Raw genomic sequence first — 57,671 nt, 5'->3', positions numbered from 1 at the left:
CAGGTTGCCCAGCGGGTCGCGGACCCGGCCGACGCGGTCGCCGAAGGCCAGGTGGGTGACCTCCGTGACCGAGGTGCCGCCGGCCGAGACGGCCTGCCGGTGCACGGCGTCGGCGTCGTCCACGTACAGGCGCAGGAAACCGGGGGTGAGCGGCCATTCGGGGCGGGAGTCGAACATCATCACGACGGAGTCGCCGATGCGGACCTCCGCGTGTCCGATGCTGCCGTCCTCGCCGATGACGCGGGCGATCTCCTCGGCGCCGAAAGCCTCCTTGACGTAGTCGATGAGCTGGGCGGTGTCCGAGGAGATGATCCACGGCGTGACGGTGGTGTAGCCCTCGGGAACCGGCTTGACGGTCATGGCTGCCTCCTGGATGCGGTGCGTTGTCGGTCTCGACGGTAGAAGTGGTATAGGTCAGTTCTTGACCTATTGGTGCGGCATTCTGGGGACATGGCCGATACCTCGTCCCGACTGCTGAAACTGCTGTCGCTGCTGCAGACCCCGCGTGAGTGGCCCGGCGGGGAGCTCGCCGAGCGATTGGGCGTCAGCCGCCGCACGGTGCGGCGCGATGTCGAGCGGCTGCGCGACCTGGGGTATCCGGTGGAGGCGATGCGAGGGGCCGACGGCGGGTACCGCCTGGTCGCGGGCACGGCCATGCCACCCCTGCTGCTGGACGACGAGGAGGCTGTGGCCATCACGGTCGGGCTGTCCACGGCGGCACGGCAGCCGGTGCGGGGGATCGAAGAGGCGTCCGTGCGGGCGCTGGCCAAGCTGGAGCGGGTGCTCCCGTCGCGGCTGCGGTATCGGGTGCGCTCCTTGAGCGGCGCGACCGTTCCGCTGCCCGGCTCGGCCGGGGATGACGTGGACCCTGAGCTGCTGACCGTGCTGGCCGGTGCGATCGCCAACGGCGAGCGGGTGCGGTTCGGCTATCAGGCGGGGGACGGGACCGACAGCGCTCGCCACGTCGATCCGCACCGTCTCGTCTCCGCGCGTCGGCGGTGGTATCTGCTCGGTCATGACAACGACCGCGACGACTGGCGGATCTTCCGCATCGACCGGATGCGGGACGTCACGCCGACGGGCGGCCGGAGCACGCCGCGCGACCTGCCCGCCGACGACGCGGCCGCCTACGTCGCGGGCAAGCTCTACTCGCTGGTGCCCACCTATGCCGCCGACGTCGTCCTGGGCGCTCCGATGGCGGAGCTGGCCGCTCGCGTGGGTTCGGACGTGGGCGAGCTGTCGCCGATCGACGAGCGCACCTGCCTGCTGCGCTGCCATGGCGACACCCTGGAGTGGCTCGCCATGCGGCTGACGGCGCTCGGCTGCGAATTCGAGGTACGCGAGCCGCCCGAGCTCGTCGAACACCTGCGTGCCCTGGCCGCCCGCCTCACCCGCGCGACCACCGCGTCGCCCGATGCCCGCCCGTTCACCACGGATGCTCCCGACAGGCCGCAGATCAGCCCGGTCGTCTAATCTCGTGGGGTGATCCCCCACCAGCTCTCCCGTGCGGACGCGCGCCGCATCGCCGTACGCGCCCAGCTCTTGGACGGCTCGCGGCCGGCCGGGCTGCACGCGGTGGTGCGCCGGCTGACCCTGTTGCAGATAGACCCGATCGCCGCCATCGCGCCGAGTGCGGACCTTGTCGCGTGGAGCCGCCTCGGGTCGTCGTACGCCCCGGCCGACCTGGACGCCGCACTGGCGGACCGCACGCTGATCGAGCTCCGCGCGATGATCCGGCCCAGCGAAGATCTCGCGCTGTACCGCGGCGCGATGGCCGCCTGGGCCGGGCGCAGGGAACTGGACCCCCGACGCGAGTGGATGCGCGCCAACGACGCGTTCCGCCTGGACATCCTCGAACGGCTCGCGTCTTCGGGGCCGCTGCCGTCACGCGAGCTGCCGGACACCTGCGCGGTGCCGTGGAAATCCACCGGCTGGACCAACAACCGCAACGTCACGCAGATGCTGGAGTTCATGGTGCTGAGCGGCGAGGTCGCCATCGCCGGGCGCAGCGGCCGCGACCGGCTGTGGGACCTGGCGACCCGGGTCTACCCCGATGACCGGATCGTCCCCGCCCACGAGGCGCTGCGCATCCGCGACGAGCGACGGCTGCGCGCTCTGGGCATCGCCCGCGGCCGTGGGCCCGGACACCCGGTCGAGCCCGTCGACGTGGGTGAGGCCGGCGAGCCCGCCGTGGTCGAGGGGGTCAAGGGCACCTGGCGCGTCGATCCGTCCCAGCTGGACCGGCCGTTCGCGGAGCGTGCGGCCCTGCTGTCCCCCTTCGACCGGCTGATCCACGACCGGAAGCGCGCCGTCGAGCTCTTCGATTTCGACTACCAGCTGGAGATGTACAAGCCCGCCGCCAAGCGCCGGTGGGGATACTTCGCGCTGCCGATCCTCTATGGCGACAGGTTGGTGGGCAAGCTGGACGCCGCCGCCGACCGCAAGGCCAAGGTGCTGCGGGTCCACGCGCTTCACCAGGACGTGGCTTTCACCGAGCCCATGACCGAAGCCATAGGCCGCGAGATCGAGGACCTGGCCCGCTGGCTCCACCTGGACCTCACACCGCCCCGCTGAGCGCGGACACTCGCGCCGTCGTCGCATGGAAGGAGCCGGGGAACTCCACCTGGAGTGTCCCCGGCCCTGAAAGGTGCGTCAGCCGCGCGAGCGGCTGCTGAGTGTCTTGCGCCAGTGGAAGCCGCCCGGCAGGTTGACCGACAGCGTGCGGCGGCCGTCCGCCGTACGCGTAACCCGGAACAGCCGGTTGCCCCAGCTGTGTCCGACGCCACTGCGGGACAGGTTCAGCCGGAACGGCCCCTTCTTGATCGACTTACGGTAGCCCCAGCCCATGTCGCCTTCCTCCCAAGAGTTTGCGAGGAAGGTCAGCTACCCCGGATTTTGCGGTTTAGTAGTGCCGGTAATACCGGCGCTTTCCGAACGACTTGCCCACCTGGAAGCCCCCCGGCAGGTGCACGGTCACGTGACGGCGGCCGTCGGGGGTCGTCGTGACGTGGAAGCGGCGGTTGCCGAAGCTGTGGCCGATCCCGTGCCGCGACAGGTTGACGCGGAACGGCCCCACCTTGATCGACTTTCTGTAGTGCCAGCCCATGCCTCTCCTTCGGCTCGGTCGTCTAGCTGGGGAAACGACCGAGCCGTTCGGTAGGTTCCGGGCTCAGCCCACGGTGACCGTGGCCTTGGCGGGGATCGTGGTGCCCGCAACCTGGCCGGTCACCGTGAAGGTGCCCGGCTGGGCGTAGCGGTCGGGGGCGATCGGCTCCCAGGTCACGGCCGTGGAGCCGTCCTTGGAGCCGTCGTTGTAGGTGGCCACGACGGTGGCGGGCATCGCGGGCGCGGTGCCCGCCCGGGTGACGACCGCCTCTTCGGCCAGTGAGGTGATCGTCACCGCCGAGGTGGTCCTGACGTACACCGTGGCCTGGACCCGCGCGGTGACGCCCTCGGCGAGGCCGGCGACGGTGAAGCTGGTGCCTCCCGTCGCGACCTGGTCAGGGGTGATCTGCTGCCAGACGACGGGTGCCACGCCGCGCCCGCCGTCGGCGTACAGCGTCTCCACGGTGGCGGGCAGTCGCGGCAGCGTGCCCGCCAGGGTGGGCACGTGCACCGGGCGCACCGAGTCCGGCGGCACCGCGTACGCCTTCCATTCGAGCAGTCCGACCGAGGCCTGGGCCGACTGGAGCTCGACGCGGAGCCTGGTCGTGGTGACGGTGTCGAAGCCGGCCTCGTTGTAGGCGTCGGCGGCCACGGGGTAGGAGGCGACGCCCGTGACGTCGGCGAACGAGTCGCCGTCCCAGGCCTGGATCTTCCACGAGGCCGGGACGCGGACGCCGCCGCCGTCGTCGAAGAAGTACACCGCGGCCTTGTTCACCCGCACCGGCGACGGCCATTCGAGCTGCACCCACTGCGTGCCCTGTTGCGGCCAGGTGCCCCAGCGCGGGTTGGCGGCGTCGTTGCTGCGCGGCGGATCGATGCCGTCGTTGACCGCCGTGACCTTCTCCCACGGCGAGGTGTAGGAGGCCGTGGGCGTGGCGTACGGCGCGACGTTCACCTGCGAGCCGGGGGCGGTGACCGTCACCGTGACCGTGCTGGACGCCGGCTTCGCGCCGTCGGAGGCGGTCAGCCGCAGCACGTAGTCGCCCGCCTCGGTGAAGGAGGCGACGGTGCTGGGCGCCGCCGGGTCGGTGAAGAACGCCTCGCCGGGGCCCGACACCTGGCTCCACCGCGTGGTCAGCGTCCCCGACGGCAGGCCGTCGTCCTTGACGACGCCGTTCAGCCTGGCCTGGCCGGGCCGGTTGAAGGCCGGATCGGGTACGGCCAGCACGTACGGTGCCCGATTGGACACCGAGGGGATCCGGGTGCCGGACTCGTACGCCTGGATCTCCTTCAGACCGCCGGCGTAGCCGGGGCGGTGGGTCAGCAGGACCCGCAGCCTGGCGGCCCGGACGGCGGGGAAGCGGACCGTGTTGAGGTTGGCGCGCGGGTAGGCGGGCTCCTTCGCCTGCCGGGGCACGTCCTTCCAGGTCTCGCCGTCGAGGTGCTGGATCCGGTAGAGGGCCGGCTCGCTGTGGTCCTTGCGGTCGTTGACGAAGTACAGCCGCACCTGGTCGACCCGCCGCGCCGAGCCCAGGTCCACCTCCAGCCAGTCCTGGGCCTGGCCCGAGCCCTTGGTGCTCCAGTGGGGCTCGTTGATGGTGTAGCCGTCGACGGCGCCCGAGGGGTCGCCGTGCGAGGCGGTGGCGGCGGTGACCAGGTCGGGGCGGGTGGAGCTCAGGTTCACGCCGGCCTTCTGGAACAGGTCGGTGACCCGCTCGCCCCGGAGTTCGACCTCGGCGGGGGCCTTGATGGCGGCCCGCTCGGCGTGCAGCACGTCGCCGCCCTCGACCTCGCCGGTCGCCGGGTCCCACACGGCGTGCGCGAGGCCGGACAGGGTGACCTTGCGCCTGCCGTCGACCAGGATCGAGTAGCCCTCCGGCACGCCCCGGTAGTGCGTGGCGCCGTCGCCGGGCTTGTCCCAGACGACGGTCAGGTCGCTGCCCCGGTAGTCGACGCCGTTGACGGTGAAGTGGTCCCAGCCGATGTCCACCGGCCACAGCTCCACCTTGCCGTCGGAGCGGGGGCGCAGGCCCATGGCGTCCTCGATGACCGTCCAGTTGCTGCTGCCGAGGATCGTGTGGTGGATCCAGGACCGGTAGTCGATGGTCTTGGTCGCCGGGTTCCAGTTGGCCCAGAACTCGTTGGCGTCCGGGTAACGCGTGTCACCGCCGACGAACTGCGACCAGGCGTTCCAGTAGAGCAGTTGCTTGTACTGGTCGGCGGTGACGTACGGCGAGGCGTACTCGCGCAGCGCCTTGGAGAACAGGGCGAAGTTCCGGGTCGAGTTGATCTGCGAGAAGTTGTTGGATCCAGGCTTGCCCTGCGCGGCGGCCTCCGCCTTGTCCTTCTGATTAGCCGTATAAGCAGGGAAGATTGGATATTCCGCAGGATCGGCCCACAAGCGGAGCGCCTCCCGATATTTCGGGTCATCGGTGGGGACGAGGCCGGTCGCGTACGGGATGTAGTTGTTGGACTCCTTCCACGGGATCAGGTTGCCCGTCTGAAGGTCGCGGTGCTTGAACAGCTTGCTCTCCTCGTCCCAGAGCAGGCCGAGCATGGAGGTGCGCACCTTCTCGGCCACCGCGCGCAGCTCCGCGGCCTTGGCCGCGTCGCCGATCAGCTCGTACGCCTGGGCGGCCGCCTGGGCGTTGGCGAACACGTACGCGCCTTCCAGCCGCTCGTTGGCGCGGTCGTAGTAGTGGAACGACACCGCGTCGGCGTCGTTGCCGGTCATCGCCTCCCAGTCGTACTCGATGATCCCGTTGCCGTTGGAGTCGTAGGCGCCGAGCTGGCCGTAGACGTCCTTCTCGGCGTAGCGGGCGAGGTTGCGCAGGATCGCGGGCTGGCCGCCGTGGATCTGGTAGCTCTCCAGCGCGGCAGCCGAGATGTACTGCGTGTAGCTGTTCGACCAGTTCTCCGGGTCGCCGGGATTATCCGTATATTTCGAGTTCCGAGACACTTCGCCGGCCGACACCCACGGCCCGTAGGAGTAGATCGGGTCGCGCAGGTACTTCAGATCCTGGACGAACATCGGCACGGTCAGCACGATCGCGTTGTTGTAGCCCAGCGCCCCCTCCACCGAGGTCGGGAACTGGAAGTCGCCGCCCGGGATGTCGGCGTCCAGGAAGTTGAACCGCATCAGCCACCAGCGGTAGTAGACGAACTTCTTGATGTTCTCGTCAGGCACGTCGATGTAGGGCAGGTTCTCAGCCCACCAGGCGTTGTAGTCCTGCAGGTGCCGCCGCAGCGCCTTGTCCGCCGGGCGACCCTTGTAGCCGTCGTACTCCGCCCGCGACCCCGCCAGCTCCTCGGTCACGAACCCGAGCTGCGCCTTGGTCCGCACGGTCCGGCCGGGCTCGATCGCCAGCGTGCCCTTCAGCGCGCCCCCCGAGACCTTCAGCCCGTCGCCGCTGAGCCTAGGGAAGACGGTGGTGAGCCGGTTCTTCGCCGTCACCACCCCGGTCAGCTCGCGGTCGCCGTCGGCGGTCTTCGTGTACGGCGACGTGACGGTGACGGGCACCTCGCGCCTGGCCGTGCCGGTGTTCGTGACGGCCAGCGTGGTGACCGCCACGTTCTCGTGCGTGATGAACTTCTTGACGGTCACGGCCAGCCCGTCACCGGTGTACGCGCCGGCCCAGTGGCTCGGCATCTGCAGCCGCTCGCTCACGTCCTCGACCAGCTCGGCGCCGAGGGAGATCGTGTACGCGTCGCGGTCGTCGATGCTCTCCCAGTAGGCGACGCTGCCGCCGAACCCGACGACCGACGGATCGTGCTCCTTCATGAACACCGCCCGCCCCCGCGACATCAGCCAGTTCCCGGCGGGGTCGGCGCCGGGACGGGCGAGCATGCGGTCGATCCAGTAGGAGTCGCCGCCCTTCTCCTTCTTGTAGATCTCCGCCATCATCCGGCGCGGATGGTAGGCCGCCGGTTCGGCGGGCACCGGGTCCGCGCCGGTGAAGACGGGCATGCCGAGCTGGTCGTCGGCGGCCACGGCAGGGGGAGGGGCGGTCAGCAGGCCGCCCGCGACGGCCACGGCCGCCAGGAGCGACAGGGGTCTGCGCACGAGGATCTCCTGGGGGTGATCCGGCGGAGCGCCGGAGGCTTACGGAGGTGTCCGGAGGACGCCGGGCGGATCAGCCGGCGGAGGGCCGCTCGGCGACGGTCTTCTCAGCAACGGTCTTCTCAGCGACGGTCTCGTCGGCGACGGTCCTGTCGGCGACGGGGAGCCAGACGCGCATGGTGGCGGGGCCCCGGTTGCCCCACCGGTGGTAGGGCACCAGCCGCAGCGCCGTCCCGGTCCCGGTCCCGGGCTCCCGCTGGGGCTGGTACGGCCAGCCGCCCGCCTTCGAGCTGTACGGCCAGGCGTCGGAGTCGGGCGTGCCGAGGACGGCCTCGACCTCCAGCTCCACCGTCCCGTCCGAGGAGTGCTCGGCGGGCGGTGACGACGGCAGGGCGGCCATCCCGGTGAGCGGCGGCTCGTCGCCGACGGACTCCGCGCAGTAGACGAGCGGCCCCCGCTCCACGGCCGCGCACCCGCGCAGCGCGTCGATCCGCCGGTCCGGGTACGTCCACCGCGGCGCCATCGGCAACTCCAGTCGCAGCTCGTCCCCGGGACGCCAGTCCCGCTCGACCACGGCGTAACCGGGTTCGACCCGCCGGACGGCCTCCGAACCGCCGGCGCCCGCGCCGTCCCGCCCGCCGTCCGGCGCCGCGCCGGCCGCTTCGTACCGGAGGGTGGCCCCGGACGCCCAGGCGGGCACGCGCAGCGAGATCCGCCCGCCGCCGCCCTCCAGCACCCGCACCCGCACCTCGCCGGACCACGGGTAGCCGGTCTCCACCCGCAGCGCCAGCCCGTCGTGCCGGATCTCGCCCGGCGTGAACTGGTGGATCTGCACGCCGTCGCCGGAGCCGGTGGCGACGTAGGCGGCGACCGAGGCCAGCGTGCGCGCGATGTTGCTCGGGCAGCACGACACGTCGAACCAGGGCGAGCGCAGCCCGCCTCCCGCGGAGTGGTTGACGACCCCGATGACGGGTTCGGCGGGCACCCGCACGGCCAGCGGGTTGGCGTAGAAGAACGAGCGCCCGTCCAGCGCCAGCGCGGTGGCCAGCACGTTGTACAGGGTCCGCTCGGCCAGGTCGGCGTAGCGCGCGTCGCCGGTGGCCAGCAGCAGCCGGTGCGACAGCATGATCGAGGCGATGCCCGCGCACGTCTCGGAGTAGGCCCGGTCCGGCGGCAGCTCGTAGTCCTCGCCGAACGCCTCGTCGGCGTGCCGCGAGCCCATCCCGCCGGTCAGGTGGGTCCGCCGGGCGACCGTCCGCTCCCACTGCGTCTCGATCGACTTCAGCAGTTCCTCGTCGCCGGTCTCCACGGCCACGTCCACCGCGCCGCACGCCAGGTAGAGGGCGCGTACGGCATGCCCGCGGAAGGACTGGGCCTGCCGCAGGCGGACGTCGTCCTGGAAGTAGGCGCGGCCGAGGTGGATCTCGCCGAGCGCGGGCAGGCCGCGGCGCTCGACGAGGCGGCGGGCCAGCTCCAGGTAGCGTTCGGTGCCCGTGGCCCGGTAGAGCTCCACCAGCGCCATCTCGATCTCGGGGTGACCGCACGTCTGGGTGCCGTCCATGAAGCGGCGGCAGACGTGGTCGGCCGCCCGCACCGCCACCTCGGTCAGCCGGTCCTCGCCGTGGTTGCGCAGCCGGGCCACGCCCGCCTGGATGAGGTGGCCGTAGCAGTAGAGCTCGTGGCCCCACTCCAGATCGGTGTAGCGGCTGCCGGTCCAGCGGGTGTTGAGGTAGCCGTCGCCCTCCTGCGCTCTGGCGACCGTCTCGGCCAGCGCCGGCAGCTCGGGGTGGCCGGCCCAGGCCATCGCCTCGAGCAGCTTGTAGATCTCCGAGTCGCTGAACTCGCGGCCCCGGCGCGGCCGGTCGCCGCGGAAGTTGCCGATCCAGCCTTCGCGCTCCATCCACTCCTGGCAGTGGGCGATGGTGACCTCGTGGTTGAGCGCGACGCGATCGCCCCAGAAGCCGGGCGACAGGCGCACCGCGTCGAGGCCGAGGGGGGACAGGGCGCCCGAGGAGGGCAGGACAGGGTTAGCCACGCAGAGCTCCTGACATGAATCCGCGCACGTAGTGGCGCTGCAGCACGATGAAGAGGACGAGACAGGGGATGGCCATGACCATGACGCCGGCCTGGAGCATGCCGTAGTCGATGGCGCCGAACGTGCCCTGGGTCATGCTGACCACGGCCACCGGCAGGGTGAACGAGGCGCCGTCGTTGAGCAGGATGAGCGGCGCGAAGAAGTCGTTCCAGGAGGCGAGGAAGGCGAACAGGCCCACCGTGATCAGCGCGGGCCGTACGGCGTGCAGCAGGATCCGGGAGAACGCCCGGAACGTGCCGCAGCCGTCGACCAGCGCCGCCTCCTCCAGCTCGCGCGGGATGGCCTCGAAGGCGTTGCGCATCATGAACAGCGCGAACGGGAGCTGGAACATCACGAACACCAGCGACAGCCCGACCAGCGAGTTCTGCAGGCCGATGTAGCCGAGCAGGACGTACAGCGGGATGAGGATGGTCGCGTAGGGGACCATGAGGATCGCCAGCGTGACCAGGAACAGCAGGTTCTTGCCCGGGAAGTCGAAACGGGCGAAGGCGTAGCCGCCGAGCGCCGACACCACGAGCGTGCCGCCGACGGTCATCACCGAGACCAGCGCGCTGTTGGTCGCGTAGGTGCCGACCCCCTCGCCGAAGGCGGCCATCCGGAGGTAGTTCTCCGGCTCCTCCAGCGAGGCGTAACCGCTCCACAGCAGGGGGAACAGGAACAGCACGGCCAGCGCCGAGAGGGTCATGTAGCGTCTCATCGCAGCCTCCGCATCATCAGGGTGTTGAGCCCGACCAGGCCGATCAGCAGCACGACCGACAGGGCCGCGGCGCCGCCGAGGTCGAAGCGGAAGAACGCGTCCCGGTAGACGACCATGACCATGGACACCGTGCTGTTGTCCGGGCCGCCGTTGGTGAAGATGAAGAACTGGTCGAAGGCCAGCAGGGAGCCGGTGACGCTGAGGATGAGCATCAGGGCCAGCGTCGGGCGCAGCAGCGGCATGGTGATCTTGGTGAAGATCTGCCACCGGTTCGCGCCGTCGCTCCTGGCCGCCTCGTACACCTCGGTCGGGATCGACTGCAGTCCGGTCAGCAGGATGAGCATGTTGAACCCGGCGAAGCGCCACAGCACCAGCGTGATCGTGGAGAACAGCGCCATGTTCGGGGTGCCGGTCCACTTCACCGGTTCGTCGATGAGCCCCACCGCCCGCAGCATCGGGTCGATGGGGCCGAAGTCGGCGTTCAGCATGCCGTAGAAGAGCAGCGCGGCGGCGGCGAAGCCGACCGCGCCCGGCAGGAAGAACGCGGTGCGGAAGAAGCCGACGCCCGGCCTGCGCTCCTGCACGAGCAGGGCCAGGCCGAGCGCGACCGCCGACAGCAGGACGGTGGTGATCGCGGTGTACTTGAGCGTGAAGATCACCGAGTCGACGAAGAGCGGGTTGTCGGCGATCTTGGTGTAGTTGTCGGGGGCGTTGAAGGCCGCGGGCCCCAGGAGGGGCCAGCGGTTCAGCGACATCCAGACCACCAGCACCAGCGGTGCGACGAACAGCACGCCGACGATCACCGCGGTCGGCGCGGCGTAGAGCCAGCCTTGGGCCTTCCTGCTGTGCCGCAGGTCCGGCGCGCCGCGCGCCGCGTGCTTCCTGGATCGGGAGAGGCTCAACGTCATTGCTGCAGTGACTTCGTGACCTCGGCGTTGAGCTGCGTGACCTTCGAGGCGTCACCGAACACCGCCTCGCGGGCCAGTCGCAGCCACGGCCCCTGCGGGTCGTTGTAGGTCTGGCCGAAGCGCAGCGCGTACGGCGTCTGCCCCTTGGCGACCAGCGAGTTGATCAGCACCACGCGCGGGTCCGCGGCGGAGTACTTGTTGCTCGACAGGTCGGTGCGGGCCAGCACGTCCTTGTTCTTGGCCATGACCTCGACCTGCGCCTCGTCGGAGACGGTCCAGGCCAGGAACTCCCAGGCGGCCTCGGCGTTCTTCGTGGTGGAGGAGACGCCGATCGAGTCGCCGCCCACGAACGTGGACTCGCCGCCGTCGGGGCCGGCGATGGGCGTGACGCCGATCTTCATGTCGGCGGGCATGGTGCCGAGCGTCGTCGACGGCATCGGCATGACGCCGATCTCACCCTTGGGGAAGAAGCCGGTCCAGGTGGGGCCCTGCTCCTCCTTCGTGGTCGGGCCGGTGGCGCCCTGCTCGTGGAGCTCGCGGTAGATCTTGAAGACGTCGGTCATCGCCGGCTGGTCGTTGAGCGAGGTCGCGCCTTCGGCGTCCATGACCTGGGCGCCGGCCGCCCACACGGAGGGCCAGAAGGTGAACACGTAGCAGCCGCCACAGTTGCCGCCGAAGAACGTGCCGTGCACCTTGTCGTCCTTGCCGAGCTTGTCCTGGATCGTGGTGGCGTGCTCGGCGAACTCCTTGAGCGTCTTCGGCCCCTGCTCGGGGTCGAGTCCGGCCTTGGTGTAGAGATCCTTGTTCCAGAACCAGACCGACAGGTCCAGCGTGTGCGGCAGCGTGTACTGCCGGCCGTCCAGCGTGCCCAGCTTCATATGGGAGGGGGCGAGCTTGTCCTTGTGCGGCAGCGCGGCGATCCTGTCGGTGATGTCCAGGAACAGGCCCTGCGAGGTGTAGTTGGGGACGAAGATGACGTCGGCCGCGAACAGGTCGGGCAGTTGCTTGGCGCCCGCGGCGGCGGCGATGCGCGGCTGATAGTTGTCCGTCGGGATGACGGTCAGTTTCACCTGGTTCTTGTGGTTGCTGTTGTAGGCCTTGACCAGCCGCTCGCTCTGCGCCTGGGTGGCGGCCCGGGTCCACATGGTGATCGTCACTGGTCCTTCGGCGGGCTCTTGCGAGCCTCCGCCGCCACAGGCGGATGTGAACGTTAACAATGCGAGGGTGGCTATGCCCGCGAGCCGTCGTGTCATGGTGACTCCTTCGATCCCCCGTGGCTAAAAGGTTTTCGGAAACGTAAGAGAAACATTGGGCTGTGTCAATGGGTGTTAGAGTTCCCGCTGGCTAGCGACTACGAAAAGGATTTCGAAGATATGGCGGATAGGCGGGCGACCATCAGTGACGTGGCCTCCCTGGCAGGTGTGTCGATCGCCACGGCCTCCAAGGCGCTCAACGGGCGGCAGGACGTGCGCGACTCGACCCGGCAGCGGGTCATCGCCGCCGCCGCGGAACTCGCCTTCCAGCCGAACGCGCTGGCCCGGGGGCTGCTGTCGGGGCAGACGCGCACGGTCGGGCTGCTCACCTCCGACAGCGCGGGCAGGTTCGGCATCCCGGTGCTGCTCGGCGCGGAGGACGCGTTCGGCGCCGGGGAGATGGCCGTGTTGCTGTGCGACGCGCGCGGCGACGCGATCAGGGAGCAGCACCACCTGCGCGCGCTGCTGTCGCGCCGGGTGGACGGGCTGATCGTGGTGGGGGAGAGCACCGACCCCCGGCCCTCGGTGAGCAGGGATCTGCCGGTGCCGGTCGTCTACGCCTACGGGCCTTCCGACGACCCGTCGGACGTCTCCTTCGTCCCCGACGACGTGGGCGGGGCGATCCTGGCGGTGCGGCACCTGCTCGCGCTGGGCCGCAGGCGGATCGCGCACGTCACCGGGCCGGTCGGCTACAAGGCCGCCCGCGATCGCGCCGAAGGGCTGGACGAGGCCCTGGCCGAGGCGGGGATGGCGCGGGCCGGGGAGACCCTGTGGGGCACCTGGTCGCAGCGCTGGGGCAGGCACGCGGCCGAGATGCTGCTGCGCTCCGAACCCGAGCTGGACGCGGTCTTCTGCGGCAGCGACCAGATCGCCGCCGGGTTCGTGGAGGCGGCGCGCGAGCTGGGCCGGCGGGTCCCCGACGACCTCGCCGTGGTCGGCTACGACAACTGGGAGGTGCTGGCCGCCGAGACCCGCCCGCCCCTGACGACCGTCGATCCCGACCTGGAACGGCTCGGCAGGACGGCCGCCCAGCACCTGTTCGCCGCCATCGACGGCAAGGCCACGCCCGGCGTGCACAAGATGGCGTGCCGACTGGTGATCCGCGACTCCACCGCCAGGATGTGACGCGCCCGGGCGGCTCTCCGCCGCCCGGGCACGCGTGCTCGTCATCCCCTCTTCAGCCTGATGAACGTCACCGAGTGCGCCGGGAAGTCGTAGGTGAAGGCGCGGGAGAAGCCGTCCACCCGCTGCTCCACCGGAGCGACCCGGCGCGGCTCGGCGATGGAGTTGACGTCGGCGGGGTCGCCGGTGAGCGAGGTCACCTCGGCCGTCCTCCTGACGTTCGCGCCGCCCAGGTCGACCGCGCTGCGCACCGAGGTGTCCTGGGCGTTGACGGCCTTGATCACCAGGTCGCCCGACTTCGCGTCCTTGGACACGACCTGGTAGAGCGGCTCGACCACGGCATGGTCCACGAACTCGTTCACCTTCTGGCCGTCGAGCCAGGTGGTGATCTTCCGGCCGGAGACCTCGACCTTGAGCCGGTAGTCGCGGCCGGTCTCGACCGTCGTGGCCGAGGTCGCGATCGACGCCTTGGCGCCGTTGACGGCCTTCTCCACGGCCGACTGGGTGTTGTTCCAGCCGCCGACGTTCCACCAGTAGAAGTTGCCGGTGTCGCGGACGCCGAACATCACCAGAAAGCCCTCCGCGCCGCCGGTCTTGCGGGCGGTCAGCTCGATCGTGTAGTCCGACCAGTCCGCCGAACCGGCGGTGGACCGGGCGTCCTCCACGTTCGCCGACTGGACGTAGGCGCCGTCCTGCACCGACCAGGCGCCGGCCGCGCCCGGCGTCCACCTGCCCGCCCCCGCCGAGAAGTCGTCCTCCAGCAGGACCGTCCCGTCGGCGGAGGTCACCTTCACGTCGTCGTAGCGCGCCTGGGTGTTCCAGGTCCCGACGCCCACCGCGCCCGCGATGTCCTCGACGGGCTTGGCGCTCCCCTCGAACGTGCTCGGCAGCACCGTGTCGCCGACGTTGCGGGAGAACAGCCGCTGCACGTGGTAGCTCGGCGAGCCGTACGCCTCGTCGTTGTCGAACCAGATCAGATCCGGCGTCCAGTCCACGTAGTCCACGTTGGCCAGCAGCGGCGCGTAGGAGGCCAGCTCCACCACGTCGGCGTTGCGCTCCAGGCCGGTCATGAACGAGGCCTCGCTGAGCGCGTTGTGCCAGGTGTTGCCCCGGGAGGCGTACTCGCCGACGAAGACCTTGGGCCCGGTGCGGTCGTAGGAGTCGTAGCGGTGGTTGTTGGTCAGGAACCAGTCGGCATTGTTGTAGTAGTGCTCGTCCACCAGGTCGGCCTTCTGGTCGCGGGCGAAGTCCCACATGCGGTCGAACCACGCGCCCTGCGACGTCTGGCCGGAGTTACTGATGATCTTGATGTCCGGATACTCGGCCCTGATGGCGTCGGCGAACTTCGGATAGTTGGTGAAGAACTCGGGGTAGATCTCCTCGTTCCCGAGGCCGATGTACTCCAGGCCGAACGGCTTGGGATGGCCCATCGCCGCCCGCTTCTTCCCCCACTCCGAGGTGGCCGGGCCGTTGGCGAACTCGATCAGGTCCAGCGTGTCCCGCACCCAGCGGGCCAGCTTGGTCTCGTCGGTCAGCGGCCGGTTCTCGCCGCAGCCGTTGACGCCCACCGACAGCACCGGCAGCGCCTCTGCGCCAAGGTCCTCGGCGAACTGGAAGTACTCGTAGTAGCCGATGCCGTAACTCTGGTTGTAGCCCCAGAAGTTGAAGTTCGTGGGCCGCTCCTCGACCGGGCCGATCGTCTCCTTCCACTGGTAGATGCGCCGCCGGTCCTGCGTCTCCGCGTAGGGGTCGTAGGTGCCGACGTTGGTCACGCAGCCGCCGGGGAAGCGCAGGAAGCGCGGCTTCAGCTCGGCGATCATCTCCGCCAGGTCCTCGCGCATGCCGTGGCCCTTGAACGTGTCGCGCGGGAACAGCGAGACCATGTCCAGGTCGGTCGTGCCGCCGGGCGCCAGCACAACGAGCCGTCCGGCGTCGGTCGTCCCGCTCGCCCTGACCGTCGCCCGGTACTTCGCCCAGCCGCCCGGCTTCACCCGCACGGTGGCCTTGCCGTGGACCTCGTCCCCGGCCTCCAGGCTCACCGTCACCGGGCCCGCCGCGTCGCGCCGCGCCCAGAACGACAGGTCGTAGACCTTGCCGCGCTCCAGCGGCAGGCCGCGGTTGAAGCCGGCGTTGCTCGCGCCCGCGGCGCCGTCGCCGGCGATTTCCAGGCGCAGGAAGTTGCGGTTGGCGGCGTTGAGCGGCCGGTCGCCGCTGACCGCCAGCGTGGCGGTCGCGCCCCGCTCGACCTCGCTCCACGCGGTCAGCCCGGTGTAGCTCGGCTCGTCGACCGCGTTGAACTCGAACGAGCGGTTCTGCACCAGCTCGGCGTAGAGCCCGCCGTCGGCCGCGTGGTTGATGTCCTCGTAGAAGACGCCGTAGAGGTTCGGGCCGACCTTGGTGCCGCCGGCCCGGGCGTCGACGGTGAGCTCGCCCGAGGTGTAGCCCTCGACGCGGAACTTCGTCGCCTCGGTCCCGGTGACGAGCCTGTCGCCGTTGACGGAGACCCCCTGGCCGCCGGAGCTCAGCGTCACGTTGCCGCCGCCCGCGTCCTTGAGCTGGAAGACCGAGCCGCCAGCGGTCAGCCGGACGGTCCGGCCGGCTGTCAGGAACCTGCCGGACTCCACGTCCTTCAGCGCCACGCCCGCCTCGCCGCGCGGCTCGGCGGTGACCGCCAGGCTGGTCATCGGCGCCTTCGCGGACACCCGCACGGCTCCCGTACGGTCGGCCGACAGGTACGGGCGCTCACCCGCGGCGCGCAGCGTGAAGCGGCCCTCCGGCACGACCGGCCGCCCCTCGGCCGCCTTGACCGCGAAGTAGTCGAAGTCGGCCGTGACCGCGGTGCCGTTCTGCGCCGACAGCGCGAACAGCCCTACCTGTCTGACGTCGAGGTCGGCGGTCACCTTCGACGCCTGCACCCAGGCCGCGCCGTCCCAGTAGGAGGAGACGAACTCGTCGCCCGTCCTGGCCAGCTTGACGATCTCGCCGGTCGAGCCGGGCCGGCCCGCGAAGCTCGCGTTGAACGCGGCCCCGACCTCGGTGTCGGTCTCGATCACCGGGCCGCCCGCGGAGCCCACGTGGGCCAGTCCGGCGCGCACGTAGTTGTCCCAGTCCTGCCAGGCGAGGATGCCCGCGCTCTGGAAGTCCAGCGAGACCGGTGCGCTGAGCTTGGTCACCACCTCGAAGTCGCCCGCCGGGATGTCCATCAGGAACAGGTTCCTGGCCGTGTTGGTGCCCTGGTAGGTGTCGCCGGGCAGCGAGTGGACCCGCAGCGAGCCGGGCTGCTCGGTCAGCGACCACCGGGAGTCGTCGCGGGCCAGGACTTTCCAGTCCCGGCCGAGCGCGCTCGCGTCGAACTGGTCGACGGCCGCGCCTTCGGGGACCGGCTCGGCCGCCGCCGCGGCGGGTGCGGTCAGCACGCCCGCCACCAGCAACGCCGATAAGGCGAGTCGTCTCATGGGGTGCTCCTCGGATGTTGTTAGCGTTAACAAGGAGGGGTGAGCGTTAACAACGGAGAACTGCGCTCAGTTAAGGTCCCCGGCGAAGAGGCGTCAAGAGGCCGTCGCGTAACGCGACCGTAATCGAAGCGCCCTTGACGAGACCCTTTGTTAACGTTCACAGTCATGCCAGGCCCGGAAAGGAGCACGGCTGTGGGATCCACCCAGAGGCAGCGTCCGCCGGTCATGGCCGACGTGGCCAAGGAGGCCGGAGTGTCCCATCAGACGGTCTCCCGGGTGCTCAACGAGCATCCGAACGTGCGCACCGAAACCCGCACCCGGGTGCTGGAGGCGATCGACAAGCTGGGCTACCGCCGCAACCTCGTCGCCCGCGCGCTGGTCACCAGGCACTCCAGGACCCTCGGCGTGGTCAGCTTCGACACCACCCTGTACGGTCCCGCCAGCACGGTGTACGGCATCGAGCAGGCGGCCAGGGCGGCCGGATACTTCATCAGCATCGTCAGCCTCAAGTCCATCGACAGGACCGGCGTCCGCGACGCCCTCGACTACCTGACAGACCAGGGCGTCGACGGCATCGTCGTGGTCGCGCCGCAGCGCTCGGCCGCCCAGGCGCTCGCGGACCTGCCGCTCGGCGTCCCCACGGTCGCGGTCGAGGGCGGTGAGGCCGGCGACGTGCCGGTGGTCTGCGTGGACCAGGTCGAAGGGGGCAGGCTCGCCACGGACCACCTGCTCTCGCTGGGACACGAGACGGTCTGGCACGTCCGCGGTCCCTCCGACTGGCTGGAGGCCGAAGGGCGGGTGGCCGGCTGGCGGGCGGCGCTGGCCCGGGCGGGCCGCGAGGCTCCGGAGCCGCTCGCCGGGGACTGGAGCCCGCGCTCGGGCTACGAGGCGGGACGCAGCCTGGCGAGCATGACGGACGTCACGGCGGTCTTCGTGGCCAACGACCAGATGGCGCTGGGCGTGCTGCGGGCGTTCGCCGAGCAGGGGGTGAAGGTGCCCGAGCGGGTGAGTGTCGTCGGGTTCGACGACATCCCCGAGTCGGAGTTCTTCTCGCCTCCGCTCACCACCATCCGGCAGGACTTCGGCGCGGTCGGCCGGCACAGCATCGGGGTGCTGCTGCGGCAGATCGAGGGAGACGGGCCCGAGGAGAGTGAGCGGCTCGTGGTCCCTCCCGCGTTCGTGTCCCGAGTCAGTACGGCCCGGCGCTAGCCGGGGGCAGGAAGGCGGTTTCGCCACCCCGTTTGTTAACGCTCACATACAGGAAAGGACACCCCCCACGTGTTGAAGAAGATCTCGGCGATGGTGGTCGCCGCCCTGGCCGCGGCGACGCTGGCCGGATGCGGCAGCGACAGCGGCGGCAGCGGCGGCAGCGGCTCTGGCGGAGGCGGCGACGACTCGATCGTCATGGGCTTCTCCCAGGTCGGCGCGGAGAGCGGCTGGCGCACCGCGAACACCAAGTCCGTCCAGGACTCGGCCAAGAAGAGCGGGATCACCCTGCGCTTCTCCGACGCCCAGCAGAAGCAGGAGAACCAGATCAAGGCCATCCGCTCCTTCGTCCAGCAGAAGGTGGACGTGATCGCCTTCTCGCCGGTGGTGGAGTCGGGCTGGGACACGGTGCTCAAGGAGGCCAAGGACGCGAAGATCCCGGTCATCCTCACCGACCGGGCCGTGGACTCCAAGGACACGACCCTGTACAAGACCTTCCTCGGCTCGGACTTCATCGAGGAGGGCAAGAAGGCCGGCCAGTGGCTGGTGGACGAGTACAAGGACGCCACCGACCCGGTGAACATCGTCGAGTTGCAGGGCACCACGGGCTCGGCCCCGGCCAACGACCGCAAGGCGGGCTTCGCCGAGGTCATCGGCGCGGACTCGAAGTTCAAGATCATCGCTTCGCAGACCGGCGACTTCACCAGGGCCAAGGGCAAGGAGGTCATGGAGGCGTTCCTGAAATCCAACCCGGACATCGACGTGCTCTACGCGCACAATGACGACATGGGCCTGGGTGCGATCGAGGCGATCGAGGGCGCGGGCAAGGTGCCCGGCAAGGACATCAAGATCATCACGGTGGACGCGGTCAAGGACGGCATGCAGGCCCTGGCCGACGGCAAGATCAACTTCATCGTGGAGTGCTCCCCGCTGCTCGGCCCGCAGCTCATGGACCTGGCCCAGAAGGTGCTCAAGGGCGAGAACGTGCCGGCCCGCGTGGTGACGGAGGAGACGACGTTCGACCAGGAGCAGGCCAAGGCCGCGCTGCCCAGCCGCGAGTACTGACCGGTGATGAGACCGGGCCGGCCCGCGAGGCCGGCCCGGTCGGGAGAAAGGGAAGGGGCGCCGGATGGACGCACCCGCGCCGATCCTGCGGATGGGCGGAATCGGCAAACAGTTCCCGGGCGTGCAGGCCCTCGACGACGTGGACCTGCGGCTGCTGCCCGGTGAGGTGCACGCGCTCATGGGCGAGAACGGCGCGGGCAAGTCCACCTTGATCAAGGTGCTGACCGGCGTGTACCCGGCCGACGCCGGCGACATCGAGCTGGCCGGCCAGGCCGTGGCCTTCGGCAGCCCGCTGGAGGCCCGGCAGGCCGGGATCAGCACCGTCTACCAGGAGGTCAACCTCTGCACGAACCTGTCGGTGGCGGAGAACATCCTCATCGGCCGCGAGCCGCGCCGCCTGGGCAGGATCGACTGGAAACGGATGCGGGCCCGGGCCAGGGAGCTGCTCGCGCGACTGGAGCTGGACCTGGACGTGTCCGCGCCGCTGTCGTCCTACTCCCTGGCCATCCAGCAGATGGTCGCCATCGCCCGCGCCCTGGACGTCGAGGCCAGGGTGCTCATCCTGGACGAGCCCACCTCCAGCCTGGACGCCGACGAGGTCGGCCAGCTCTTCCGGGTGATGCGGCGGCTCAAGGAGGAGGGCATCGCGATCCTGTTCGTGTCGCACTTCCTCGACCAGGTCTACGAGATCTCCGACCGGATGACGATCCTGCGCAACGGGCGGCTGGTCGGCGAGTTCCGTACCAGCGAGCTCAGCCAGGTCGAACTGGTCGCCAAGATGATCGGCAAGGAGCTCGAGGCCCTGGACAAGCTGCACGGCGAGGCCAAGGTCTTCGACAGGCCGCTGGTGGAGGCGCGCGGCGTCGGCCGCACCGGCGCGATCGAGCCGTTCACGCTCACCATCCACGAGGGCGAGGTCGTCGGGCTCGCGGGCCTGCTGGGCTCGGGCCGCACCGAGATCGCGCGGCTGCTGTTCGGCGCGGACCACGCCGGCACCGGGCAGGTGGCGATCGGCGGCGAGCCCGCGTCGCTGCGCACGCCCCGCGCCGCGATGACCCACAAGATCGCGTTCTGCTCGGAGAACCGCAAGTCCGACGGGCTCATCCCCGACCTCACGGTGCGCGAGAACATCATCCTGGCCCTGCAGGCGACCAGGGGCTGGACCAGGCCGGTGCCGCGCGAGCAGCAGGACGAGCTGGTCGGCAGGTATGTCAAGGCGCTGCGGATCAACCCGGCCAACCCCGAGCACCTGGTGCGCAACCTCAGCGGCGGCAACCAGCAGAAGGTGCTGCTGGCCAGGTGGCTCATCCTGGAGCCGAGACTGCTCATCCTCGACGAGCCCACCCGCGGCATCGATGTGGGCGCCAAGACGGAGATCCAGCGCCTGGTCGCCGAGCTCTCCGACGGCGGCGTGGCGGTGCTGTTCATCTCCGCCGAGCTGGAGGAGGTGCTGCGGCTCAGCCACAAGGTCGCCGTGCTGCGCGACCGCAGGCTGGTCGCCGAGCTGCCCAACGACGACGCGCTCACCACCGACGTGCTGATGGAGACGATCGCGAGCGGAGGGCGAGCCTCATGAGACGCCTGCTCTGGCCGGTGCTGATCCTGGCCGTGCTGTTACTGGTCAACGTGGCCTTCACCCCCGGCTTCCTGTCCATCCAGGTTCGCGACGGGCACCTGTACGGCAGCCTCATCGACATCCTGCGCTTCGGCGCCCCGCTGATCCTGGTGTCGCTCGGCATGACGCTGGTCATCGCGACCGGCGGCATCGACCTGTCGGTGGGCTCGGTGGTGGCCATCTCGGGAGCGCTGGCCTGCCTGCAGATCAGCCAGGACCAGGGCGTGTTCACCGCCGTGGTCCTGGCGCTCGGCCTGAGCGTGCTGCTCGGCGCCTGGAACGGCTTCCTGGTGGCGGCCGTCGGCATCCAGCCGATCATCGCCACGCTGATCCTCATGGTCGCCGGGCGCGGGCTGGCCCAGCTCATCACCGACGGGCAGATCATCACCGTCAACAGCCCCGCCTACAAGCTGATCGGCGGCGGCTACTGGCTGACGCTGCCGTTCGGCATCCTCATCGTGCTCGCGGTGCTGGCGATCACCGCCTTCCTCACCCGGCGGCTCGCGCTCGGCATGCTGATCGAGTCGGTGGGCGGCAACGCCGAGGCGAGCAGGCTGGCCGGCATCAGGGCACGCGGGATCATCGTCATGGTCTATGCCTTCGCCGCGCTGTGCGCGGGCGTCGCGGGTCTGATGATCAGCTCGAACGTCTCCAGCGCCGACGGCAACAACGCCGGGCTCTGGATCGAGCTGGACGCCATCCTGGCCGTGGTGATCGGCGGCACGTCACTGGCGGGCGGGCGCTTCTCGCTCGGCGGGACCGTGCTAGGCGCGCTGATCATCCAGACGCTGACCACGACGATCTACTCGATCGGCGTGCCGCCCGAGACCACGCTGCTGTTCAAGGCGCTGGTGGTGACCGTGGTCTGCCTCATCCAGTCGCAGGCCTTCCGCGACAAGGTGTTCCACCGCCGGCGAGGCTCGGCCTCGGCCAAGCCGGCGGCCGAGGAGAAGGTGCGGGTGACGGCATGACGACGCTGACCCTGGGCGGCGGCAGGACGATCCCGGCCAAGTACGTGCCGGTCCTGGTGACGGCCTGCCTGTTCGTGGCGATGTTCGTGGCGGGCGGGATCCGCTACGAGGGGTTCGCCAGCGGGCAGGTGATCCTCAACGTCTTCGTCGACAACGCGTTCCTGCTGGTCGTGGCCGTCGGCATGACGTTCGTGATCCTCACCGGCGGGATCGACCTGTCGGTGGGGTCGGTGGTGGCGCTGTCGACGATGATCTCGGCCAGTCTGATGGCGGGCCCGGGCTGGCCGCCGTACGTGGTGGTCCCGCTGGTGCTGCTCATCGGCTCCACCCTGGGGCTGGTGATGGGCTACCTGATCCACGCCTTCGACATCCAGCCGTTCATCGCCACGCTGGCCGGGATGTTCCTGGCCAGGGGGCTGTGTTACACGATCGGCACGGACTCCATCCCGATCGGAGACCCGACGTTCACCGCGTTCGCGCAGACCCGGATCGACCTGTTCGGCGATCTGTGGATCTCCCCGAGCGTGGTCATCGCGGCGGTGGTCGTGCTGGGCGCCGCCTACGTGCTGCACTACACGCGGCTCGGCCGCGCCGTCTACGCCACCGGCGGCAGCGAGCAGTCGGCGCTGCTGATGGGCCTGCCGGTGGGCAGGACGAAGATCGCTGTCTATACGATCTCCGGCTTCTGCTCGGCGCTCGGCGGGGTGCTGCTGTCGTTCTACATGCTCTCGGGGTACGGCCTGCACGCGGTCGGCATGGAGCTGGACGCGATCGCGGCCGTCGTGATCGGCGGCACGCTGCTGACCGGCGGCACCGGCTTCCTGCTCGGCACCGTGCTGGGGGTGCTGGTGCTCGGCCTGATCCAGACCATCCTCAGCTTCGAGGGCACGCTCAGCTCCTGGTGGACGAAGATCTTTATTGGCCTACTGCTCTTCGTCTTCATCCTGCTGCAACGGCTGTTCTCGGCTCGTTCCCGCCGCTGACCTGCGACGGGATCTCGCCGGACGTTACCGGAAAGTTTCCGGGAGGTTATCGGCCGGCATTGACAGCCGCGTTGTTAGCGATAACAATCTGCGAGAACGACGTGAACTTTGTTCCGGTTTATCACAGTTTGTGATCAAACTTTACGCCTACCGGCAGCCGTGGCGACCAGCGCTGCCGTGAACCCCCATTTGCGAGGAGATGCACGATGAGGTTGGCACGAATCGGCGGACTGGTGTCCGCCATCGCGCTCGCCGCGACCATGACGGCCTGCGGCTCCAGCCAGAAAACGGTCGACGCGCAGCCCACGGCGGGGGCCGAGGGCGGCAACGCGGGCGCCACGATCGGCGTCACCATGCCGACCAAGTCGTCAGAGCGGTGGATCCACGACGGCGACAACGTCAAGTCGCAGCTCGAGCAGCTCGGCTACAAGGTCGACCTGCAGTACGCCGAGAACGACATCCCGACGCAGGCCAACCAGATCGAGAACCAGATCACCAAGGGCGCCAAGCTCCTGATCATCGCCTCGATCGACGGCACCGCGATCACCTCCCAGTTGCAGCAGGCGGCCGACGCCAAGATCCCGGTCATCGCCTACGACCGGCTGATCCGCAACAGCCCGAACGTCGACTACTACGCCACCTTCGACAACTTCAAGGTCGGCGTGCAGCAGGCGACCTCGCTCCTGGCCGGCCTCGGCGTCGACAAGGGCGAGAAGGGCCCGTTCAACGTCGAGCTGTTCGGCGGCTCGCCTGACGACAACAACGCCACGTTCTTCTGGAACGGCGCCATGTCCGTCCTCCAGCCGAAGATCGACGACGGCACGCTCGTGGTGAAGAGCGGCCAGACCGAGTTCAAGACCGCCGCCATCCTCCGTTGGGACCCGGCCACCGCGCAGAAGCGCATGGAGGACATCCTCACGAAGACCTACACCGGCGGTGCCAAGGTCGACGGCGTGCTCTCGCCGTACGACGGCCTGTCCATCGGCATCCTGTCGGCCCTCAAGAGCAGCGGCTACGGCACCAGCGGCCAGCCGTACCCGACCGTGACCGGCCAGGACGCCGAGCTCGCCTCGGTCAAGTCGATCGTCGCCGACGAGCAGTACTCGACCATCTTCAAGGACACCCGCAAGCTGGCCGAGACCACCGTCAAGATGGCCGACGCGGTCCTCAAGGGCGGCAAGCCCGAGGTGAACAACACCAAGGACTACGACAACGGCAACAAGGTCGTCCCCTCGTTCCTGCTCGACCCGGTCATCGTCGACAAGAGCAATTACAAGGACGTCATCATCGGCGGCAACTACTACACCGAGGACCAGCTCAAGTAGAGGGCGTGCCCCGGGGACGGCCCGCCGTCCCCGGGGCCCCTGACCGAGGGGCTTGAGACATGACCGACCACATCTTGCGGATGAGCGGCATCACCAAGACGTTCCCCGGCGTGAAGGCGCTGCAGGACGTCAACCTGTCCGTGCGGCGGGGCGAGATCCACGCCATCTGCGGCGAGAACGGCGCCGGCAAGTCGACCCTGATGAAGGTGCTGTCCGGGGTCTACCCGCACGGCGGCTACGAGGGCGAGATCGACTTCGAGGGCGAGCGGTGCGAGTTCGGCAGCATCCGCGACAGCGAGCACGCCGGCATCGTCATCATCCACCAGGAGCTCGCCCTCAGCCCGCAGCTGTCGATCGCCGAGAACATCTTCCTCGGCAACGAGCGGGCCAAGCGCGGCTTCATCGACTGGAACCGGACGAACTTCGAGGCCGCCCAGCTCATGGAGCGGGTCGGGCTGCGCGAGAACCCGACGACCACCGTCTCCGACATCGGCGTCGGCAAGCAGCAGCTCGTCGAGATCGCCAAGGCGCTGTCGAAGCGGGTGAAGCTGCTCATCCTCGACGAGCCGACCGCCGCCCTCAACGACGACGACTCGGCGCACCTGCTGGACCTGCTGCGCGGGCTGCGGGACGAGGGCATCACCTGCGTGATCATCTCCCACAAGCTCAACGAGGTCATCGCCATCGCCGACTCCGTCACCATCATCCGTGACGGCCGGACGATCGAGACGCTCGACATGGCCGCCGACAGCGTGACCGAGGACCGGATCATCTCCGGGATGGTCGGCCGCGCGCTCGACAACCGCTTCCCGCCACACGAGCCGACGATCGGCGAGGAGGCGCTGCGCATCGAGGACTGGACCGTCTACAGCCCCAGCCAGCCCGGCAGGAAGGTCGTTGACGGCGCCTCGATCAACGTGCGCAGGGGCGAGATCGTGGGACTGGCCGGCCTGATGGGCGCGGGCCGCACCGAGCTCGCCATGAGCGTGTTCGGCCGGACCTACGGCGTGCACATCTCCGGCAAGATCTTCAAGGACGGCCGTCCGATCGAGGTCCGCACCGTGCAGGACGCGATCAGGCATGGCCTGGCCTACGCGACCGAGGACCGCAAGAGGTACGGCCTCAACCTCATCGAGGACATCCAGCGCAACGTCTCCGCCGCCGGCCTGAGTGGGCTGTCGCGGCGCGGCTGGGTGAACGAGCACGAGGAGTTCCGGGTCGCCGAGCGCTTCCACAAGAGCATGAACATCAAGGCGCCCAGCGTGGCGAGCGTCGTCGGCAAACTGAGCGGCGGCAACCAGCAGAAGGTCGTGCTCTCCAAGTGGATCCTCACCGAGCCCGACGTGCTGATCCTCGACGAGCCGACCAGAGGCATCGACGTCGGCGCCAAGTACGAGATCTACACGATCATCAACCGCCTCGCCGACGAGGGCAAGGCGGTGCTGGTGATCTCCTCGGAGCTGCCTGAGCTGCTCGGCTTGTGTGACCGCATCTACACCCTCTCCGAGGGCCGCATCACCGGCGAGGTGCCGCGCCAGGACGCCACGCAGGAACGCCTCATGCATCTCATGACCAAGGGACAGGAGTAGCTCCAATGAGCAGCATCACGCCCGCCGACGTGGAGGTCGGCGCGAAGGGCGGCGGGCCGGGAGAGCCCAGGCAGCCGGGCCGGGTGTCGCTGGGCGGACTGTCGGTCAACCTGCGCGCGAGCGGCATCTACATCGCCTTCGCCCTGATCATCGTGCTGTTCTCGGTGCTGACGGACGGCGCCCTGCTCCAGCCGCAGAACATCTCCAACATCATCGTCCAGAACTCCTACGTGCTGATCCTCGCGATCGGGATGATCCTGGTCATCATCGCCGGGCACATCGACCTGTCGGTGGGCTCGGTGGTCGCGGTCACGGGGGCCCTGGCCGCGGTGCTCATGGTGAACATGGGCCTGCCGTGGCCGCTCGCCCTGCTGATCACGGTCGCCGCCGGCGGGCTCATCGGCGCCTGGCAGGGTTACTGGATCGCCTACTTCGGCATCCCGGCGTTCATCGTGACGCTGGCCGGCATGCTGCTGTTCCGCGCGCTCACCCTGACCGTGCTGGGCAACCAGGGCATCGGCCCGTTCCCCGACCAGGTTCGCACCCTGGCCAACGGCTTCACCAACGGCTACCTCGGCAACATCGGCCTCGGCCCGCTGGGCGGCGCCGACCTGTTCAGCCTGCTGATCGGCCTGGTCGCCATCGCGGGCATGGTCGCCTCGCAGTGGCGCAGCCGCGTCGGGCGCGCCGGTTACGGCCAGTCCGTGGAGCCGATGGCGCTGTTCGCGCTCAAGATGGCGGCCGGCGCCGGGCTGATCCTCTTCCTGGTCGTGCAGCTCGCCCGGTTCAAGAACCTGCCCTGGGTGCTGGTGCTGCTGGCGATCCTGGTGCTGGCCTACTCCCTGATGGCCAACCGCACCGTCTTCGGCCGGCAGATCTACGCCATCGGCGGCAACCTGCAGGCGGCCGTCATGTCCGGCGTCAAGGTCAAGAAGGTCGTCTTCTGGATCTTCGTCAACATGGGCGTCCTGTCGGCCATCGCCGGCATCATCTTCGCCGGACGGCTCAACCAGGCGGGCCCGACGGCGGGCAACTCCTTCGAGCTCGACGCCATCGCCGCCGCCTTCATCGGTGGCGCCGCCGTACAGGGTGGTGTCGGCAAGGTCGTCGGCGCGATCACCGGCGGGCTCATCATGGCGGTGATCAACAACGGCATGTCCCTGATCGGCTCGCCCAGCGAACGGGTGATGCTCGTCAAGGGCGCGGTGCTGCTGGCCGCCGTGGCGTTCGACGTGTGGACCAAGCGCAGGGCTGGCGCTGCGGGCTGACCGTCCCGCAATACGATCTTGGTAGCCAGCGAAAGGAGAGCCGTGGGTCCCATCCCCAAGCGCCGCCTGCCGGTCATGGCCGACGTGGCCAAGGCAGCGGGCGTGTCGCACCAGACGGTCTCCCGGGTGCTCAACGACCACCCCAACGTCCGGGCGGCCACCCGGGCCCGGGTGGAGGAGGCGATCATCCGGCTCGGCTACCGCCGCAACCTGGTCGCCCGCGCCCTGGTCACCAAGCGGTCGCGGATGCTCGGCGTGGTGAGCTTCGACACCACGCTGTACGGCCCGGCCAGCACGATCTACGGGATCGAGCAGGCGGCCAGGACGGCCGGCTACTTCGTGAGCATCGTCAGCCTGAAGTCCATCGACGCCGACAGCGTCCGCGACGCCATCGACTACCTCACCGAGCAGGGCGTCGACGGGGTCGTGGTGGTCGCGCCGCAGCGCTCGGCCGGCCGAGCGCTGGAGAGTCTGCCGTCGGGCACGCCCGCGGTGGCCGTCGAGGGCACCCACCGGGCCGACGTGTCGGTGGTGTGCATCGACCAGATCGAGGGGGCCAGGCTCGCCACCCGGCACCTGCTGGAGCTCGGTCACGAGACGGTCTGGCACGTCAGCGGCCCGTCGGACTGGCTGGAGACCGAGGGCAGGCTCGAGGGCTGGCGCTCCGCGCTGGAGGCGGCGGGGCGCCCGGTGCCGGTCCCGCTGGCCGGCGACTGGAGCCCGCGAGCGGGTTATGAGGCGGGCCGGAGCCTGGCCGCGATGGCCGGGGTCACCGCCGTCTTCGCGGCCAACGACCAGATGGCGCTCGGCGTGCTGCGGGCGCTGTCGGAGGAAGGAGTGAAGGTCCCCGGCCAGATCAGCGTCGTGGGTTTCGACGACATCCCCGAGTCGGAGTTCTTCTCACCCCCGCTCACCACGGTCAGGCAGGATTTCGACGCGGTGGGCAGGCACTGCATCGAGGTGCTGCTCCGGCAGATCGACTCGGGGGCAGGTGCGTGCGAGCGGCTGGTCGTGCCGCCGGCCTTCGTCGTCAGATCCAGCACGGCCCCCGCGCGGTAGCGCCTGCCCCACGCCAGAACGAACCTCCTGGAGTCCAATGTGAACGCTAACAAGTTTGTGGTCGGAGTGGACTTCGGCACGCTGTCCGGCCGTGCCGTCGTGGTCCGCGTCGCCGACGGCGCCGAGCTGGGCAGCGCCGTCCACGAGTACGCGCACGGCGTCATCGAGCGCACGCTGCCCGGCTCGGATGCGCCGCTGGGCCCCGACTGGGCGCTGCAGTCGCCGCAGGACTGGATCGACGTGCTGCGGGTGGCCGTGCCGCAGGCCGTCGCCGCGGCGGGGATCTCGCCCGGCGACGTGATCGGCATCGGTACCGACTTCACCGCCTGCACCGTGCTGCCGGCCACCGCGGACGGCACGCCGCTGTGCTTCGAGACGCCCTCTCGGCCGCACGCGTGGCCGAAGCTGTGGAAGCACCACGCCGCGCAGCCGCACGCCGACCGGATCAACGAGCTGGCCGCCCGCCGCGGCGAGAGCTGGCTGCCGCGCTACGGCGGCAAGATCTCTTCGGAGTGGGAGTTCGCCAAGGCCCTGCAGGTCCTGGAGGAGGACCCCGAGGTCTACGCCAGGGCCGAGCGCTGGATCGAGGCCGCCGACTGGATCGTCTGGCAGCTGTGCGGCGTCGAGAGCCGCAACATCTGCACCGTCGGCTACAAGGGGATCTTCCAGGACGGCGGCTACCCGTCCCCGGAGTACCTGGCGGAGCTCAACCCCGCCTTCGGCGACTTCGCCGCCAAGCTCGCCACCGGTCAGGTCGGCGAGGAGACGGGCGGCGTCCGGCTGGCGCCGCTCGGCGGGGTGGCGGGGACGCTGTCGGCCACGGCCGCCGGGTGGACCGGACTGCCCGAGGGCGTCGCGGTGGCGGTCGGCAACGTGGACGCGCACGTCACCGCCGCCGCCGCCGACGCCGTGCGGCCCGGCCAGATGGTCGCCATCATGGGCACCTCGACCTGCCACATCATGCCCAGCGACCAGCTCGCCGAGGTGCCGGGCATGTGCGGCGTGGTCCGCGACGGCATCGTGCCCGGCCTGTGGGGCTACGAGGCCGGCCAGTCCGCCGTGGGCGACATCTTCGCCTGGTTCGTGGACACCTTCGTCCCCGCCTCCTACCTGGAGCAGGCAGGGGACACCAGCATCCACGAACACCTCACCTCGCTGGCCGAGCAGCAGGCCGTGGGCCAGCACGGCCTGGTCGCGCTGGACTGGTTCGGCGGCAACCGGTCGGTCCTCGTGGACCACAACCTGTCCGGCGTCATCGTCGGCCAGACCCTCGCCACCAAGCCCGAGGACGTCTACCGGGCCCTCATCGAGTCCACCGCGTACGGCGCCCGCATGATCGTCGAGACGTTCGAGAAGTCCGGCGTGCCCGTCGAGGAGTTCGTCGTCGCGGGCGGCCTGCTGAAGAACCGCTTCCTCATGCAGGTCTACGCCGACGTGCTGCGCCGCCCGCTGTCGGTCATCGGCTCCGACCAGGGGCCCGCCCTCGGCTCGGCCATCCACGCCGCCGTCGCGGCGGGCGCGTACCCCGACATCGAGGCCGCCGCCACCGCGATGGGCCGGCGCACCGAGGCCGCCTACGAGCCCGACCAGGCCAGGGCCGACGCCTACGACCGGCTGTACGCCGAGTACCGCAACCTGCACGACCACTTCGGAGACGGACAGATGCTGCACAGGTTGCGCGCCATCAGGAACGGCGCCCGCGAGGGAGCTCCGTCGCCCGGACCGACAAGCGGCGGGAGCGAAGCGACCGAGCTGCCCCACGGAGTGAAGCCATGAGAACGAGCATGAGGAAGATCGTCAGCGACCTGCACGCCGAGCTGGTCCGCTACAACCTGGTCGCCTGGACGGCGGGAAACGTCTCCGGCCGCGTCCCGGGCGAGGACCTGTTCGTCATCAAGCCGTCCGGCGTCTCCTACGACGAGCTGACGCCGGAGAACATGGTCGTGTGCGACCTCGACGGCGACCTGGTCGAGGGCGAGCACGCGCCGTCCAGCGACACCGCCGCGCACGCCTACGTCTACCGCAACATGCCCGAGGTGGGCGGCGTCGTGCACACCCACTCGACCTACGCCTCGGCGTGGGCCGCACGCGACGAGGCGATCCCGTGCGTGCTGACCGCCATGGCCGACGAGTTCGGCGGCGAGATCCCGGTCGGGCCGTTCGCGCTGATCGGCGACGACTCCATCGGCCAGGGCATCGTCGGGACGCTCAAGGGCCACCGCTCGCCCGCCGTCCTCATGCGCAACCACGGCGTCTTCACCATCGGCAAGGACCCCAAGGCCGCGGTGAAGGCGGCCGTGATGTGCGAGGACGTCGCCCGCACCGTGCACGTCGCCAGGCAGCTCGGCGAGCCGTTGCCGATCCCGCAGGACGACGTCGACCGGCTGTACGACCGCTATCAGAACGTCTACGGACAGAGGAGCCCGCGTTGAACATCTGGTTTCTGACCGGCAGCCAGGGGCTGTACGGCGAGGACACGCTGCGCCAGGTCGCCGAGCAGTCGCAGCGGATCGCCGAGGCGTTGCCGGTGCCCGTGGTGTGGAAGCCCGTGCTCACCGACGCGGCCGCGATCAGGCGCGTGATGCTGGAGGCGAACGCCGACGACTCCTGCGCCGGCGTGATCGCCTGGATGCACACCTTCTCCCCGGCCAAGATGTGGATCGCCGGCCTTGACGCGCTGCGCAAGCCGCTGCTCCACCTGCACACGCAGGCCAACGTGGAGCTGCCGTGGAGCTCCATCGACATGGACTTCATGAACCTCAACCAGGCCGCCCACGGCGACCGGGAGTTCGGCCACATCCAGACCAGGCTGGGCGTGCCCCGCAAGACAGTGGCCGGGCACGTCAGCGATCCGGCCGTGGCGGAGCGGATCCTCGCCTGGACCCGTGCCGCCTCCGGGGTGGCCGAGGTGCGCACGCTGAAGCTGGCGCGCTTCGGCGACAACATGCGCGACGTGGCGGTGACCGAGGGCGACAAGGTCGAGGCGCAGCTGCGCTTCGGCGTCTCGGTCAACACCTACGGCGTCAACGACCTGGTCGAGGCCGTGGACGCGGCCTCCGACGCCGACGTGAACGCCCTGGTCAAGGAGTACGAGGAGCTCTACCGGGTGGCGCCCGAGCTGCTCGGCGAGCGGCGCGAGTCGCTGCGCTACGCCGCCAGGATCGAGCTGGGCCTGCGCCACTTCCTCGACGGCGGCGGCTTCAAGGCGTTCACCACCAACTTCGAGGACCTCGGCGGCCTGCGGCAGCTCCCCGGCCTGGCCGTGCAGCGGCTGATGGCCGACGGCTACGGCTTCGGCGGCGAGGGCGACTGGAAGACCTCGGTGCTGCTGCGCACGCTCAAGGCGATGGCCCCGGGCGGCACCTCGTTCATGGAGGACTACACCTACCATCTGACGCCCGGCGAGGAGCTCATCCTCGGCGCGCACATGCTGGAGGTGTGCCCGAGCATCGCCGCGGGCACCCCGTCGTGCGAGATCCACCCGCTGGGCATCGGCGGCCGGGAGGACCCGGTCCGGCTGGTGTTCGACGCCGAGCCCGGCCCCGGCATCGTGGTCGGCCTGGCCGACCTGGGCGACCGGTTCCGGCTGGTCGCCAACGAGATCGACGTCGTCTCGCCGCTCGAGCCGCTGCCCAGCCTGCCGGTGGCCCGCGCGGTCTGGCGGCCCCGCCCGGACCTGAGGACCTCCGCCGAGTCGTGGCTGACCGCCGGAGCCCCGCACCACACCGTGCTGTCCACGGCCGTCGGCACGGAGGAGCTCACCGACCTGTCCGACATGCTGGGCGTGGAACTGGTGGTCATCGACGCGGAGACCACCACCCGCCGGCTCACCAAGGAGCTGCGCTGGAACCAGGCCTACTACCGGCTCGCCCAGGGCTTCTAGGAGGCGCTCGCCCGGAAGGTCCAAAAGTCCTTCCAGGAACCGCCAGGAGCGGATTGGCGGTGGTGGCCGAGGGGACGTCTACCTCGTCCAGGAGTCGTTGACGGGGGTCCTCGTGCGCGCCATCGCCATTACCGGATTCGGAGCCGATCCGGAGATCACGCAACTGCCCGCGCCCGAGCCGGGCCCGCGCGAGGTGTTCGTCCGGATCCGCGCCGCCGCCTACAACCCGGTCGATTCGAAGGTCGCGGCCGGGGTCATGAAGGGCCAGGTGCCGTTCACGTTCCCGCTGATCCTCGGCACCGACGGGGCGGGCGTCGTGGAGGCCACCGGGGCCGAGGTCACCGCCTTCGACCCGGGCGACGAGGTGTACGGGCGCTTCGCCGACTACCCGCGCGGCCTCGGCAGCTTCGCCGAGTACGGCGTCGTGGCCGAGGACGGGTCGATCGCCCACATGCCGCACGGCATGCTCTTCGAGCAGGCGGCGGCCGTGCCGACAGCCACCGGAACCGCCCACGAGGCGGTCGAGACCGCCCGGCTCGACACCGGCAAGACCGTGCTGATCGTCGGCGCCACGGGCGGCGTCGGCCAGAGCGCCGTCCAGCTCGCCGCGCTGCGCGGAGCCCGGGTCATCGCCACCGCGGCGCCCGACGCCGAGGAGCTCGTGCGCGACCTGGGCGCCGCCGAGACCGTGGACCACACCGCCGGATCCGTCGCCGACCAGGTGCTGGCCCGCCACCCCGACGGCATCGACGCCGTCCTGGACCTGGTGGAACCGGCCGAGGCGATCGGCGACGTGGTCCGGGTGCTGCGGCCCGGCGGGATCATCGTCAGCACCGTCGGCGCCCTGGACCCCGACGAGCTCACCGAACGGGAGATCCGCGCCGTCAACCTCGTGCACCGTCCCAGCGGCGCGCTGCTGGCCACCCTCGCCGACCTCATCGACAGCGGCGAGCTGCGCGTCCGCATCCAGCACCGGCTGACCTTCGACGAGGTCCCGGCCAGACTGGTGGACTTCGAGCGCGGGCACGCACGCGGGAAGGTCGTCATCGAGATCTGAGGGGCCCCGAGGCCGGATCGGCCGGAGCGCCGGGCGGTGTGGCAAGGTAGGGCGGTGACGCTGACCAACTGGGCGGGAAACACCGCGTTCCGGGCCCCCCGTGTCCACCACCCCGCCTCCCTCGCCGAGCTCCGGCGCCTGGTCGCCGCCACCCCGCGGGTGCGGGCGCTGGGCAGCGGGCACTCCTTCAACGACGTCGCCGACTCTCCCGGCGAGCTGGTCCGCCTGGACCGCATGCCGCGCCTGGTGGAGATCGACGGCGCGGCGGCGCGCGTGCGGGTCGGCGCGAGCACGACGTACGCCGCGCTGGCGCCCGAGCTGCACGCGCACGGGTTCGCGCTGGGCAACATGGCGTCGCTGCCGCACATCTCGGTGGCGGGGTCGGTCGCGACCGGCACCCACGGGTCGGGGCAGGGCAACCAGAGCCTGTCGGCTGCCGTGTCGGCGCTTGAGCTGGTCACGGCCGACGGTTCCCTGGTCAGCCTCGAACGCGGTGACGCCGACTTCCCCGGAGCGGTGGTGGCGCTCGGCGCGCTCGGGATCGTCACCACGCTGACGCTGAACCTGGTGCCCGCCTTCGAGCTACGCCAGTACGTGCGCGAGGGTGTGCCGGACGACGCGCCGTTCGACGAGGTCATGGGCGACGGCTACAGCGTCAGCCTGTTCACCGACTGGCGCGACACCCGTGCCTGGATCAAGCGCCGGACGGAGTTACCCGAGGGGGACTGGCACGGCACCCGGGCGGCCGGCGGGCCGCGGCACCCGGTGCCGGGGATGCCGCCGGACAGCTGCACCGAGCAGCTCGGCGTCCCGGGGCCGTGGCACGAGCGGCTGCCGCATTTCCGCGCCGACTCCCCGCCGAGCAGCGCGGGAGACGAGCTGCAGACGGAGTTCCTGATGGATCGCGAGCACGCGGTGGAGGCGCTGCGCGAGCTGCGCGCCGTCGGCGACCGGATCCGGCCGGCGTTGCAGATCTCGGAGATCCGCACGGTCGCGGCCGACGACCTGTGGCTGAGTCCGTCCTACGGCCGTGACAGCGTGGCCGTGCACTTCACCTGGGTCAAGGACATCGAGGCCGTGCTGCCGGCGATCAAGCTGGTGGAGGACGTGCTGGCGCCGTTCGACCCGCGGCCGCACTGGGGCAAGCTGTTCACCCGGTGGCCGGCTTGCCCGGACCGGTTCCGCGAGCTGGTGCGGCGCCATGACCCGGCGGGCCGGTTCGCCAACGACTTCACCCGCGTACTGCTGGGGGAGTAGGCCGGGGCCGGGAGCTTGCGCCCGGTGCCGTAGCGGGTCACCGGTCCTGCGGACGATGTGCCGCGGCGGCCGGTGGGCGATCGTTGGGGCATGACGCACCATCCCTTCCGATTCGGCGCCGTCGCCGGACAGGCCCCCGACGCGGGGAGCTGGACCGGCCTGGCGCGTCGGGCCGAGAGCCTCGGCTACGACACGCTGCTCGTCCCGGACACGCTGGGCACCTTCTCGCCGTTCGCGGCCGCGGCCGCCGCCGCGACGGCCACCACGACGCTGCGCGTCGGCACGTACGTGCTGAGCGCCCCGTTCCGGACCCCGGAGGCGGTCGCGTGGGAGGCGGCCACGCTGCGCACGCTCACCGGCGGCCGGTTCGAGCTGGGCATCGGCGCCGGGCGGCCGCACGCCGAGGCCGAAGCCACCCGGCTCGGCGCCGACTACGGGACTCCCGGCGAGCGGATCGACCGGCTGGCGCGGACTCTCGACGCCGTCGAGGGCGTGCCGATCCTCGTCGCCGCCGCCGGACCGAAGCTGCTCAGGCTCGCCGCGGCGCGGGCCGGCACGGTCGCGCTGGGCCTGCCGCCGAACGGGACGGAGGAGCAGCTGGCGGCCAAGCTGGACGAGCTGTACGAGCTGGCCGGAGACCGCTACGACGAGCTGGAGCTCAACATCAATCTGGCGGCGGTGGGCGAGGAGCCGCCCGCCTGGCTGGTGAGCCGCTACGGTCCTGTCGACGGCACGGCGATCGGCGTGCTGTCCGGCACGGTCGAGCAGATGGCGGAGACGCTCACCAGGCGCAGGGACAAGCTGGGAGTGTCGTACATCTCGGTCAATGCCGCGTTCATGGAGCAGTTCGCGCCGGTGGTCGAACGCCTCGCGGGTACCTGACAGGAGCTGACAGGTATGACCGGCACCATGGACACGTGATCGCAAAGGGACCCTTCGACACTGCCGACTGGAACGCCGAGCCGCCCTTCATGGAGACCGACGGCGTCACGTTCGGGAGGGTCACGATGACCAAGACCTTCCACGGTGACCTGACCGGCACGAGCGTCGTGCACCTGACGGTGGTGTCCACCCCGGTCGAGGATTCCGGGTCCTACGTCGCGGTGGAGCGCGTCCAGGGCAGCCTGCACGGCCGCACCGGCGCCTTCGCCGTGCAGCACAACGCGGTGAGCGACGGGGGCGAGCAGTCGCTGCGCGTCAGCGTGGTGCCCGACTCCGGCACCGGCGAGCTGCACGGCCTGCGCGGCGAGATGGACATCGCCATCGCCCCCGACGGCTCGCACTCCTACGTCTTCGACTACACCCTGGAGGCATGACGACGAGCCACTGGGCCTGGGGCCCCGAGCCCGACCCGCAGGAGCTGAGAGAGATCGCGCGGCTGTTCGCCGAGCACACGGGCCTGGGCGATCCGGCCGCCTGGGAGGAGCCGGTGCCCGCCGGCCGGTTACGGCTGCCGCCGGCCAGGCTGCCGGTGCCGGGGGAGCTGCGCGAGTTCTGCACCGCCGAGCCGCTGGAGCGGGCCCGGCGCACCTACGGTCAGGCGTACCGGGACCTGATCAGGGCCTACCGGGGGGACTTCGCCCACGCGCCCGATCTCGTGGCCCTGCCCAGGGACGAGGGCGAGGTGGAGCGGGTGCTCGACTGGGCGTCGGCTCAGGGGATCGCCGTGGTGCCGAGAGGCGGGGGCACGAGCGTCGTCGGCGGTGTGGAGGCGCGCTTCGACGAGCCCGTCATCTGCCTCGACCTGACCCGCATGGCCCGGGTGCTCGAGGTCGACACCGTCTCGCGGGCCGCGCTGGTCGAGGCGGGCGCGGCCGGGCCGGCGCTGAACGCGCAGCTCCCGGAGGGCCTGCAACTGCGCTTCTTCCCGCAGTCGTACGAGTTCTCCACGCTCGGCGGGTGGATCGCGACCAGGGCCGGCGGGCACTACGCCACCCTGCACACGCACATCGACGACCTGGTCGAGTCGGTGCGGGCGATCACCCCGGCCGGGGTGTGGGAGTCGCGCAGGCTGCCCGGCTCGGGGGCGGGGCCGTCGCCGGACCGGTGGCTGCTCGGCTCGGAGGGGACTCTGGGCGTGATCACCCGGGCGTGGGTGCGGCTGCAGCGGCGGCCCGCGCACAAGGCGTCGGCGCCGGTGCGGTTCGCCGAGTGGCGGGCCGCCGTCGACGCCGTGCACGCCCTCGCCCAGTCGGGGCTGCACCCGTCGAACTGCCGGCTGCTCGACGCTCGCGAGGCCGCGCTGGCCTCCGGCGGCGACGGACGGCACGCGCTGCTCATCGTCGGCTTCGAGTCGGCCGACCACCCCGTCGACGCCGCGATGGCGCGGGCGCTGGAGATCACCGGCAAGCACGGCGGCCTGGCCGGTGAGACCCGCCAGGACCAGGCATGGAAGGGCTCCTTCACCCGCATGCCCTATCTGCGCAACGCCTACGCGGGGCTGGGCGTGATCGCGGAGACGTTCGAGACGGCCGTCACCTGGGACCGCTTCCCCGCGCTGCACGAGGCCGTCATGGCGGAGCCCGGTGTGACCTGCCGCTTCGCCTTCGCCTATCCCGACGGGCCCGCGCCGTACTACACGGTCCTCGCCGAGGCGCCGAGAGGTGAGGAGGTGGCGAGCTGGGACCGGCTCAAGCGGCGCGTGTCGGAGACGCTGCTGCGCCACGGCGGCACGATCACCCACCACCACGCCGTCGGGCGTGACCACCGGCCCTTCTACGACCGGCAGCGGCCCGAGCCGTTCGCGCTCGCGCTCCGGGCGGCCAAGAGCGCCCTCGATCCGCGCGGGATCCTCAACCCCGGAGTGCTGCTCGACGCCGGTCCGCTGGACTAACCTACCGACCAGCCGGTACGGACGGATGGAGAGCGCTGTGTGGGATCCCGAACTCGCCGAACTCGAGCACCGCAAGGACCTGGCGGAGCGGATGGGAGGCGAGGAGCGGGTCGCCCGCCAGCACGCCACCGGTCGGCTCACGATCCGCGAACGCCTCGCCGCGCTCACCGACTCCTGGCGCGAGATCGGCGCCCTGGCAGGTCGGGCCACCTATTCCGCGTCCGGTGAGCTGGAGGACTTCACCCCGTCCAACGTCATCATCGGCAGGGCCGAGATCGACGGCCGCCGGGTGGTGGTGGCGGGCGACGACTTCACCGTGCGCGGCGGCGCGGCCGACGCGGCCATCCACGAGAAGCAGATCCTGGCCGAGCGGATGGCGGGGGAGATGCGGGTGCCGCTGGTCAGGCTGATCGACGGCACCGGCGGTGGCGGCAGCGTCAAGCAGCTCGAAGACTTCGGGCGGACGTACGTGCCGCACAACCCCGGCTGGGACCAGGTGGTCGCCAACCTGGGCAGGATCCCGGTGATCGCCCTGGCGCTCGGCCCGGTCGCCGGTCTCGGTGCCGCCCGCCTGGTCACCTCACACGTCTCGATCATGGTGAAGGAGCTCTCCCAGGTGTTCGTCGCCGGCCCGGCCGTGGTGGAGGCCGGCATGGGAGAGAGCGTGAGCAAGGAGGAGCTCGGCGGCTGGCGGCCCGTCTCGGCAGCGGGCGCCGTGGACCTGGTGGCCGGCTCCGAGCAGGAGGCGTTCGCGCTGACCAGGCGGGTGCTGTCCTACCTCCCGCAGAGCGCCTGGCGCCGCCCGCCGGTCGCCGCCTGCGCCGACGACCCCGGCAGGACCGCCCCCGAGCTGCGCGACCTCGTCCCCCGCGACCGCCGCAAGCCGTACGACATGCGCGCGATCCTCGACGTGGTCTTCGACGAGGGCAGCGTCACCGAGCTCGGCCGCCGCCACGCCCGCTCCACCGTCACGGCGCTCGCGCGGCTGGCCGGGCACCCGGTGGCGGTGCTGGCCAGTGACCCGGTGGTCTACGGCGGCGGCATGACGGCGCAGGGCGCCGACAAGACGGCCAGGTTCGTGGACCTCGCCGAGACGTTCCAGCTGCCGGTCGTGCACCTGGTCGACCAGCCGGGGTTCGTGATCGGCAGCGCCGCCGAGCGGGCCGGCACCATCAGGCACGGCGCCCGCGCGCTCGCCGCCGTCTACCAGTCGACGGTCCCCTGGGCGTCGGTGCTGGTACGGCGCGTCTTCGGGGTCGCGGGCGCCGCGCACCGGCCGCACTCCAGATACGGCCTGCGGGTCGCCTGGCCGTCGGGCGACTGGGGCTCGCTGCCCATCGAGGGCGGTCTGGAAGTGGCGTTCAAGCGCATGCTGGCCGAAGCGGGGCCCGAGGCGGAGGCCATGAAGGCGGAGATCGCCGAGCGCCTGGAAGCGGTCAGATCCCCCTTCCGCACGGCGGAGTCCTTCCTCGTGGAGGACATCGTCGACCCGGCCGAGACCCGGCCGATCCTGACGGACTGGGTGCGCGACGCCTACGAGGTCCTGGAGCCCGGACCACGCCCCACGACCCGCCCGTAGGCGTTTCTGTCGCCGGTGGCTGCTACGAATTGCGCATCGACCCCGGCGATCAAGGGAGCGCAATGACGTTGGTCATCTTTCGCGACGAGACCGCGACCGGCAGGACCCTGGCGGAGTTCACGCTCCCCGGCCTGCCCGAGAGCGTCTCGGCCCGCGAGCTCGTGCGGCTGCGCGTCCGCGAAGAGGTGGCGCGCCACAACGCGGCCCCGACGCGGCACTTCCGCGGCCTGGTCAAGCCGACCGACGCCGAGGCCGAGCTCAACGGCTATCGGATGAGCACCGCCCGCCCCCTCGACTGGGAGAAGCAGGCCGACGCCGCCGAGGCCGCGTTCGCCCGCAACGGATTCATCCTGCTCGTCGGCGACCGGCAGATCGACGACCTCGACGAGCGGATCGCGCTCTCCGGCGACCCGGTGGTGTCGTTCGTCAAGCTCGTGCCCCTGGTCGGAGGCTGATGTGCGGATCGCCGACGAGCTGCCCGAGTCCCAGCGCGGCTGGCTGGACTTCCTGGACGAGACCGCCTACGCCGTCTTCGACCGGCTCGACGCCGTCTACGTGGCGGATCCTGCCGTGTGGCGCCCGAAGCTCTCGCAGACCCCGCTGGGCCCGTTGTCGAAGAGCTTCGGCGAGGCCGAGTGGCGGGCCATGGGACTCTGGGCCCAGCTGCGCATGCACCTGCTCTGGCGATCGCGCGACTTCAGCCAGGTGCTGACCGCGGTTCCCGCGGCGGTGGCGCGGCGCGGGCTCCGCTGGGCCCCGGAGGAGATCGAGCTGCTGTGGCGGATCGCGGTGTCCCCGCTGAGCGAGCACCAGCAGCCCGACGACCTCTACACGCTGCCCGTCGCCGCGGTCGCGGACCTGCCGATCGCCGAGCGCGAGCCGTACGTGGCGTATTTACGCACCGCGAGGGCCAACCTCGGCCGGGAGCCCTGGCGGGTCACGGACAAGACCGCCCATGTGCTGGAGAGGCTGCTGGCCGAGCACGCGGCGGACCCGGCGGAGGCCACCCGCGCCCTGATCGACGATCTGGACGGCTTCGCCAGGCTGCTCCGCGACGACTACGCCGACCGCCTGGGCGCCCCCGGCGTGAGGGAGCTGCTGCGGCACTGGATGACGGCGACCGCGCCCAGGCCCGACGCCGCCTGGCTCGCCAAGGCCGCCGAGCTGCGCACGCCCGAGACGGTCGCGCTGGTGCGTGACGTGCTGGGCCGCGTTCCCGGCCACCGGGAGCAGTCCGAGCAGTACGAGTACTTCGGGTATGTCCGGACCGTCGTCACCTACTTCCACGAGCGCACCCGCGCGCTCGTGCGCGGCATCGTGTGGACCTGCGAGCTCATCGACGAGCCCTGGGTGACGGGGCTGCTCGGCGATGTGGCGGTGGCGGCGGGCACCGGGATCGGCGGTTCGGGCCCCAACTCCCGCAGCGAGCGCACCGCCAACGCCGCCATCGGCGTGCTCGCCCGGCGCGGCGGCCTGGAGGTGGTGGCCCAGCTCGCCAGGGTGCAGGCCAAGGTCCGCAAGAAGAGCATCCTCAGGCTCGTGGCCGGGACCCTGGAGGCGGTCGCCGAGCAGACCGGCCTGTCGCCCGAGCAGCTGGTGGAGCGCACGGTCCCGTCCTTCGGCCTCGACGCCGACGGCACCCGCACCGAGCACGGTCTGCGACTTTCCGCCGACGGCACGATCGCCTACGTGGCCGACGGCAAGGCGCGCAAGACCATCCCCAAGGCGGTGCGCGAGCAGCACCGCGAGTCGCTGGCCGAGCTCAAGGCCGCCGCCAAGGAGCTGAAGCAGACGCTGCCCGCCGAGCGCCACCGCGTCGAACGCGCCCTGGCCACCGAGCGCATCTGGCGCTGGCGGGACGTCTGCGCCTTCTACCTCGACCACCCCGTCACCGGCCGGCACGCCAGGGCGCTGATCTGGGAGATCCTCCGGGGCCCGGCGGGACTTCCCGTCCGGACCGCCGAAGGCTGGGAGCTGACCGACCCGGAGGGCCGCCGCATCCAGCCTCGGCCGGAGACGCCCGTGAAGCTCTGGCACCCGATCTTCGCCGCCCCCGACGACGTGCGGACCTGGCGCGACCACATCCTCGCGCTCGGCCTGCGCCAGCCGTTCAAGCAGGCCTTCCGCGAGGTCTACCTGCTCACGCCCGCCGAGGAGCGCACCCGGGACCACTCGCGGCGCTTCGCCTCCCACCTCCTCAGGTACGGCCAGGCCAAGGCCCTGCTGACCGAGCGGGGCTGGACCGGCATGTCCCTGGGGCACTGGGACGCGGCGGGAGGCTCCGGCCAGAGCGAGGCGGTCAAACAGCTGCCGGGGCTGACCGCCGCATGGGACTTCCACCTGGACTGGGAGTCGGCCGAGCGCGACGGCTACGGCAACACCGCCTCCCACTGCGTCAGCGGCGACCTGCGCTTCTTCGCCGACGGTGAGCCCGTGGCCGTCGCCGACGTGCCGCCCCTGCTGCTGTCGGAGACGCTGCGCGACGCCGACCTGGCCGTCGGCGTCACCTCCACGGGCCTCGACCCGACGGGCCACGGCGACTACTGGCAGTCCTTCGGCTTCGGTGCCCTGACCGAGACGGCCGAGATCCGCCGCGACGCACTCACCCGCCTGCTCCCCAGGCTGTCCATCGCCGGCCGCGCCGAGCTGACCGACCGCTTCCTGCGCGTCCGCGGCGACCTGCGCACCTACAAGATCCACCTCGGCTCGGGCAACATCCTCATGGAGCCCAACGACGCCTACCTGTGCGTCGTCCCCGGCGGCCCCGGCCCCGGCCACGTCTTCCTGCCCTTCGAGGAGGACGGCGGGATGCTGTCGCTCATCCTGTCCAAGGCCTTCCTCCTGGCGGCCGACACCGCCATCACCGATCCGTCCATCACCCGCCAGCTCTCGTGAGCCGGAGCGGGCGCGGGCTCACCGGCTGACGGCGGAGGCGTTGAAGGTGCGTCTGTAGGCCGACGGCGACGTGCGCATCGCACGGGTGAAGTGGTGCCGGAACGTCACCGGGCTCTCGAAGCCCACCGCCGCGCCGATCTCCTCCACCGGCGCGCCCGTCGACTCCAGCATCGGCAGGCTGGCGGCCACCCGCTGCGAGATCACCCAGCGCAGCGGGCTGGTGCCGGTCTGCCGCTTGAAGTGCCTGATGAACGAGCGCCGCGACAGGTTCGCCATCCTGGCCAGGTCCGCGACGCTGATCGGCCCGGCCAGGTTGGCCAGGGCCCACTCCATCGCCCTGGCCACCGCGCCGTCGTCCTGCACCGGCGTGACCGCGGCCTCGATGAACTGGGCCTGCCCGCCCTCCCTGTGCGGTGGGACGACCAGGCGCCTGGCCACCGCGTTGGCGACGTTCGCGCCGTGGTCGCCGCGCACCAGATGGATCAGCAGGTCCAGCCCGGCGGCGCTGCCCGCGCTGGTCAGCACGTCGCCGCCGTCCACGTACAGCACCGAGGCGTTGACCTCGACGGCGGGGAAGCGCTGCCGCAGCAGGTCGGCGTACTTCCAGTGGGTGGTCGCCGCGCGGCCGTCGAGCAGCCCGGCGGCGGCCAGCGCGAAGGCGCCCGAGCAGATCGACACCACGCGGGCGCCGCGCTCGCGCGCCAGCCGCAGCGCCGTGACGAGCTCGGCGGAGACGGGCCCGCGCACGTCGGCGACACCGGGCACGATCACGGTCCCGGCCGAGGCCAGCATGTCGAGCCCGTGCTCAGCCCGCATGGTGAACCCGCCGACCACCCTGAGCGGCTCCGCCGTCTCGGCGCACACCCTGAGGTCGTACCACGGCACGTCCAGCTCCGGCCGGGGCAGGCCGAAGATCTCCACGACGCAGCCGAGCTCGAACGGCGACATCCCGTCGAAGGCGAGGACGGCGACAGTGGGCAGGCGGGTGGGCAGGCGGGTCGGCAGCGGCGGCATGACCGGATGTTAGCCCGTCCCTCTCAGCGGCAGAAACGATGTATGTACATATCGGGGGTGCAGACCGTTCTGCCAGAGCACCGCTACCGGCAGGAGGAGATCAGCGAGGCGTTCTCCCAGCTCACCTCGGCCGACGGGGAGCTGCTGCGACGCTTTCACACCGCCACCGGCGTGACCGGCCGCAACCTCGCCCTGCCGCTCGACGACTACGCCAAGCTCGACTCCTTCGACCGTGCCAACGAGGCCTATGTGGAGGTCGCGCTCGACCTGGGCGAGCGGGCGATCGCGGGAGCGCTGGAGAAGGCCGGGCTGCCGCCGGAGAAGGTCGACCACCTGGTGTTCTGCTCGACCACCGGCCTGGCCACGCCGTCGCTGGACGCCCTGCTGGCCCAGCGCGCGGGGCTGCGTGCGGACGTCAAACGGGTCCCGGTGTTCGGGCTGGGTTGCGCCGCAGGGGCCGCCGGCCTGTCACGCGTGCACGACTACCTGCGTGGCTGGCCCGAGCACGTGGCGTTGCTCGTCTGCGTGGAGCTGTGCTCGCTCACCGTGCAGCGCGACGACGTCTCGGTGGCCAACCTGATCGCCAGCGGCCTGTTCGGCGACGGCGCCGCGGCCGTCGTGGCCACCGGGCACGGCCGGGGCCGGGAGGTGGTGGCGACCCGCAGCAAGCTCTATCCGGGCACCGAGCACCTCATGGGCTGGGACGTGGGCGGGCACGGTTTCCGCGTCATGCTCGACGCCGGGCTGCCCCAGTTCGTGGACCGGATGCTGACCGGCGACATCAAGACCTTCCTGGCCGACTACGGGCTCACCCCCGCCCAGGTGGACACCTGGATCTGCCATCTCGGCGGGCCCAAGGTGATCGACCGGATGGCGGCCGCCCTGGAGCTGCCCCCCGAGGCGATGGAGGTGACCTGGCGGTCGCTGCGCGAGCACGGCAACCTGTCCTCGGTGTCCGTGCTGCACGTCCTGCAGGAGACACGCGGCCGCGCGGACCAGCCCGCCGTGCTGATCGCCCTGGGGCCGGGCTTCTCCGCCGAGCTGCTCCTGCTGCACTGGTGACCGCCCGCGAACGACCGCCGTCAGCGGGCGGGGTCCGGCTTGGACACCGGGATCTGCTCCAGGCCCTCCGGCTGCTTGCCCGGGTACGCGCCGGTCAGCAGCGCGCTCACGGTGTAGAGGTGCCAGGCGAGCCCCGGCTTCTTGACTACCGGGTCGGCGAACAGGGCGCGTACCTCGTCCGGGTTCACGATCGGGGTGAGCGCGTCGAGGTTGCCGAGCACCTGATCGCGCAGCACGCCCGTCAGAGCGGGCCCGGGGCTGGTGCGCCAGCTCCAGCCGCCGCCTGTCTTGGCCGTGGGCAGGTGCTCGGGTGGCACATGCGTCCGCGTCCACCACTTGCGCTGGGCCGCCAGCCCTTCGGCGAACCGCCACGGCTTCCCCTCGATGGGTACATCCCGCAGCTCAGGGGCGAATCGCAAAATTAGCGAATAAATCACTTCTTCTGAAAGCCGCCAGCCCTGGTCCAGGCCGAGCGCGGCCCGTACCACGCGGTTGTCCAGGAACGGCCGGACCGGGTCGCCCCGGCGCAGCGAGCCCGCCCGTGCGCTGGCCTGCCAGCGGCCGACCTTGTACCAGACGTAGATGTGGTCCAGCGCCTCCAGCCGGTTCCGGCGCGCCTGCCAGGGCTTGGCGAGCTCGCGCGCGTGCTCGTTCGCCTCGGCGGTGAACAGCTTCTCGTCCTTGTAGAACGTGTTGTTGATCCGCCGCAGCAACGCCTTGTCGCTCAGGTCGCTCTGCAGCAGGTTGAGGCTGCCGGCCCTGAGCGTCTCGCCGCTCTGCCCGGACATGGTCGCCTTGCCGGAATAGGGCAGGTAGCCGACGATCGACTCGTACGCCGAGGTCATGCCCTCGCAGGTGCGCAGCGTCTCCCATGCCCGGCTCAGCGGGTGCTCCACCAGCACCGCGTCCTGCTGAGCTGTCTGCGGGGGAGCGATCACCGTGTGCTCGACCTTGAGTTTGGCGGCGATCTGTCGGGCCAGGATCACGTCGGGGTGGGTTTCCAGCCCGTTCGTGGTCACCCTGAACGGCACCCGCGCCGCGTGCAGCAGCGCGGCCAGGATGCGGGTGTCGCGCCCGCCCGTCAGCGCCAGGTTCACCGGCTCGCCGGCCTCGCGCAGCGGGGCGACGGTGGCCAGCAGCGCGTCGGCCAGCTCCGTGATCGCCGCCCGCTTCTGCCGCGCCGACCCCGGCGCCTGCGCCGCCTCCGGCAGCGGCGTCTCGGTGATCGTGCGCCGCCCGTCACGCACGTCCAGGCGCGAGCTCGGACGGAGCGCCGTCACTCCCCGGTACGGGGTCTCGTCCGACAGGAAGAAGCCCTGCCGGATCATCGTCTGCAGGGCGAGCACGTCATGCTCGATCCGGTCCGACTGCTGGGCGGCCAGGTGCACGAGCAGGGCCCGGCTGCCCACGATGTGCAGATCCGGCGTCTCGGCGTAGAAGACCGGGCAGACCCGGTTGATCGCGGTGGCGGCGGTCAGCTCGCCGTCGCGCGCGACCCAGGCGGAGAAGCAGCCGCCCACCTCCCCGCTGGAGGGATCGTCCAGCAGCCGGGCGGCGTCGGCCGGGTCGGCCAGGTGGCCGTTCAGCCCGAGCACGCGGCTGCCGTGTTCGGAGATCAGCCGCGGCTGCCGCGAGTCGTCGGGCTCGTTGGTCCACCCGAACAGCGACACGCCCCTGCCGTGCCATTCGCGCCCCCGGATCACCTCCGGCGGGACCGGGAACGCGGTCTCCGCAACGGATCGGACCCTGTCCAGGACACGGGCTGGTACGTCGTGCCGCTTTGCGGCCAGTCCTAAATAAACACGCACGATGTCCATGCCTACCGGATGCGAGCGGTTCACCACAATCGATCACGCGGGGATAGCGGTTTGCGCTCGCTTACGTCACCGCCCCGGCCACCCGTGGCCGCGGGGCCGTCATACGGCCTGGAGGTGCATTGCGATGAAATTTCGTCTTTTAATGGCGAGTGTTGGGGTTGCGGCGCTGCTGGCGCTCGCAGCGTGCGGAGGCGGGCCGGGAGGCAACGCCACCGCCCACGAGCGGGCCCCCGACCGCGCATCCGAACAGTCCGGCGGCGAGCGGCCTCAACCCGGTCCATCCGCGAGCGAGGCTCCGGATGACGAGCAGGACACGACCCGGGCGCAGATCTCCACCTTCGCCCTCGACGTGGACACCGCCTCGTACGCCTACGCCCGCCGTACCCTCCAGGAGGGCCGCTGGCCCGAGCCGGGCGAGATCCGTCCGGAGGAGTTCGTCAACTCCTTCAGGCAGGACTACCCCGAACCACCCGACGACGGCTTCACCGTGCACGTGGACGGCGCCAGGATGGGCGACCGCGACGAGGCCGTCCTGCGGGTCGGCCTCCAGACCCGCGCCACGTCCGCCGAGGCGCGCCGCCCGGCCAATCTCACCTTCGTGGTCGACGTCTCCGGCTCGATGGCCGAGCCCGGCCGGCTCGACCTGGTCAAGCAGGCGCTGCACACCCTGCTCGGGCAGCTTGCCCCAGGCGACCAGGTCTCGATCGTGGCGTTCAGCGACGACGCCGAACTGCTGGCCTCGATGACCCCGCTCACCGCCAGGGACGACCTGCGCGCGGCCGTCGACCGGCTCACCGTCGAAGGAGGCACCGACCTGGAGAGCGGCCTGGTCCTCGGCTACGAGGAGGCCGCCAAGGCCTTCCGCCCCGCCGCCACGAACAAGGTCATCCTGCTCTCCGACGGCCTGGCCAACCAGGGCAACACCGCATGGCAGACCATCCTGGACCGGGTCAAGGAGCACGCCGGCAGGCAGATCACGCTGCTCACCGTCGGCGTCGGCAGGGACTACGGCGACGAGCTCATGGAGCAGCTGGCCGACAACGGCGACGGCTCCGCGGTCTACGTCTCCACGGTGGAGGAGGCGGAGAAGACGTTCTCCACGCAGCTCCCGGCGAACATCGAGTTGCGGGCCCGCGACGCCAAGGCGCAGGTGGTGTTCAACCCGTCGGTCGTGGCGGGCTACCGGCTCCTGGGCTACGAGAACCGGGCGCTGACCGCCGAGGAGTTCCGCGACGACTCCCGCGACGGCGGCGAGATCGGCCCCGGTCACTCGGTGACGGCCCTGTATTCCGTACGGCTCAAGCCGGGCGCGACGGGGCAGCTCGCCACGGCGACCGTGCGGTGGCAGCACCCCGACACCAGGGTGGCCGCCGAGGCCAGCGGCTCCGTCGACGTGGGCGCGCTGTCCGGGGCTCTGTGGAAGGACGCGCCCGTGAGGCTGCAGGTGGACGTGCTCGCGGCGGCCTTCGCCCTGTACATGCGTGACGGCAAGGCGTTCGGGATGGATCTCGGGGCGCTGGGGGAGCAGGGCGAGCGGCTGTCCGGCGAGGCGGAGGACCCGATGGTGACCGAGCTGGCCACGCTCATCGGCAAGTCCCGCGAGGTGGGATAACCATTTGCCCCGCCAGTCGCGCCGGGGCAGCGTGGGAGCCAGGCGGAAGAGGACGGGCCGCACGGAGGCCGGCCCGTCCTCTTCCGCCCGGCAGCCTGAGGAACGGGGGGAAATGGCGTACTTGGACGTCGTTGAAGTCCGATACACTGGGCACGCAGCAATGCACGGGGCTATGGCGCAGTTGGTAGCGCGCCTCCATGGCATGGAGGAGGTCTGGGGTTCGAATCCCCATAGCTCCACTCGTGTGACCTTCTCTCAGCGAGAACAGCTCGGTCCGGACCTGTCGAGATCGCCTAGGGCCGGATGCTGTAGCCACCTACGCATATGGGCCGAAACCCTCCCGCGAACAGCTGCTCGACCGTCTGCTGGTGCTGCGCCGACGTCAGGTTGTGACGCGCGACCAGTTCGGGGCCGCCCTGCTTGGCCCAGATCGACGCGTATAAATGCGTTCCTCCTGGGAAACCTTTGCCACGTTCCGTCTAATGCCGTCTCCCAGAGCCACGACGACCTCCTCGTCCGGTGGACGCGCGACGATTGTCGCGTTACAGCCTTCGTATGGAGGCAAACTATCTTTCGGCTCGCCGAGTTTTGCGAATTGTGGTCGAAGGTGAGGTAAAAGTCGCCGGTTGGCGCAGGTGTTCCCTGGCCGGAGTCGGTACGAACGCGAACATGAGTCGCGGCGTTCCGGTGATGATCTCTGTGAAAGGGGTGGCCATGTGGCATGACATGCTGGCGGTGCAGATCCCGATCGTGGAGAAGGTGCTGCGCACGATCCTGGTCTACGCGCTGATCGTGGTGCTGTTCCGGATCAGCGGCAAGCGTGGGCTGGCCAACCTCAACACGTTCGACTTCGCGGTGATCTTCCTGCTGTCCAACGTGGTGCAGAACGCCGTGATCGGCCCGGACAACAGTGTGACCGGCGGCGTGATCGGCGCGGTCACGCTGGTCGTCGTCAACGCCGCGCTGAACCGGTGGCTGGCCCTCGACGAGCGCGCGGGCCGCGTCATCGAGGGCACGCCCACCACCGTCATCCAGAACGGCAGGCTCGTGAAAGGCGCGGTCAGGCGGCTGGCCCTGCGCCGCGGTGAGCTGGAGAACGCCATTCGCACGCAGCAGGGCGACAGGATCAGCGACGTCGCGTCCGCCCGCCTGGAGCCGGACGGCCGGCTCGTCGTGGTGCTGAAGCGGGAGGAGTCGAACGCCACCCGGGCCGACATCTCCCGGCTGGAAGAGCGGCTGGCCGCGATCGAGAGCCTGCTGCGGCGCGACGGGACCCGGTCCTAGCCCCGCGCGAGCCCCCGGCCGGCGAGGCATGTCCTTCGTGCCGGGCAGGCGTTAACCTGCGGTCAGAATGTTCTTCTGGACCTTGGGGAGAGCCATGCCGGACAATCTCGTCTACCGTCTGCCGCGAACGTTCGACACCGTCGAAGAGGAGCGGCGCCATCGCAAGGAGCGCCTGGCCGCCGCGCTGCGGATCTTCGGCAAATTCGGCTTCGAGGAAGGCGTGGCCGGGCACATCACCGCCCGCGACCCCGAGCTCACCGACCACTTCTGGGTCAACCCGTTCGGCATGTCGTTCAAGCACATCAGGGTGAGCGACCTCATCCTGGTGAACCACGAGGGCACGGTCGTCGAGGGCCGCCACCCCGTCAACCAGGCGGCCTTCGCCATCCACTCCCAGGTCCACCAGGCCCGGCCGGACGTGGTGGCCGCGGCACACAGTCACTCCGTCTACGGTCGCGCGCTGTCGGCGCTCGGCCAGACCATCGAGCCCATCACCCAGGACGCGTGCGCCTTCTACGAGGACAACGCGCTGTTCGACGACTACACCGGCGTGGTGACGGACGTCGAGGAGGGCAAGCGCATCGCCGCCGCGCTCGGCGGCAACAAGGCCGTGGTGCTGCGCAACCACGGCCTGCTCACCGTGGGCGAGACGGTGGACGCGGCTGCCTGGTGGTTCGTCACGATGGAACGCTCTGCCCAGGTGCAGCTCGTCGCCAAGGCCGCCGGCCAGGTGGTGCCCATCGAGCCCGGCAACGCCGCGCTCACCCGCCAGCAGGTCGGCAGCGAGCTCGCCGGATGGGTGAACTTCCAGCCGCTGCACGACCAGATCGTCCGCGAGCAGCCCGACCTGCTGGAGTGACTCAGCGGACGCGGCCCACGCCCGCGAGGATGCCCGACCTGACCAGGTCGACCTTCTCGGGCGGCGTCTCCGGGTCCCAGTCGGCGACCGGGACGAGGCCGGGCGCGAGCACCTCCATGTCGCCGAAGTAGCCGGCGATCCGGTCGTAACCGCGCCGGGCGATGCCGCCCGAGGCCGTGGTCGAGTAGACCTGCTGGCCCGCCTGCGTGGCGCGGTCGCCGGCGTCGCCCACGTAGATGTGGGAGAGCACGAGGTGGTTGCCGGAGCCCAGCCGCTCGCGGACGCGCGCGGTGATCCGGTCGGCCTCCTCGTCGTCGAAGACGAAGTGCAGCACCGCGACCATGAGGACGGCGTACGGCTGCGTCAGGTCCAGGTGTCCGGTCACCCGAGGGTCGTCGAAGATCGCGTCAGGGTTCCTGAGGTCGCCCTCCAGCGCGAGGACCTCGGGGTCGCTGGCCAGCAGCGCCCGGGCGTGGATCAGCACGATCGGGTCGTTGTCCACGTACACCACGCGCGCGTCGGAGACGTGCCGCCTGGCCACCTGGTGGACGTTGTCCTGCGTCGGCAGCCCGGCGCCGATGTCGATGAACTGGCGCACTCCGGCCTTGGCCAGCATGCGCACGGCCCGGCCGAGGAAGCCGCGGTTGGCGCGGGCGATCTCGCGGGTGTCGTTGCCCATCTGCCGGCCGATCTCGATCATCTTCTCGGCGGCCTCGCGGTCGGAGGCGAAGTTGTCCTTCCCGCCGAGGTAGTAGTCGTACATGCGCGCGACGCTCGGCACCTGAACGTCGATCCCAGCGGGCACCTGGTCCGGGCCCACGCGACCACCCCTCTCGTTGTGGATCTTCTGGCGCCGATTCTAGGGTGGATCTGTGGCTTTCGTCACAGATAAGCGCCTTACAGGCGGCGGAATGTGTGGCGGTAGGCCAGCGGCGACACCCCGACCACGGCGTGCAGGTGCTGGCGCAGAGAGACCGGCGTGCCGAAGCCCGCGCGCCTGGCCACCTCCTCGACTCCCAGGTCCGTCGTCTCCAGCAATTGCCTGGCGTGCTCCACCCGCTGCCGGGCGAGCCAGCGGGCCGGGCTCATGCCGGTCTCCTCGCGAAAGCGCCTGGTGAACGTCCGTACGCTCATGCTGGCGTGGTCGGCGAGCGACTCCAGGTCCAGCGGCGCGTCCAGCCGGGAGAGCATCCAGGTGCGCGTCGCGCCGGTGCCGTTGCCGGTGGCGGGCGGCAGGGGGCGCTCGATGTACTGGGCCTGGCCGCCTTCCCGCCAGGGCGGCATCACGCAGCGCCTGGCCGTCCGATTGGCCACCTCGCTGCCGTGGTCGCGCCTGATCACGTGCAGGCACAGGTCCAGCCCTGCCGCGACGCCCGCCGAGGTCAGCACGTCGCCGTCGTCGATGAACAGCACGTCGGGGTCCAGCTTGACGCGCGGGAACAGCGCGGCGAAGCGGGCGGCGTCCCGCCAGTGGGTGGTGGCGGGACGGCCGTCGAGCAGCCCGGCTGCGGCCAGCACGAAAGCGCCCGTGCAGATCGACATCACCCTGGGCCGTCCCTGCAGCGCCTCGCGCAGCTCGCCGGGGATGGTGCCGTCCCGCATCACCTGCCCGCCGTGCACTCCCGCCGCCAGCACCGTGTCAGCGGTGTCGAGCACGTCGAGATCGTGGTCGGGCAGCACCGTGTAGCCGGCCGAGCAGCGTACGGGGGCGCGGCCGGGCGAGCAGGTCACCACCTCGTAGAGCTTCTCCCCGGCCGGCGAATCCGCCGAGCCGAACACCTGCCCCGACACCCCCAGGTCGAGCGGGGCGAACTGGTCGAGGGCGATGACCGCGATGCGATGCGCCATGGCCGGATTCTTTCACATATTGGCCATTCGGCCACTCGCGCCTGTATCTAACGATAAATCAAGATTGGCGGATGACCTCGAGCACCACCACCAGGCCCGCGCGTCTGCACCGGGCCTGGTTCGTCGCGGCCGTCGCCTTCGTGGCCATCCTGGGCGCCGCCGGCTTCCGCGCCACCCCCGGCGTGCTGATCACCCCGTTGCAGGAGGAGTTCGGCTGGAGCAAGGGCACGATCTCCCTGGCCGTGTCGATCAACCTCATGCTGTACGGCCTGACCGCGCCCTTCGCGGCGGCCCTGATGGACCGCTTCGGCATGCGCCGCGTCGTCTCGATCGCGCTGCTGCTGGTCGCCGCGGGCAGCGGGCTGACGGTCACGATGACGGCGAGCTGGCAACTGCTGCTGCTGTGGGGAGTGCTCGTCGGGCTCGGCACCGGGTCGATGGCGCTGGTGTTCGCGGCCACGGTGACCGACCGGTGGTTCGTCCGGCATCGCGGCCTGGTCACCGGCGTGCTGACGGCGGCGGGCGCCACCGGCCAGCTCGTCTTCCTGCCCGTGCTCGCCCACCTCGCCCAGGGGCCCGGCTGGCGGGTGGCCTCGCTGGCCGTCGCCGGGGCCGCCCTGGCCGTGGTGCCCTTCGTGTGGTGGCTGCTGCGCGACCGTCCGGAGGACGTGGGCACCACCGCCCTGGGAGCCGACCCGGACGTTCCACGTACCGTGCCTCCCGCCACGAACGCGGCGGTGCGGGCGCTGACCGTGCTGCGGTCGGCGGCGCGCACCCGCCCGTTCTGGTATCTCGCCGGAGGGTTCGCGATCTGCGGCGCCAGCACCAACGGGCTGATCAGCACCCACTTCATCCCGGCCGCACACGACCACGGCATGGCCGAGCCGGCAGCCGCCGGACTGCTCGCGGTCGTCGGGATCTTCGACATCGTGGGCACGGTCGCCTCCGGCTGGCTCAGCGACAAGGTCGATCCCAGGAAGCTGCTCGCCGTCTACTACGGGCTGCGCGGGCTGTCGCTGATGATCCTGCCGAGCCTGTTCGCGGCCACCACCGAGCCCAGCATGCTGATCTTCATCGTGTTCTACGGCCTGGACTGGGTGGCGACCGTGCCGCCCACGGTGGCGCTGTGCCGCAGCATCTACGGCGCCGACGGGGCCGTGGTGTTCGGCTGGGTGTTCGGCTCCCACCAGGTGGGAGCCGCGATCGCCGCCGTCGCCGCCGGCCTCACGCGCGACCAGCTGGGCGCCTACGACTACGCCTGGTACGGCGCCGGCCTGCTCTGCCTCCTGGCCACCGGCATGTCGCTGGCCATCAGGCATGCTAAGAGGCGATGAACGAGTCAGAGCTGAGGGTCCTGCCCCTGGTGGTCAGGATCGAGAGAGCCGCGCCGCCCGAGCGCACCGACGCCCTGGAGGCGGCCGCGATGGCCGTGCTGAGCCTGCTCGGCGACCCGGGGGAGTGGGCGGCGGAGCTGCACGCCTGGGAAGTCACCGGCAGGATCCGCAAGGTGGTGCGCAGGGCCAGGGGCGCCGAGTGGCGCAGGGCGCTCGCGCTGCCGGGACGCACGATCGAGCACCGCACGGCCGAGGTGCGGGTCCATCCGCCCGTGCCACTGGACGACTGGCCGCGCGACCTGGCCCGGCTGCAGGTGTCCGGCACGGAGCTGACCGACACGGCCGAGCCGGGTCCCGCCACGCAGCCGACCCTGTGGGCCAACCCGGCGCTGACCATGTCGGCCGGCAAGGCCATGGCCCAGGCCGGGCACGCCGCCCAGCTCGCCTGGTGGGCCAGCGACGCCGCCGAGCGCGCCGCCTGGCGGGCCGGAGGTCCGGCGGTGTCGGTGCGCACGGCGGGCGGGAACGCCTTCGAGGCGAAGGTCGAGGCGGGCCTGCCCGTGGTGCGCGACGCGGGGTTCACCGAGATCGCGCCGGGCTCGTGCACCTTCGTGGCCGAGGCCCCGTGGCTCTACGGACGGGTGGCCCGATCTTGACCAGAACGTCCACGGCAGAGCGCCACGCAAATGTCAAGATGACACTTCGGTAGCTTCCGGCGCGGAATGGCGTGATATGTCGTACGCTCCCGTCGTGCTCGATGGGGATGATGAGACCGAAGGTTCCGGTGTGAGAACCGCAGACAGACCGGGAACCCCCGCCTCCTCGCCCCGGCGCTCCCGCATCGGCGATCTGCGGATGCGGGTGGTCTACCGGGGGTTCGCCGTGGTCGCGGCGGTGGCGGTCGCCGCCGTCGCCGTGGTCCTGGCACTCCCGACGAGACCCGACGAGGCCGGCGCCCGGCCGGTTGCCGCGCCATCGGCCGTGCCCGCCTCGTCCGGCCCACCCTCGTCCGGCCCACCCTCGTCCGGCCCACCCTCGTCCGGCCCACCCTCGGCGAGCCCGTCACCGTCCGCCACCCCCTCGCCGTCCGCCGCCACCGCACCCGCCGTCAGGCCGACGCCCACCCCCGGCGCTTCGCTGGCTCCCGGCTACACGGCCATGGAGGCCCTGTACGCCGACGCGCGCGTGCCCAGGCTGCCCGGCAAGCTCCGCCGCCAGTCCCTGCCCGCCGCGACCAAGCGCGTGCTCAAGGACAGCCGCAGCGGCCTGGCCGTGCCGAGACTCGGCAAGCCCTGGAAGGTGTACGGCGCGGCGCCGTTCACCACCCGGCAGATGCTGCCCAAGCAGCGCGGCGACAGCCGGCGCGGCTTGCTGGTGAGCTGCCCGCTGCCCATCGAGGCGCAGAAATCCCCGCGCGACACGGCGTTGCTCGCCGCCCGGTGGACGCTCAACCACCACCCCAAGGACGCGAAGATCCGCTGGTTCGCCTCGCAGCGCGTCCAGGGCGGCTGGATGCTGCTCTACCAGGTGGCGTACGGCAAGCGCAGCTCCCGGGCGGCCGTCGTGGTGGTGGAGGGCGGAATGGCGAAGCCCGGACTGACGTTTGTGACAGTGCCGGACACGCAACGGAGCCGCTGGCGTGACATCAGCCGCGTGCTGTCGGGGGTGCGTGATCTAGGCTGAAGATCATGATTGCGGCGATATAGGGGGAAGAGTTTTCGTGGAACGCGCTGGATCGCCGCAGGTGCCGAACGGCAAGAAGGTCAAGCCGCCGTGGCGCGCCGAGGGGCTTCCCGGCACCCCGGGCGGTCGCCCGAAGATCAACTGGTGGCGGTTCGTCGTCACGCTCCTGGTCGTCTACGCCGCCTTCTTCCTCGTCTCGTCCTTCTTCGACACCGGCTCGGTCGAGACGGTCTCCTACACCGAGTTCACCAAGCAGGTGAACTCCAAGAACGTCAAGGAGATCTACGCCACCGGCCTGTCAGTCGAGGGCCAGTTGAAGGCCGCCGCCACCGACCCCGACAGCGACAACCAGTCCTACACCGAGTTCCGCACCGAGATCCCCACCTTCGCCAACACCGACCAGCTCTCGCAGCAGCTCCAGTCGGCCGGGGTGGAGATCAAGGCCGAGCCGCTCAGCTCGGGCCGCGGCTTCTTCGTCAACCTGCTTCTGTCGCTGCTGCCCGTGCTGCTGCTGGCCGGGCTCTGGATCTGGATCATGCGCCGCGGCGCCGGCATGATGGGCGGCGGCGGGCTCGGCGGCCTCGGCAAGTCGAAGGCGGCCAAGCCGGTCGAGGCAGGGCAGGTGCGTGTCACGTTCGACGACGTGGCGGGGATCGACGAGGTGGAGAACGAGCTCGTCGAGATCGTCGACTACCTCAAGGACCCCGACAAGTACCGCCGGCTCGGCGCCAAGCTGCCCAAGGGCGTGCTCCTCGCCGGCCCTCCCGGCACCGGCAAGACGCTGCTGGCCAGGGCGGTCGCGGGAGAGGCCGAAGTGCCGTTCTTCTCGGCGAGCGCCTCGGAGTTCATCGAGATGATCGTCGGCGTCGGCGCGTCCCGGGTCCGTGACCTGTTCGAGGAGGCGCGCAAGGTGGCGCCGTCGATCGTGTTCATCGACGAGATCGACGCCATCGGCCGAGCCCGCGGCGCGGGCGGCATCGGCGGGCACGACGAACGCGAGCAGACGCTCAACCAGATCCTCACCGAGATGGACGGCTTCTCCGGCACCGAGGGCGTGATCGTCATCGGGGCCACGAACCGGCCAGAGGTGCTCGACCCGGCGCTGCTGCGTCCCGGCCGCTTCGACCGCACCGTCCAGGTCGGCCTGCCCGACGCGGCAGGCCGTACCGCGATCCTGCAGGTCCACACCAGGAGCGTGCCGCTCGACGGCGAGGTGGGCATGGAACAGCTCGCCAAGATCACGCCCGGCATGACCGGCGCCGACCTCGCCAACCTGGTCAACGAGGCGGCCCTGCTCGCGGCCAAGCGCGGCAGGGAGAAGGTCGGCACGGCCGACTTCGCCGACGCGCTGGAGAAGCTGCAGCTCGGCGCCGCCCGCAGCATCGTGATGCCCGAGGACGAGCGCACCAGGACGGCCTACCACGAGGCCGGCCACGCGCTGCTCGGCATGCTCCAGCCCGGCGCCGACCCGGTCAGGAAGATCTCCATCATCCCGCGCGGCCGCGCGCTCGGCGTCACGCTCTCCACCCCCGACACCGACCGCTACGCCTACGACGAGCCGTATCTGCGCGGCCGCATCACCGGCGCGCTCGGCGGCATGGCGGCCGAGGACCTCATCTTCGGCGTGATCACCACCGGCGCCGAGAACGACCTGGAGCAGGTCACCATGATCGCGCGCGGCATGGTCGGGCGCTGGGGGATGTCGGACAAGGTCGGCCCGCTGACCATCCTGCCGAGCGACGGCCAGCCGCAGGCCTCGCCCGCCACGCTGGCCATCGTCGACGAGGAGGCGCGGCGCATCGTGGACGAGTGCTACGAGCGCGCGGTGCGGATCCTCACCGACAATCGCGACAAGCTCGAAGGCATCGTGGCCGCCCTGCTGGAGCACGAGACCCTCGACGAGGAGAGCGCGTACTCCGCGGCCGGAGTGCCCGCAGCCGCCAAGGTCGAGCCTTTGGCGAAAAGTTAGGACCAGGCCGGATATAGACACAGGGCGCGTGGGGAAGGTCTCCCGGAACGAAGATCGGGGGACCTGCCGTGACACTGATTGACGAGCTTCTCGCAGAGCTCGGCGATCCCGGCCTGGAGCAGATCGCCGGGATGCTCGGCACCGACACCGCCACGGCGCGCGCGGTCATCCAGGCGGCGACCGGCACCGTCGTGGCGGGCATGGCTCGCGGCGCCGACCACCCTGAGGGCGCCGAGGCCCTGCGCGGCGCGCTCGACGACCACGCGGACGCCGACCCTTTCAACGGCGACGTCGCCTCGCTGATGCGCGACGGGCAGAACATCCTCGCCCACGTGCTCGGCACCCAGGGCACCGAGTACGCCGCCGAAGGGCTGGCGCGCTTCTCCGGCGTCGACGAGGGCGCCCTGCTGAAGGTGCTGCCGCTGCTCGCCCCGATGATCATGTCTCTGCTCGCCGACCGCGCTGCCAGGCAGGACATGGACACCGACACCATGACCGGCGAACTGCGCCGGGAGCGCTCGGCCACGTCCAGCGGGCTGGAGGACCTGATCGCCCCGATACTCGGCGACATCTTCGGCGACTCGTCCGTACCCGCTCGCAGTGGAGTCGTGGAGCCGCGCGCGGGCGCGGAGCAGCAGGCCGCCAGGGGGGCGCAGAACCCCGACTGGTGACCGGTAAGCTGATGCGGTGATCGTCTTGGCCTCTGCTTCCGCCGCCCGGCTGGCTCTGCTGCGCAGCGCCGGACTCGACCCCAAGGTGATCGTGAGCGGGGTCGACGAGGACGCGTTCACCGCCCACTCGCCCGCGGCGCTCAGCCTCGTCCTGGCCAAGGCCAAGGCCGCCGCGGTCGCCGGCGGGCTGGACGAGGGCCTGGTCATCGGCTGCGACTCGATCCTGGAGCTCGACGGCCGCCCTTACGGCAAGCCCGCCACCGAGCAGGAGGTCGTCGACCGCTGGCGGATGATGCGCGGCAGGACCGGCCGCCTCGTCACCGGCCACTGCGTGATCGACGTGCCGTCCGGCAGGCAGGCAGCCGAGGTCGCCTCCACCGTCGTCCACTTCGGGCAGCCGTCGGAAGAGGAGATCGCCGCCTACGCCGCCACCGGCGAGCCGCTCCACCTCGCCGGCGCGTTCAGCATCGACGGGCGCGGCGGCTGGTTCGTCGACGGCATCGAGGGCGACCACGGCAACGTCCTCGGCATCTCGCTGCCGCTGCTGCGCACCCTGTTCGACGAGCTCGGCTACGCGGTCACCGCCTTCTGGCGCTAGCCTGCCGGGCATGCGATCATTGCGCGACTTCGCCTCCGGCGTCGGGTTCTTCATGCAGGGAGTGAGCTGGGCGGCCAGAAACGGTCGCTGGTGGCTTTTCGGGCTGATCCCGGCGCTGATCGCGTTCGCCGTCTACGTGGCGGCTCTGATCCTGCTCGGCACCAACGCGTCCACGCTGGCCGAGCTCCTCACGCCGTTCGCCGACTCGTGGTCGTGGCGGGAGTTCTTCCGCGGCACGGTCGCCGTCGCCCTGTTCCTCGGCGGCCTGGCGCTGGCGGTGCTCACCTTCGCCGCGCTCACGCTGGTCATCGGCGAGCCCTTCTACGAGAAGCTCTCGGCCAGGGCCGACGCGCTGCATCACGCCGAGGAGCAGCCCTGGTGGCGCACGCTGCCGCGCTCCATCAGGGACAGCCTGGTCACGCTGGCGTACGTGCTGCTCTTCACCATCCCGCTGTTCTTCCTCGGCTTCATCCCGGTGTTCGGGCAGACCGTGGTGCCGGTGCTCGGGGCCGCCGTCTCCGGCTTCTTCCTGACGATCGAGCTCACCACCCTTCCGCTGGAGCGCCGCGGGATGGCACGGAAGGAACGCTTCGCCCTCCTGCGCCGGAACAAGGGGGTGGCGCTGGGCTTCGGGGTGGTG

General features: G+C 70.8%; 48 protein-coding genes and 1 tRNA gene (2 of these 49 only partly in view). 35 read left to right on the top strand and 14 right to left on the bottom strand.

Annotation, left to right across the window (positions count from 1 at the left end):
• Positions 1-360 carry the 5' portion of a VOC family protein gene (locus V5E28_RS36175; RefSeq protein ID WP_336213776.1) on the bottom strand. It extends 138 nt beyond the left edge of the window, so the window shows 360 of its 498 coding nt (coding positions 1-360); the start codon lies at positions 358-360; its stop codon lies off the left edge, out of view.
• Positions 361-450: 90 nt separating this feature from the next.
• Between V5E28_RS36175 and V5E28_RS36170 the strand changes: the two genes are divergently transcribed.
• Both V5E28_RS36170 and V5E28_RS36165 read left to right on the top strand, forming a co-directional pair.
• A complete protein-coding gene (locus V5E28_RS36170) occupies positions 451-1,473 on the top strand; it encodes a helix-turn-helix transcriptional regulator (protein ID WP_336213774.1) in 1,023 nt (340 codons plus the stop codon).
• Positions 1,474-1,482: 9 nt separating this feature from the next.
• Complete coding sequence (locus tag V5E28_RS36165) at positions 1,483-2,574, top strand: DNA glycosylase AlkZ-like family protein (RefSeq protein ID WP_336213773.1); 1,092 nt, start codon at positions 1,483-1,485, stop codon at positions 2,572-2,574.
• Positions 2,575-2,652: 78 nt separating this feature from the next.
• Here V5E28_RS36165 and V5E28_RS36160 read toward each other — a convergent pair whose 3' ends face one another.
• From V5E28_RS36160 to V5E28_RS36130, 7 genes are all read right to left on the bottom strand, one after another.
• Positions 2,653-2,847: a DUF4236 domain-containing protein gene (locus V5E28_RS36160; protein ID WP_336213772.1), complete on the bottom strand. Its 195-nt coding sequence runs from the start codon at positions 2,845-2,847 to the stop codon at positions 2,653-2,655.
• 55 nt (positions 2,848-2,902) lie between these two features.
• On the bottom strand, positions 2,903-3,106 hold the full coding sequence (locus V5E28_RS36155; protein WP_336213771.1) for a DUF4236 domain-containing protein: 204 nt from the start codon (positions 3,104-3,106) through the stop codon (positions 2,903-2,905).
• Positions 3,107-3,169: 63 nt separating this feature from the next.
• Positions 3,170-7,168, bottom strand: a complete 3,999-nt coding sequence (locus tag V5E28_RS36150; protein WP_336213770.1) for a galactose-binding domain-containing protein — start codon at positions 7,166-7,168, stop codon at positions 3,170-3,172.
• 70 nt (positions 7,169-7,238) lie between these two features.
• Positions 7,239-9,200 carry a glycoside hydrolase family 127 protein gene (locus V5E28_RS36145; RefSeq protein WP_336213769.1) on the bottom strand — a complete coding sequence of 654 codons (1,962 nt, stop codon included), beginning with the start codon at positions 9,198-9,200 and terminating at the stop codon, positions 7,239-7,241.
• Entirely contained in the window at positions 9,193-9,957 is a 765-nt protein-coding gene (locus V5E28_RS36140; protein ID WP_336213768.1) for a carbohydrate ABC transporter permease, read from the bottom strand. The genes V5E28_RS36145 and V5E28_RS36140 overlap by 8 nt, the downstream gene beginning before the upstream one ends.
• The gene (locus V5E28_RS36135; protein ID WP_336213766.1) at positions 9,954-10,865 is read right to left on the bottom strand and encodes a carbohydrate ABC transporter permease; all 912 of its coding nucleotides are present in this window, start codon (positions 10,863-10,865) and stop codon (positions 9,954-9,956) included. The genes V5E28_RS36140 and V5E28_RS36135 overlap by 4 nt, the downstream gene beginning before the upstream one ends.
• A complete protein-coding gene (locus V5E28_RS36130) occupies positions 10,862-12,022 on the bottom strand; it encodes an ABC transporter substrate-binding protein (RefSeq protein WP_336213765.1) in 1,161 nt (386 codons plus the stop codon). Before V5E28_RS36130 ends, V5E28_RS36135 begins: the two co-directional genes overlap by 4 nt.
• A gap of 246 nt (positions 12,023-12,268) precedes the next feature.
• On the opposite strand from V5E28_RS36130, the gene V5E28_RS36125 reads away from it, so the two are divergent.
• Positions 12,269-13,243, top strand: coding sequence for a LacI family DNA-binding transcriptional regulator (locus V5E28_RS36125; RefSeq protein ID WP_336213763.1), 975 nt, complete (start codon positions 12,269-12,271; stop codon positions 13,241-13,243).
• A 41-nt stretch (positions 13,244-13,284) separates the two neighbouring features.
• On the opposite strand, the gene V5E28_RS36120 is transcribed toward V5E28_RS36125, so the two are convergent.
• Positions 13,285-16,695, bottom strand: coding sequence for an alpha-L-arabinofuranosidase C-terminal domain-containing protein (locus V5E28_RS36120; protein WP_336213760.1), 3,411 nt, complete (start codon positions 16,693-16,695; stop codon positions 13,285-13,287).
• A gap of 225 nt (positions 16,696-16,920) precedes the next feature.
• Between V5E28_RS36120 and V5E28_RS36115 the strand changes: the two genes are divergently transcribed.
• From V5E28_RS36115 to V5E28_RS36020, 20 genes are all read left to right on the top strand, one after another.
• Entirely contained in the window at positions 16,921-17,904 is a 984-nt protein-coding gene (locus V5E28_RS36115; RefSeq protein ID WP_336213786.1) for a LacI family DNA-binding transcriptional regulator, read from the top strand.
• A gap of 69 nt (positions 17,905-17,973) precedes the next feature.
• Positions 17,974-18,966 carry an ABC transporter substrate-binding protein gene (locus V5E28_RS36110; protein WP_336213759.1) on the top strand — a complete coding sequence of 331 codons (993 nt, stop codon included), beginning with the start codon at positions 17,974-17,976 and terminating at the stop codon, positions 18,964-18,966.
• Between the two features lie 64 nt (positions 18,967-19,030).
• Entirely contained in the window at positions 19,031-20,542 is a 1,512-nt protein-coding gene (locus V5E28_RS36105) for a sugar ABC transporter ATP-binding protein (protein WP_336213757.1), read from the top strand.
• Positions 20,539-21,552 carry an ABC transporter permease gene (locus tag V5E28_RS36100; protein ID WP_336213756.1) on the top strand — a complete coding sequence of 338 codons (1,014 nt, stop codon included), beginning with the start codon at positions 20,539-20,541 and terminating at the stop codon, positions 21,550-21,552. Before V5E28_RS36105 ends, V5E28_RS36100 begins: the two co-directional genes overlap by 4 nt.
• A complete protein-coding gene (gene yjfF / locus V5E28_RS36095; RefSeq protein WP_336213754.1) occupies positions 21,549-22,535 on the top strand; it encodes a galactofuranose ABC transporter, permease protein YjfF in 987 nt (328 codons plus the stop codon). The genes V5E28_RS36100 and yjfF overlap by 4 nt, the downstream gene beginning before the upstream one ends.
• A gap of 206 nt (positions 22,536-22,741) precedes the next feature.
• Positions 22,742-23,860: a multiple monosaccharide ABC transporter substrate-binding protein gene (gene chvE, locus V5E28_RS36090; protein WP_336213753.1), complete on the top strand. Its 1,119-nt coding sequence runs from the start codon at positions 22,742-22,744 to the stop codon at positions 23,858-23,860.
• Between the two features lie 59 nt (positions 23,861-23,919).
• The gene (gene mmsA / locus V5E28_RS36085) at positions 23,920-25,449 is read left to right on the top strand and encodes a multiple monosaccharide ABC transporter ATP-binding protein (protein WP_336213751.1); all 1,530 of its coding nucleotides are present in this window, start codon (positions 23,920-23,922) and stop codon (positions 25,447-25,449) included.
• Between the two features lie 5 nt (positions 25,450-25,454).
• Positions 25,455-26,717, top strand: coding sequence for a multiple monosaccharide ABC transporter permease (mmsB, locus tag V5E28_RS36080; protein ID WP_336213750.1), 1,263 nt, complete (start codon positions 25,455-25,457; stop codon positions 26,715-26,717).
• A gap of 75 nt (positions 26,718-26,792) precedes the next feature.
• Complete coding sequence (locus tag V5E28_RS36075; protein WP_336213784.1) at positions 26,793-27,776, top strand: LacI family DNA-binding transcriptional regulator; 984 nt, start codon at positions 26,793-26,795, stop codon at positions 27,774-27,776.
• Positions 27,777-27,833: 57 nt separating this feature from the next.
• Positions 27,834-29,552, top strand: coding sequence for a ribulokinase (gene araB / locus V5E28_RS36070; protein WP_336213782.1), 1,719 nt, complete (start codon positions 27,834-27,836; stop codon positions 29,550-29,552).
• Positions 29,549-30,208, top strand: coding sequence for an L-ribulose-5-phosphate 4-epimerase (locus tag V5E28_RS36065; protein WP_336213749.1), 660 nt, complete (start codon positions 29,549-29,551; stop codon positions 30,206-30,208). The genes araB and V5E28_RS36065 overlap by 4 nt, the downstream gene beginning before the upstream one ends.
• A complete protein-coding gene (araA, locus tag V5E28_RS36060) occupies positions 30,205-31,659 on the top strand; it encodes an L-arabinose isomerase (protein WP_336213748.1) in 1,455 nt (484 codons plus the stop codon). Before V5E28_RS36065 ends, araA begins: the two co-directional genes overlap by 4 nt.
• A gap of 97 nt (positions 31,660-31,756) precedes the next feature.
• Complete coding sequence (locus tag V5E28_RS36055) at positions 31,757-32,716, top strand: NADP-dependent oxidoreductase (protein ID WP_336213747.1); 960 nt, start codon at positions 31,757-31,759, stop codon at positions 32,714-32,716.
• A 54-nt stretch (positions 32,717-32,770) separates the two neighbouring features.
• Positions 32,771-33,973, top strand: coding sequence for an FAD-binding protein (locus V5E28_RS36050; protein WP_336213746.1), 1,203 nt, complete (start codon positions 32,771-32,773; stop codon positions 33,971-33,973).
• 90 nt (positions 33,974-34,063) lie between these two features.
• Entirely contained in the window at positions 34,064-34,855 is a 792-nt protein-coding gene (locus tag V5E28_RS36045; RefSeq protein ID WP_336213745.1) for an LLM class flavin-dependent oxidoreductase, read from the top strand.
• Positions 34,856-34,890: 35 nt separating this feature from the next.
• The gene (locus V5E28_RS36040) at positions 34,891-35,289 is read left to right on the top strand and encodes a DUF3224 domain-containing protein (RefSeq protein WP_336213744.1); all 399 of its coding nucleotides are present in this window, start codon (positions 34,891-34,893) and stop codon (positions 35,287-35,289) included.
• A complete protein-coding gene (locus tag V5E28_RS36035) occupies positions 35,286-36,806 on the top strand; it encodes an FAD-binding oxidoreductase (protein ID WP_336213743.1) in 1,521 nt (506 codons plus the stop codon). Before V5E28_RS36040 ends, V5E28_RS36035 begins: the two co-directional genes overlap by 4 nt.
• Positions 36,807-36,843: 37 nt before the next feature.
• Positions 36,844-38,385 carry an acyl-CoA carboxylase subunit beta gene (locus V5E28_RS36030; protein ID WP_336213742.1) on the top strand — a complete coding sequence of 514 codons (1,542 nt, stop codon included), beginning with the start codon at positions 36,844-36,846 and terminating at the stop codon, positions 38,383-38,385.
• Between the two features lie 62 nt (positions 38,386-38,447).
• Positions 38,448-38,840: a hypothetical protein gene (locus V5E28_RS36025; protein WP_336213740.1), complete on the top strand. Its 393-nt coding sequence runs from the start codon at positions 38,448-38,450 to the stop codon at positions 38,838-38,840.
• 1 nt (position 38,841) lies between these two features.
• Entirely contained in the window at positions 38,842-41,280 is a 2,439-nt protein-coding gene (locus tag V5E28_RS36020; protein ID WP_336213739.1) for a DUF4132 domain-containing protein, read from the top strand.
• 18 nt (positions 41,281-41,298) lie between these two features.
• On the opposite strand, the gene V5E28_RS36015 is transcribed toward V5E28_RS36020, so the two are convergent.
• Positions 41,299-42,261, bottom strand: coding sequence for a helix-turn-helix domain-containing protein (locus V5E28_RS36015; RefSeq protein WP_442945926.1), 963 nt, complete (start codon positions 42,259-42,261; stop codon positions 41,299-41,301).
• Positions 42,262-42,300: 39 nt separating this feature from the next.
• Here V5E28_RS36015 and V5E28_RS36010 point away from each other — a divergent pair, with 39 nt between their 5' ends.
• Complete coding sequence (locus tag V5E28_RS36010; RefSeq protein ID WP_336213737.1) at positions 42,301-43,356, top strand: type III polyketide synthase; 1,056 nt, start codon at positions 42,301-42,303, stop codon at positions 43,354-43,356.
• Positions 43,357-43,376: 20 nt separating this feature from the next.
• On the opposite strand, the gene V5E28_RS36005 is transcribed toward V5E28_RS36010, so the two are convergent.
• Positions 43,377-45,173, bottom strand: a complete 1,797-nt coding sequence (locus V5E28_RS36005) for an asparagine synthase-related protein (RefSeq protein WP_336213736.1) — start codon at positions 45,171-45,173, stop codon at positions 43,377-43,379.
• 142 nt (positions 45,174-45,315) lie between these two features.
• Between V5E28_RS36005 and V5E28_RS36000 the strand changes: the two genes are divergently transcribed.
• Together V5E28_RS36000 and V5E28_RS35995 are read left to right on the top strand one after the other, a co-directional pair.
• On the top strand, positions 45,316-46,785 hold the full coding sequence (locus V5E28_RS36000; RefSeq protein ID WP_336213734.1) for a vWA domain-containing protein: 1,470 nt from the start codon (positions 45,316-45,318) through the stop codon (positions 46,783-46,785).
• A gap of 166 nt (positions 46,786-46,951) precedes the next feature.
• Positions 46,952-47,024: transfer RNA gene (locus tag V5E28_RS35995), tRNA-Ala, on the top strand.
• Between the two features lie 54 nt (positions 47,025-47,078).
• Here the strand turns inward: V5E28_RS35995 and V5E28_RS49735 are convergent.
• On the bottom strand, positions 47,079-47,189 hold the full coding sequence (locus tag V5E28_RS49735; protein WP_442945925.1) for a hypothetical protein: 111 nt from the start codon (positions 47,187-47,189) through the stop codon (positions 47,079-47,081).
• Positions 47,190-47,499: 310 nt separating this feature from the next.
• Between V5E28_RS49735 and V5E28_RS35990 the strand changes: the two genes are divergently transcribed.
• Both V5E28_RS35990 and V5E28_RS35985 read left to right on the top strand, forming a co-directional pair.
• Positions 47,500-48,069 carry a DUF421 domain-containing protein gene (locus V5E28_RS35990; RefSeq protein ID WP_336213732.1) on the top strand — a complete coding sequence of 190 codons (570 nt, stop codon included), beginning with the start codon at positions 47,500-47,502 and terminating at the stop codon, positions 48,067-48,069.
• Positions 48,070-48,163: 94 nt separating this feature from the next.
• Entirely contained in the window at positions 48,164-48,928 is a 765-nt protein-coding gene (locus V5E28_RS35985) for a class II aldolase/adducin family protein (protein ID WP_336213729.1), read from the top strand.
• 1 nt (position 48,929) lies between these two features.
• Here V5E28_RS35985 and V5E28_RS35980 read toward each other — a convergent pair whose 3' ends face one another.
• Together V5E28_RS35980 and V5E28_RS35975 are read right to left on the bottom strand one after the other, a co-directional pair.
• The gene (locus tag V5E28_RS35980; RefSeq protein WP_336213728.1) at positions 48,930-49,748 is read right to left on the bottom strand and encodes an SAM-dependent methyltransferase; all 819 of its coding nucleotides are present in this window, start codon (positions 49,746-49,748) and stop codon (positions 48,930-48,932) included.
• 77 nt (positions 49,749-49,825) lie between these two features.
• Entirely contained in the window at positions 49,826-50,776 is a 951-nt protein-coding gene (locus V5E28_RS35975) for a GlxA family transcriptional regulator (protein ID WP_336213725.1), read from the bottom strand.
• A gap of 71 nt (positions 50,777-50,847) precedes the next feature.
• On the opposite strand from V5E28_RS35975, the gene V5E28_RS35970 reads away from it, so the two are divergent.
• The 7 genes from V5E28_RS35970 to V5E28_RS35940 form a co-directional block, all read left to right on the top strand.
• Positions 50,848-52,110: an MFS transporter gene (locus V5E28_RS35970; protein ID WP_336213723.1), complete on the top strand. Its 1,263-nt coding sequence runs from the start codon at positions 50,848-50,850 to the stop codon at positions 52,108-52,110.
• Complete coding sequence (locus tag V5E28_RS35965) at positions 52,107-52,766, top strand: peptidyl-tRNA hydrolase (RefSeq protein ID WP_336213721.1); 660 nt, start codon at positions 52,107-52,109, stop codon at positions 52,764-52,766. The genes V5E28_RS35970 and V5E28_RS35965 overlap by 4 nt, the downstream gene beginning before the upstream one ends.
• A gap of 130 nt (positions 52,767-52,896) precedes the next feature.
• The gene (locus tag V5E28_RS35960) at positions 52,897-53,793 is read left to right on the top strand and encodes a hypothetical protein (RefSeq protein WP_336213720.1); all 897 of its coding nucleotides are present in this window, start codon (positions 52,897-52,899) and stop codon (positions 53,791-53,793) included.
• 37 nt (positions 53,794-53,830) lie between these two features.
• The gene (ftsH, locus tag V5E28_RS35955; protein ID WP_336213717.1) at positions 53,831-55,762 is read left to right on the top strand and encodes an ATP-dependent zinc metalloprotease FtsH; all 1,932 of its coding nucleotides are present in this window, start codon (positions 53,831-53,833) and stop codon (positions 55,760-55,762) included.
• 68 nt (positions 55,763-55,830) lie between these two features.
• The gene (locus V5E28_RS35950; protein ID WP_336213715.1) at positions 55,831-56,433 is read left to right on the top strand and encodes a DUF937 domain-containing protein; all 603 of its coding nucleotides are present in this window, start codon (positions 55,831-55,833) and stop codon (positions 56,431-56,433) included.
• A gap of 16 nt (positions 56,434-56,449) precedes the next feature.
• Positions 56,450-57,031: a Maf family protein gene (locus V5E28_RS35945; protein WP_336213714.1), complete on the top strand. Its 582-nt coding sequence runs from the start codon at positions 56,450-56,452 to the stop codon at positions 57,029-57,031.
• Positions 57,032-57,041: 10 nt separating this feature from the next.
• Positions 57,042-57,671, top strand: the 5' portion of a protein-coding gene (locus tag V5E28_RS35940) for an EI24 domain-containing protein (RefSeq protein ID WP_336213712.1). It continues 114 nt past the right edge of the window; 630 of the gene's 744 nt are visible here — the first part of the coding sequence; its start codon is at positions 57,042-57,044; its stop codon lies beyond the right edge, outside the window.

This window comes from Nonomuraea sp. LPB2021202275-12-8 (genome assembly GCF_037044575.1).
Lineage (GTDB): Bacteria > Actinomycetota > Actinomycetes > Streptosporangiales > Streptosporangiaceae > Nonomuraea.
This window is presented reverse-complemented; position numbering and strand designations above follow the sequence as displayed.

Bases quoted from the DNA above. Each gene is read 5' to 3' on its own strand.
- mmsA (WP_336213751.1), top strand. From the start codon at position 23,920: ATGACCGACCACATCTTGCGGATGAGCGGCATCACCAAGACGTTCCCC.
- V5E28_RS36140 (WP_336213768.1), bottom strand. From the start codon at position 9,957: ATGAGACGCTACATGACCCTCTCGGCGCTGGCCGTGCTGTTCCTGTTC.
- V5E28_RS36075 (WP_336213784.1), top strand. From the start codon at position 26,793: ATGGCCGACGTGGCCAAGGCAGCGGGCGTGTCGCACCAGACGGTCTCC.
- V5E28_RS36170 (WP_336213774.1), top strand. From the start codon at position 451: ATGGCCGATACCTCGTCCCGACTGCTGAAACTGCTGTCGCTGCTGCAG.
- mmsB (WP_336213750.1), top strand. From the start codon at position 25,455: ATGAGCAGCATCACGCCCGCCGACGTGGAGGTCGGCGCGAAGGGCGGC.
- V5E28_RS36010 (WP_336213737.1), top strand. From the start codon at position 42,301: ATGTTAGCCCGTCCCTCTCAGCGGCAGAAACGATGTATGTACATATCG.
- V5E28_RS36025 (WP_336213740.1), top strand. From the start codon at position 38,448: ATGACGTTGGTCATCTTTCGCGACGAGACCGCGACCGGCAGGACCCTG.
- yjfF (WP_336213754.1), top strand. From the start codon at position 21,549: ATGACGACGCTGACCCTGGGCGGCGGCAGGACGATCCCGGCCAAGTAC.
- V5E28_RS35975 (WP_336213725.1), bottom strand. From the start codon at position 50,776: ATGGCGCATCGCATCGCGGTCATCGCCCTCGACCAGTTCGCCCCGCTC.
- V5E28_RS36115 (WP_336213786.1), top strand. From the start codon at position 16,921: ATGGCCGACGTGGCCAAGGAGGCCGGAGTGTCCCATCAGACGGTCTCC.
- V5E28_RS36135 (WP_336213766.1), bottom strand. From the start codon at position 10,865: ATGACGTTGAGCCTCTCCCGATCCAGGAAGCACGCGGCGCGCGGCGCG.
- chvE (WP_336213753.1), top strand. From the start codon at position 22,742: ATGAGGTTGGCACGAATCGGCGGACTGGTGTCCGCCATCGCGCTCGCC.
- V5E28_RS36035 (WP_336213743.1), top strand. From the start codon at position 35,286: ATGACGACGAGCCACTGGGCCTGGGGCCCCGAGCCCGACCCGCAGGAG.
- V5E28_RS36000 (WP_336213734.1), top strand. From the start codon at position 45,316: ATGGCGAGTGTTGGGGTTGCGGCGCTGCTGGCGCTCGCAGCGTGCGGA.
- V5E28_RS35990 (WP_336213732.1), top strand. From the start codon at position 47,500: ATGTGGCATGACATGCTGGCGGTGCAGATCCCGATCGTGGAGAAGGTG.
- V5E28_RS36005 (WP_336213736.1), bottom strand. From the start codon at position 45,173: ATGGACATCGTGCGTGTTTATTTAGGACTGGCCGCAAAGCGGCACGAC.
- V5E28_RS36045 (WP_336213745.1), top strand. From the start codon at position 34,064: ATGACGCACCATCCCTTCCGATTCGGCGCCGTCGCCGGACAGGCCCCC.
- V5E28_RS36120 (WP_336213760.1), bottom strand. From the start codon at position 16,695: ATGAGACGACTCGCCTTATCGGCGTTGCTGGTGGCGGGCGTGCTGACC.
- V5E28_RS36100 (WP_336213756.1), top strand. From the start codon at position 20,539: ATGAGACGCCTGCTCTGGCCGGTGCTGATCCTGGCCGTGCTGTTACTG.
- V5E28_RS36160 (WP_336213772.1), bottom strand. From the start codon at position 2,847: ATGGGCTGGGGCTACCGTAAGTCGATCAAGAAGGGGCCGTTCCGGCTG.
- V5E28_RS36155 (WP_336213771.1), bottom strand. From the start codon at position 3,106: ATGGGCTGGCACTACAGAAAGTCGATCAAGGTGGGGCCGTTCCGCGTC.
- V5E28_RS35965 (WP_336213721.1), top strand. From the start codon at position 52,107: ATGAACGAGTCAGAGCTGAGGGTCCTGCCCCTGGTGGTCAGGATCGAG.
- V5E28_RS35985 (WP_336213729.1), top strand. From the start codon at position 48,164: ATGCCGGACAATCTCGTCTACCGTCTGCCGCGAACGTTCGACACCGTC.
- V5E28_RS35970 (WP_336213723.1), top strand. From the start codon at position 50,848: ATGACCTCGAGCACCACCACCAGGCCCGCGCGTCTGCACCGGGCCTGG.
- V5E28_RS36065 (WP_336213749.1), top strand. From the start codon at position 29,549: ATGAGAACGAGCATGAGGAAGATCGTCAGCGACCTGCACGCCGAGCTG.
- V5E28_RS36105 (WP_336213757.1), top strand. From the start codon at position 19,031: ATGGACGCACCCGCGCCGATCCTGCGGATGGGCGGAATCGGCAAACAG.